Genomic DNA, 57,671 nt, shown 5'->3' with positions numbered 1-57,671 from the left:
ATGGAAATACGGGCTGTTTTATACTATAGGGAATGGTTACAGGATAGTAAAGCCGTTGATTAACTGGCATTAACTATATAGCATATGTCACAAATGAATCTGTCGCCCCGGAAAAAGAAAGTTGCCGACAAAGTGGTCATTCTTTCAAAAGAACTGATCATCCTGATCTTTGTATTTACAATCAGTCTTTTAGGTTTTTTGTTCATTGCATACCGTGTTTTCTACCTCGATAAAACCGGCGCCGATGAAAAAGCCTTTGCATTTGCCCATTCACTGGTGAGTGACAGGACCACCGACATCATGGAGGTCATTACTTTTTTTGGCTCTCATTACTTTATGATCCCCGCGAATGTGTTGTTATGCATTTTTTTTCTGGTAAAGAAAATAGGAAGATACTCCATAAAAGTGAGCGCTATTGCCCTCAGCAGTGTGCTCATTATGTTTGGATTGAAATTATTGTTTAACCGCCATCGCCCGCTGATCCCATTACTTGCACCAGCCAAGGGATTGAGCTTTCCCAGCGGTCACGCTTTTATGAGTGTTTGTTTTTATGGCTTGCTGATGATCATTATCTGGAAGGAAGAAAAAAGCCATCCGGTACTAAAATGGTTCCTGCTGATATTAGTAATAGCGCTGCTGTTGTGTATTGGTTTTAGCCGGATCTATTTACGGGTTCACTATTTTACAGATGTGCTGGCAGGTTATTGCATTGGTTCCACCTGGTTGTTCCTCAGCTCCTATTTAATCGACCGCATACAACCCGCGGGCTTAAAGAAGATTAATAATTCCCCCTCTATGGGAGGGGGTAAGGGGGAGGCCGCCTAGGCTTTGTTCACCACTGGCTTTGGTGTTACTTTACGCGTCCATCTTGATAATTCAGTTTGATCGAACATCAAAATAAGCATGCCGCTTTGCAATTTATAACTGTTGGTGCGCATCAGGGTTTCTAAAAATTCCTTCTCGTTATACCCCACACAAGCCATTTTGGTAGTAGTGAGCCGCTGGTTAAACTGCAGGGTAGTATCGGTAAAATCAAACAGCCCGCTCATATTGTTACAACCGGTATTACCTGTAAACTTTTTGGTAGCAAGGTCTAACACCAGGCGGGGTATTTTACCCAAAGCAGTGTCTGAAGGCAGCACCGGTTGTAAAAACCACTGTCCGCCCAGTTTGGTGGTATCTTTTTCCGGCGCAGGAGCCTGCGCCGTTGGTGTATCTTTTATGGCAGGTTGAGCACTGTCCTGAGTGGGTAAATTATTGCCAGGGGAACCATTACAAGACAGTACCCAAATGCTTATTAATATGGTAAACGGTCTCATAGCTTACCAGGCTTAAAAAATAATGCCAGGCGGGTTAGTTCAATGAGGGATCGTTAAAGGTGTTGCCTTTGCTAATGTCGCCGGTTTCGAATCCTTTTTTAAACCAGTACACGCGTTGTGCCGAAGTTCCATGGGTAAACGATTCGGGAACCACGCGGCCCTGCGCCTCTTTTTGTAAGCGGTCGTCACCAATGGCGTTAGCGGCATTCAGGGCTTCCTCGATATCATTCTTTTCCAGGATGTTTTTCATTTTTTGTGCATGATGGGCCCATACACCAGCCAGGAAATCGGCCTGTAATTCCAGCTTAACGGAGTATTTGTTGTATTCTTCTTCACTCAATTGCTGGCGCAGGCGGTTCATTTTATCGCTGGTGCCATTCAGTTTTTGAATATGATGCCCTACTTCATGTGCTACCACATAAGCCATGGCAAAATCGCCGGGGGCATGTAAATGGTTTTGCATATCCTCAAAAAAGGAGAGGTCGATATATACTTTTTGGTCGCCGGGGCAGTAAAAAGGACCGGTAGCAGCACCGGCCATACCACAGGCGCTTTGCACAGATTCTCTGAAAAGGACCAGGGTAGGATCGGTATAGGTTTTACCAGCTTCTGAAAACAGCTTGCCCCATACGTCTTCGGTATCGGCCAGCACCACTTTTATAAAGCTGGCGCGTTCGTCATCCAGCTTTTGCTCTTCGGCACTCATTTCTTTGGCAGGCCCTGCTTGTTGCGGCAATACCTGGTCCAGGTTGGAAGTATCTCCACCAAGAAACACCTTCAACAAAATAACAATTACGCCAACAATACCGCCGCCAACAGCCAGCCCTCCGCCGGATATCCCTCTGCGGTCTTCAACGTTGGAACTTTCGCGTCGTCCTGCCCATTTCATAATAAATGATTTGTCACAAAAATAGGTAGAATAATGTGAAGGAAAGATTACTTCAGGTGGTTCAACAGCACCCTGAATAATTCATCGGGATTGAATGGTTTTACCACTATATCGGTAAGACCGGCACTTTGCACATCTTTTTCCACTTCAGCCGGCAGGCTGGCGGTAAGGGCAATTACCGGCAGGGTAATACCCCGGGCGCGCAAGTGACGCGTAGCTTCAAACCCATCCATAACAGGCATGTTCAGGTCCATCAGTACCAGTCGGTATTTTCCGGGTTGAATTTTTTCCAGCGCTTCTTTCCCATTGTTGGCTACTTCTACTATAGCTCCACTACGTTCAAGCAACGACTGTGCCACCATAATATTAAAGGGGTTGTCTTCCACTACCAGTATGTGTACGCCCTGCAGTTGTTTATCTGAAACGAGGTCTTTTTTATATTCTTCTCCAGTAGCCACCGGTTCGTTGCTCAGGGCAAAGTTTTGGGAGAAATAAAACACCGATCCTTTTCCCGGTTCACTTCGCAAATTCAACACCACGTCCTGTAACTCCAGTATTCGTTTAGTGATGGCCAGTCCCAGCCCGGTTCCACCATAACTACGCGAGGTAGAGGAATCGGCCTGTGTAAAGCGATCGAAGATCAATTGCTGCTTTTCGGGTTCTATACCAATTCCCGTATCGGTCACTTCTATAGTAAGGGTTATTTTGTCGTCAGTGATCTTCTCCGCCAGTATCGATAATTGTACAGATCCCTGTTCGGTGAATTTGATGGCATTGTGAACCAGGTTAAATATTACCTGTGAAGTGCGGGTAGGGTCGCCGATTATTTTATGGGTAATGCGACTATCGATGACGGTGTTTAAAATAATATTCTTTTCAACTGCTTTGCTGCTCAACCCGCCAGTGATATGCTGCGCGATGGAAGCTATATCCATCGGGATCATTTCAAAATTGATCTTGCCGGCTTCTATTTTATTATAATCCAGGATATCATTTACGATCGAAAGCAGGTTATTGGCCGAGAATAATAATACATTCAGGTTCTTCTCCTGGTCCCTGCGCGGCGTATTCCGCAGCAACAGGTGCGCCATGCCTATGACCACGTTTAATGGGGTACGTATTTCATGCGACATGGTTGACAGGAATTCCGTTTTGGTTTTTAACCCCTGCTGGGCCTCATCGGCAGCTTTGCGGAGCGTATAAGCAAACCGGTGCGATAACACCAGCGATTGTAAAAAGAAAAAGAGCACATACCCAATGAAAACGATCCACTTTTCTGTTCCCACTACCTGGAAGTAATTCAGGTTGATGATCAAAAACACCAGCAGCATTACACCACAACTCATTAAAGCAAATACTGCCCCTACCCGTTTAAATTTTACAGCCCTTATACAAATGAACAATGCAAAGGCTATATAAAAGAACATCACGCCCAGGAACGGCATTATGCCTTTGGTGAAGATCCGCGGTGGCATAACTAAAATAACCAGGCTGTAAAACAGGCAGATGTATACCACCGCATTCACAATAAACCGTTTGGCATCTTTGGGATATACACTTTGAAAATACCGGGAAAACAGGGCTACCCCAAGGGTAAGCGTCAAATATTCCAATCGAATGGTCACAAACCAGCTCAGGTTGGGAAACACCGCATGCAACACATACACGCCGGTACCCACCATGCGGTAGCTGTAAACAATACAAAACAGCGAGAAATAAAGAATGGCTTTATCGCGGCTGCCAAAGGCATAAAACCCAAAAAAGAACAAGCCGCCCATAAACAAACAACCCGCCAGCAACACATCATAGGTTCGGTCGCGTTGTAGATTTAAGGTAAGTTTACTGCTTTCGCCGATGTACAGCTTTTTGTAAGGGCCGCCCTTGGTGTGCCAGAAATTGGCCACCTGTAACAACAAGTGCAGTGTATCTGTATCAGGGAGGTTAACGGTTTGGGTACACCAGAAAGGAACGGCGGTTTGCCGGGCCGTATCAGGTTTCCCGTTCGACGACAATAAGGAATCGTTTATAAACAACCGGTATGAGCAATACACATCGGTCATCAGCATGGCCAGGTGCGGTCGTTTTTTGGGTAACAGTATGGTCAGTGAATAGGTGGCATATCCTTCTACCGGCAGCGTTTGACCATGCAGTTTTACTTTATTCCAAAGAGAAGGGTAGGGTGCATAATCCGGGCCGGCAGAAACGGTATCGCCCGGTTGCAATAACCGGTGCCAGTAAAATTGCCAATCACCAATTAAAGGAGCCATTTGTTCCTGCAGATCCACCGATCGAAGGTCCAGCACGCCCTGGTGAGCCGTAACAGCAGTCAATGGTTCATCCTTTGCCAGGCAAGCAGGCAAACAGCCCCCTATAAAAAGGGCAACAAGCATGATCCATCTTACGTCTTTCATAACAACCGGTCAGGGCAATTTTCGGCAGGGTTCGCTATTCAAACGAATCACTATGAAAAAAATGATCGAAAGGCGGACAAATTATCACATTCAGGGGGATTGAAGAAATAATAGCTGTCCCTTGCCGGTAAAATTAAATATCATTCCACCTTTTTTAGGTATAATCACTTAAAACAATAGCCGTATTGATACATGTGCGGTTTTCTTCGGCTGCACATTAGAATAGTATTAAAATTGAAAAAGCCCCTCCCGACTGAGCCGAGGGGGCCTTTTACCTATTCAGTGTTTGTTATAATTATTTCTTAGGCTCCAGTAATTTGAAGAACTGATCGAGCTGAGGTAAGATCACGATGCGTGTTCTGCGGTTGGCAGCGCGGCCTGCAGGCGTATCGTTTGGTGCCACAGGTAAATATTCTCCGCGACCGGCAGCAGCAATATGGGCTGGATTTAAACCATATTGATTTTGCAGTATACGAACAACGGCTGTAGCGCGGTGCACACTCAGGTCCCAGTTGTCGAGCAGTACACCTTTGGCAAACTTCTGGTTATCGGTATGGCCTTCTACCATGAATTCGATATCAGGCTGGGCCTGTAAAACCTTGGCCACTTTGCCTAATACTTCAGTTGCTCTTGGAGTAATTACATAGCTACCGCTGTTGAACAACAGTTTATCGGAGATATCGATGTATACTACGCCTTTGTCAACTTTTACATTGATGTCTTCATCGGCCAGGTTGCCAATAGCGCCTTTAATGTTCATCACCAATGCCATGTTCAGTGAATCCTTACGCGCCATAGAAGCCTGTAGATCCTGGATATAAAGGTCTTTTGCACCAATGTTTTCCAGTGACTTTTTAATGCTTTCTGCCTGTGAAGAAGAAATAACTGAAAGGTCCTGCAGTTGTTTCAATGCCTGCGTATTGTTTTCTTTCAGGAATTCATTTTGTTTTTTCAAATTTTCTATCTCATTTTCCAGGGTGGTTTTATTGCGGGCATATTCAGCTTTTGCGTCTTCGCAGCCTTTCAGATCGCCCTGGAGTTTAGTATAGTTACCGCTCAGCTCATTATATTTTGCAATTTCGCCTTTGTATTTTTTTGAGCTAACACATGAAAAGAGTAACACAGAAGATAGTCCTGTAAATAACACCTGTTTACAATTCATATATATGTTGTTTTAAAAGTTTAGCCAAATACTTCAAGTCCATCCATCCTCTTTTACTGGCCCTGTACGCAAGTATTGTGCCGGTAGCCGCAAAGGTATTGCTGAAACCAATTAACAGCCCTGCAAATGGGTAGAAATCGGTAATTTAAGTTTGTTTTAAGTAATTTTTGGTGCTAACCTCTGCTATACAACGAATGTGACAATAATTTGTCAACGGGTGCAACCGGCGGATAGCAGGATCAGTCATGAAGAAGGTGTATCTGCAACGCTCCTCTTAAAAGCAATTACCCTTACTAACGGTAATTACTAAACGGTATTCTCTGGCTCACTTTTGTTTCCACCGGCAAAAGCCAACTCTACTATATGCTGACCAACAAGCCAAAGACATATAACTAATAATTATATGAATTCGCCTGCCTATTAAAAAAAGTACCACTAAGTGGTATTGATTGGTATTAGTAATATTTGTCACTTTGTTGTTCCACATGGGTTTCGGCCATTGCCTTTTCCTGAAGTAGTTTTCTCAGAAATTTCATGTGGGTAACCCTGCTACGTCGCGCTGGCAGGGTTTTTTGCAACCCCTTCCCACCAAAATAATTAGTGCGTCAATACTAAAATAATTAGTGTTGATAATATAATTTTCTCTACATTTGGCAATCGGTAAATTTGAAAGCATTAAAACAACCCATTATGGCAGAAAATGAAAAAGCAAAAGCGCTCAAGCTAACTATAGATAAAATTGAAAAGGATTTTGGTAAGGGAAGTGTGATGATGATGAATGAAAAGTCAACAGAACCTATGGAGGTAGTTTCTACCGGCTCCATTGGTTTGGATGTTGCGCTGGGGATAGGCGGTTTACCCAAAGGCCGTATCGTGGAGATTTACGGACCAGAATCTTCCGGTAAAACTACTATTGCAATCCACGTAATCGCAGAAGCCCAGAAAAAAGGCGGTATGTGCGCCATTATTGATGCGGAGCACGCTTTTGACAGCCTTTATGCCAGAAAACTGGGTGTTGATGTGGATAATCTGCTTATTTCTCAACCTGATTATGGTGAGCAGGCCCTTGAGATCGCTGACCGCCTTATTTTATCAGGCGCCCTGGATGTAGTGGTTATTGACTCCGTGGCTGCCCTGGTTCCAAAAGGTGAGCTGGAAGGCGAAATGGGTGACAGCAAAATGGGTTTACAGGCCCGTCTGATGTCTCAGGCCCTGCGTAAGCTTACCGCTACTATTAATAAAACAAATACCATTTGCATCTTTATTAACCAGCTGCGTGAAAAGATCGGCGTAATGTTCGGTAACCCCGAAACCACTACTGGTGGTAACGCCCTGAAATTCTACGCATCGGTTCGTTTGGATATTCGCCGCAGCGCACAAATTAAAGACGGCGATGAGGCCATCGGTAACCGGGTTAAAGTAAAAGTGGTAAAAAATAAAGTGGCTCCTCCTTTCCGTGCCGCAGAATTTGACATCGTATTCGGTGAAGGCATTTCAAAAATGGGTGAAATAATCGATATGGGTGTGGAACTGGGTATTGTAAACAAAAGCGGAAGCTGGTTCAGCTATAACTCCGATAAGCTTGGCCAGGGACGGGATGCAGTTAAAACATTATTAGGGGACAATCCTGAGCTCGCAAACGAAATTGAGACTAAGATCAGAGAGAAGGTTAAAGAAATGCGTGAAGCTTCTTAATTTGAAAATTAGCAGATGATTTCTAAGCGGTTTTCATTTGCTGATTTTTCAAATTGTTTCCAGGTTAGTTGAATTTATATGGGTTAGTAAGTAAATAGTCCCGGTTCGGCCGGGACTATTTTTTTGCAAATAACTTTCAGTAAAGGATCTATAGGGATCAAGTCAGATTGCTGGGGAATTATCGTTTTGGCTGTCATTACTTCCGCTATGGCTCCTCTTTGCATCCATCATGATGTCTCTCTTGCTTTTCTGCCGCCGGGAAGGAAATGAGGAAGGATTGAGATCGGATTAAGAACGAATGGTGAAAACTACTTATATCGGGTAGGTTAGTACGAGAGTTCTATAAAATAAAAAAGGGGTCTGAATAGAAATTCAACCCCGCTTTTAAAATCCAATATCCTATGAAAAACCGAGGTAAAAATAGTGTTGAAATCTGATATCTGCAATACCATTTTGTGGTAATAGTAAAAATACCAAGGTAATTCGAAGATTTAATAGCTGTTTCTACGTATAAATACATGCTTTATTTATACGCATAACGAGCAGATAATCAATTTGATATGTGTTGCTAAACAGATTGGTCGGGAAGAAAACTGTCGGCCGTCAGGAAAGTTATTGACATTTTCAAATAAATGGGGGTTGCGTTTGCTAGTATCGGTTGAGCATGTCCCAGCGGCGCTTCATTTAATTCTTCATCAATTTTTCCTGGGTAAGCAAACCTGTATTGTGGTTATTTATGCGAAGAAAATAAATGCCTTTTTCAAGCGCGGTTACATTCAGGGTTTGTAACCCCTGCATGTTATCGATACCCATTCGTTGTTTACCCGTGGCATCAACAATTTGAATATCGGCCACCGCCTCAGAACGGACAATTAAGATATTATCTACCGGGTTAGGATAGAAGCGAAAAGAAATATCGCCTGCGACCAACGCCTCTTTTGATTTTGAGAAAGTCTGTTGAAACCCATCCTTACCCGAAAAGCGTACCCGGTATAAACTTCGGCCCCGCGCCGGTGAATCGTCTACCCATTCATTATCGGGTTTTATGTCTGATTGTTTTATAACTGCCACTACCTCATACTCACGGCCACCACTGCTTCTTTCTATGGAAGCAAAGGTAAACGATGTATCTGCAGGCTGTTTCCAGTTTAAAATAACCTTCGAGTTGTCGCGAACGTTCAATGTAAGATCAGTTATATAAGCAGCAGTATCTGTAGAATCGGAGATGGCCATCGGTACTGCCGACGGTACTTCCTGCGCTGTACATACGTGTACAAGCAGGCATATTAAATATACCATAGCGCCTTTCTTCATTGAATTTAATGGGTCAACTTTCTGGAACTTCACTATTAACAATTACTGTGCCTGAGTGTGGAAAACGCTTAGCGCGCTAATAAAATTCAACCGCGGCAGTTAAAGTTTTTCAAAAAGTCAATTACCTTGTTCCCGCTTATAAAATACAACCTAGAACATAAGTCTATGCTTAGAGTAAGAAAATTAAATGCCCGTAAACGTATTGCACTGGTAGCACACGATAACAAGAAGAAAGACCTGATTGAATGGGCAGAGTTTAATAAGACCGTACTGGCCCGGCATGAATTATTTGCCACCGGCACAACGGGTAAATTGCTCGAGAACAGTCTCGACCGTCCGGTGAAAGCCTTACTCAGCGGGCCTTTAGGCGGCGATCAGCAAATTGGCGCCCTTATCGCCGGCGGCGACCTGGATGTGCTGATCTTTTTTTGGGACCCCATGGAAGCACAGCCACACGACAGCGATGTAAAAGCATTATTACGGGTAGCCATTGCCTGGAATGTGATTGTTGCCAATGACCGCGCCACTGCCGACTTTATTCTCACTTCTCCACTTATGAGTGAAGAGTACATGGTTAATATCCCCGACTATACTTCTTACCTGAACCGGAAAATTTAACGTTTAATATAGCTTCCGGCCCTACCCGGGGTGCCAACACCCTGAACTTTTAAAAGCCAGATTCGTTTATAATAAACCGCACCCTTTCCAAAGATTACACACTTTGGAAAGGGTTAAGGCGGTAAATTTGAGTATATACTATGGCTTTTAAATTACACGCTCCATACCAACCATCCGGCGATCAGCCGGAAGCCATTCGTCAGCTTGTAACCGGGCTGGGCGATGGTGAACAGTTTCAAACCCTGTTAGGGGTAACCGGTTCCGGTAAAACCTTTACCGTTGCCAACGTTATTCAACAGGTACAAAAACCTACACTGGTACTTACCCACAACAAGACCCTGGTGGCCCAGTTGTACGGCGAGTTCAAACAGTTCTTTCCCGAGAACGCAGTAGGCTATTTTGTTAGTTATTATGATTACTACCAGCCCGAAGCTTACATGCCGGTAAGCGATACCTATATCGAAAAGGACCTGAGTATCAACGAAGAACTGGATAAACTGCGGCTGCAGGCGACCACAGAACTGCTCAGCGGCCGTCGGGATATAATAGTTGTTGCTTCAGTTAGCTGTATCTATGGTATTGGTAACCCTGCAGAATTTGAAAACGGGATCATTCGAATTCACCAGGGACAGGTAATCAGCCGTCAGGGCTTTTTACATGCACTGGTGAATTCCCTGTACATGCGCAGTACGATCGATTTTAACCGGGGTAACTTCCGGGTGCAAGGCGATACGGTTGACATCAACCTGCCTTACGTCGACTTCGGCTATCGCGTAACCTTCTTTGGCGATGAAATAGAAAGCATTGAAAGTATTGATATAAAGACCAATAAGCGTATTGGCGTGGTGGATAATGCCGCCATTTTCCCGGCCAACCTGTACCTGGCGCCAAAAGACATCATACAAACCATTCTGGCCGAAATTCAGGATGAAGCGGCCTCCCAGGTAGAATACTTTAAAAGCGTTGGAAAATTCATTGAAGCCCAACGTCTTAACGAACGGGTGAACTATGATGTGGAAATGATCCGCGAGCTGGGTTATTGTAATGGGGTTGAAAACTATTCCCGCTTCTTCGACCGCCGGCATCCTGGTACCCGGCCATTCTGTTTGCTCGATTACTTCCCCAAGGACTTTTTATGCGTGATCGATGAAAGCCACCAAACCGTTCCGCAGGTAAGCGGTATGTATGGGGGCGACAGAAGCCGCAAACTGGTGCTGGTTGATTATGGGTTCCGCCTGCCATCCGCCCTGGATAACCGGCCATTGAACTTTCATGAGTTTGAGTCCATGCTCGATCAAACCATCTTTGTTTCAGCCACACCTGGAGATTATGAACTGGAGAAAACCGGTGGCGTAGTGGTAGAACAGGTGGTTCGTCCCACAGGTTTGTTAGATCCACCCATTGAAATCCGCCCCAGTGTGAACCAGATCGATGACCTGCTGGATGAAATTGATAAACGCGTTACCAAAGGCGACCGTGTACTGGTGACTACCCTTACCAAACGCATGGCCGAAGAAATGGACAAGTACCTGCACCGTATAAATATAAAGTCGAAATACATTCATAGTGAAGTAGATACCCTGGAGCGGGTGGAGATCTTACGCCAATTGCGCCTGGGCGAGATCGATGTACTGGTGGGGGTGAACCTGTTAAGGGAGGGCCTCGACCTGCCGGAGGTTTCGCTGGTAGCCATTCTGGATGCAGACAAAGAAGGTTTTCTGCGTAATGAAAAGTCACTTACCCAAACTGCAGGCCGTGCCGCCCGTAACGTAGACGGCCTGGTGATCTTTTACGCAGATACCATGACGGAAAGTATGCAACGTACTATTGATGAAACAACCCGCCGCCGCGAAAAACAAATTGCCCATAATACCTTACATGGTATTACGCCCAAAACGGTAATTAAATCGCGCGACCAGGTTTTTGCACAAACATCGGTGTTGGATATCAAAGGGTATGATCCTAACAATCCACATGCAATAGCACCAAGTGAAGACCTGGTGACCCACGCGGCAGAAGAGCAGGTAGTGTATCAAACCATTCCGCAGATGGAAAAAGCTATTACCAAAACAAAGAAGGAAATGGAAAAAGCGGCCCGCGACCTTGACTTCATGGAAGCAGCCCGTCTTCGCGATGAAATGTTTTCGCTGCAAAAACAGTTGCAGGAAATGAAAGGGTAAATTGACACTCGATATTTTCCCAATAACAAATAGAAATATTTGCAGGGTTACCGTGTGCTATATACTATTTCTATTAATGCACCGTTTTTAGATCGTTCAAAATTAACCCCTAAATCCAATACTTTGTATTATGAGATCCCGTCGCCGTATGCGTCGCCGCTTACTTAATGTATTTGCATTTGCCTTTCTGGCATTTGCTCTTTGGTTGTTTAAGTCTGCAAAACCAGAACCCGCACCAACCTTCCACCCAATGAAGCCAATTACCGGGGTGCATGGTGCAACAGCGTCTCTGCATAAGACAAATTAATAAAACAACAGCAAGTCGGAATTAAGGTAATCATTCTCCATACACCTGAATAGCAACAGGTGGGGAAGACCTCCAATATTAAGTTAATTAGCCATCGGGTTATATACCGGTATAACTATCGGGCCGATGGGCTAATTAACCAATTTTTTTAGCAATTTAGTCCCTACCTTCGGGGCAATTGTGAATTATAATTGGAGGATACCATATGGAGAATCAATCTACTGAAAAGAAAGTCTTTTTGCTCGACGCCCTGGCGCTGATCTTTCGCGCGTACTATGCATTGATCCGCAACCCGCGAATAACTTCAAAAGGAAAAAATACCAACGCGCAGTTTGGTTTCATCAATACCCTGCTTGACCTGATCAATAACCAAAAGCCAACCCACATGGCTGTTTGTTTTGATACGCAGGCCCCCACCGAACGGCATACAGAATTTGCTGAGTATAAGGCCAATCGCCAGGAAGCACCGGAAGACCTGCTGGCAGCCATTCCCGATATAAAAAGAATAATCCGCGGTTTTAATATCCCCGTACTGGAAGTAGACGGCTTTGAAGCTGATGACGTTATTGGTACCCTGAGTAAAAAAGGGGCCGCTGCCGGATACGTGGTATACATGGTAACTCCTGATAAGGATTATGGCCAGTTGGTGGATGGTAATATAAAAATTTACAAACCCGGTTACCAGGGTGGTGATGCGGAGATCCTCGGTGCCAAAGAAGTATGTGAAAAATGGAATATCAAAGATGTACACCAGGTTATTGACATCCTTGGTTTAATGGGCGATGCGGTGGATAACATCCCCGGTATTGCCGGTGTGGGCGAGAAAACTGCAGCGAAATTACTGGCTGAATATGGCACGCTGGAAAATGTACTTGAAAATGCCGATAAAATAAAAGGAGCCCTGGGCGAAAAAGTACGCAATGGCCGGAACGCCGCTATCCTGTCTAAAAAACTGGCCACCATTATCACCGATGTGCCCATCGAATTTCATGAAGAAGATTTCAAATTAAAAGACTGGAATCGCGACCAGCTGAAAGAGGTATTCACTGAGCTGGAGTTTAAAACAGTGGCCAAACGCATTCTGAATGAAGACATCTCGATCGTTCCGGGCGCTGTTCCACAAGGGGTTCAAACCGACCTCTTTGGCCAGCCGGTGGAAACAGGAAAATCAAAAGCCGCTAAAGCAGAACAAACAGACGAGGCTGGTGATACCGACCGTGCTGTAGACGGTGACATCGTTCACGCCGGTAAAAACATTCATAATACACCGCACCAATACCGCACCATCCAGGAAGATGCTGCTATTAAAAGCCTTATAAAAGAACTACTCGAAGAAAAAGAGATCTGTTTTGATACCGAAACCACAGGCATAGACGCCAATGATGTGGAGCTGGTGGGCATGAGCTTTTCATACAAACCCGGTGAAGCGTACTACATCCCCTGCCCGGCAGATCAGGAAGCAACCCGCGCCATTCTAAAACAATTTGAACCTGTTTTCAACAGGGAAGATGTACTGTGGATTGGCCAGAACCTGAAATACGATATGCTGGTGATGAAGTGGTACGGTTATGAATTAAAAGGGGAAACCTTTGATACCATGCTGGCCCATTATGTAATAGAACCCGATGGGAAACGCAGCATGGATATGCTCAGCGCTCAATTCCTGGGTTATGAACCAGTGCACATTGAAGAATTGATTGGCAAGAGGGGTAAGAACCAGCTGAACATGCGGGATGTAGCCGTTGACAAAATCAGTGACTACGCCGCGGAAGATGCCGATATTACCTTACAATTGAAACAGGTATTGTCGCCGCTTATCAAAACCAAAGAAGTAGAAAAAGTTTTCAGCGAAGTAGAAAACCCGCTGGCAAAAGTGTTGATGGGTATGGAATACGAAGGTGTTAAAGTTGACGTTGACTTTTTACGCGAATATTCAAAAGAACTGGAACGCGAAGCCGCCAAAGCAGAAGACAATGTGTATGAACAGGCCGGCGTTAAGTTCAATCTGGCATCGCCCCGCCAATTGGGTGAAGTGCTTTTTGAAAAATTAAAACTCGATCCCAAAGCCAAGAAGACAAAGACCGGTCAATATGCTACAGGTGAAGATGTGTTGCTGAAACTCGCGAACCAGAACAAGATCGTTGAAGACATCCTGGCGTTTAGAGAACTCACTAAATTGAAATCTACCTACGTAGATTCCCTGCCTGAGCTGATCAATCGTAAAACCGGCCGGGTGCACACCTCTTATGCACAGGCTGTTGCCGTAACAGGCCGCCTATCCAGCAACAACCCGAACCTGCAAAACATACCTGTTCGTACAGAAAGAGGCCGCGAGATCCGCAAAGCATTTATTCCCCGCGACAGCAACCGGATATTGATCTCGGCCGACTATTCGCAAATTGAATTGCGCATTGTTGCCGGTATCAGCGGCGACCCGGCCATGTGCGAAGCCTTTAAAAAGGGCGTTGATATCCACACTGCCACTGCCGCAAAAGTATACGGTGTAGAAGAATCGGCAGTAACCAAGGAACAACGGTATAAAGCCAAGAGTGTGAACTTCGGTATCATCTATGGTCAGGGCGCGTTTGGTTTGGCTGATAACCTCGGCATCAGCCGTACCGAAGCCAAAGAGATCATCGACAATTATAAAAAGCAGTTTGCGGGCATCCAAAAGTATATGGATGACACCATCAACTTTGCCCGCGAAACCGGTTATGTACAAACCATCATGGGTCGTAAACGCTGGTTGCGCGATATCGGTTCTTCCAACTTTACCGTGCGTGGATTTGCCGAACGAAATGCCATCAACTCGCCCATTCAGGGTACAGCGGCCGATATGATCAAACTGGCGATGGTGAAGATCTACCACGAATTCCGCAAGCATAATTTCGAATCGAGAATGATCCTGCAGGTGCATGATGAATTAGTGTTTGACGCAGTGAAAGAAGAAGTAGACATCATTAAACCCATTATTCTGGAATGTATGCGCAGCGCACTGCCATTACCCAATGAAGTGCCTGTAGAAGCAGAAGTAGGAACAGGTTTCAACTGGCTCGAAGCCCACTAATCATATTAACACCCTTCGACCCGGCTCCGGGTCGAAGGGCCTTTCTACAATAGTAAGGATATGCAACTCCCCATCTATCTTATAGCCACAGTATGGACCGACGAGGAAAGCTGTTTGAGCATTCCAGCGCTTGCAGAGCCCGTTACGCGCCCCTGGAGCGTTACGCCGGATAACTTCAACCGGGATTTTCAACGGCAAACAAAGACCTTTTACAGCACTACAGCCCGTATGATCCAGCACGAGTACGACCAAACCGAAGGCTTGCTGTACCTCGATTACCTGAAGCCATTAAAACGTAAATTATTACAGGGCAAACTGGAAAAAATATCCAAAGGACTGGTAAAAGCCAAATACCCCATGAAGTTTATAAAGTAAACATTGACGCTACTTTTTGCCAGATGTCACCGGCAATCAGGTCAGGTGTACGATTGCCATCAACAGAAAATATCTTTTCTTCATTCTTTAGCTTTTCAAACGCTTCCATATATTTTGAACGCACCAGTTTCAGGTTATCGAGCGTTTCGAACAACTCGATATTGTCCCTGTTGGCGTGTAACCGTTGCATACTTGTTTCGGGAGCAACATCGATGAAGATATTCACATCCGGACGAAGGACACTTGCGCTCATGGCATTGGCCTGTATCACCCAGTCTATGTCCATATGCGCCCCCTGATAAGCGTAGGAAGAAAAATAATAGCGGTCCATGATCACCGTGTACCCCTCCTCCAGCTTTTTCACAATACCATATTCTTCATTTAATAAATGATCAAGACGATCAGCCACAAACAAACCTGCAATTATCCGATAGTCGGCTTTGGTATGTCCCTTCAGAATATCTCTGATCATTTTACCGATTGGGTTATTGGTAGGTTCAAAGGTGCTGTATACTTTGTGTCCCTGATTACTCAGTTGTTCGGTAAGTAGTTTGGTCTGCGTACTTTTTCCGCTGCCATCGATCCCTTCCAGGGCAATAAAAAGATTATTCCGGTGTTTCATAACTCGTTCAAAAATACACGTAAAAGACTAAATGACAGTACACCCTGGTGCCCTTGTTAAAAAGTCATTAACTTGGGCACCGAAACTACACCCCTTTAACGTTTGTTTTGTCTAATGTTTTGCAAAAGCTGAGGTCATTTATAAACCTGCAATTGTAACTACCGTCTATTGGTAGTAAATTAACATAAGAATTGCCCTATACATTCTATCAAAAATAAAAATTCCCGTATGAAGATTTTTACACTTGTGGCCGTAGTGGTGGGTAGTATGATCACTCACCTTGTTATGGCCCAGGAAAACTGGCCCAAAACAGCAACTACTTCTGAAGGGACCATCGTAAAGCTATATCAATGGCAACCTGAGTCGTTTGAAGACAATACATTAAAAGCGCACGCCGCTATTTCTGTGTTGGAAAATGGGAAAACAGAACCAGTGTTTGGTGTAGCCTGGTTAAAAGCCACTACAGAAACCGCCGGTTCGCAGGTTAACGTTAAAAGCATTTATATCACCAACATTAAATTGCCTGGTGAAACAGACGATGATAAACTGGATGGTATTGCCAATGTCCTGGAAGACAAAACACCTTCCTGGGACATTTCCTTTCCACTCAGTGATCTGCAGACCTCACTCGATCTGAATAAACAGCAAACCAGCCTCGCCAGTCAGATCAACAATACGCCTCCAAAAGTTATTTACACCAACGTTCCCTCCATCCTGGTTTCAATTGACGGCGATCCCAAGCTGCAATCGAACAAAGACTGGGGTGTTGAAGCGGTGGTGAATACGCCGTTTGTGCTCGTAAAAAACCACGACAGCAAATACTATTTATACGGCGGCAAACACTGGTACACTGCTCCGGCTGCTACCGGTCCATATAAGATCATCACCGAAATTCCTTCTAATCTTTCGAAAATAGAAACACAGATCAAAGAAGCCGATAAGAAAAACAATACGGAAGATGGAAAAGAAAGCGACGATAATACCATTTACAATATTGTGGTAACAACCGAACCGGCAGAATTGATCCAGTCAAAAGGCGAAGCGAACTTTGCAGCAGTAGAAGGCACCGGCTTGTTGTATGTGTCCAACTCTGAGAACGATATTTTCATGGACATCAATTCACAACAGTATTACGTATTGCTTTCAGGCCGCTGGTATACTTCAAAAACCCTCAGCGGCAACTGGAAGTTTGTGGAAGCCGATAAACTGCCTGCTGAGTTTGCCAAGATCCCTAAAGGTTCACCCAAAGACAATGTGCTGGCAAGTGTAGCTGGGACCGAACAGGCAAATGATGCCGTTGAAGATGCGCAGCTACCACAAACAGCCAAAGTTGAACGTAACAAAGCAAAAGCAGATATCAATTATGACGGTGACCCGGAATTTGAAGCAATTGACGGTACTGACATGTCGTATGCAACCAATACCTCCGGCTCTGTGATCCGCGCCAATGGCCGGTATTATACGGTTGACGATGGCGTTTGGTTTGAGTCGAACAATGCTGCCGGTCCATGGGCAGTAAGTGTAAACCGTCCTGCCGCCGTGGCACTGATTCCCCCCCGTTACCCGGTATATTACATGAAATATGTGTATATCTACGACGTAACTCCAGACTATGTGTACATGGGTTATACGCCTGGTTATTTGAATGCTTATGTATATGGTCCAACTGTAGTTTATGGTACTGGTTACTATTACCGTCCCTGGTATGGACATTATTACTATCCACGTCCATATACCTGGGGCTTCGGTATCCGTTACAACCCCTGGTTTGGCTGGGGCTTTGGCGTAGGCTTTGGTTACGACTGGTTTAATGTCAGCATTGGTTTTGGTGGTGGTTATCCCTATGGTTATTATGGCTGTGGTGGCTGGTGGGGCCCACGTGTTTATCGTCCCTGCTACTACGGACCTTCTTATTACTACCGCGGCGGATATTATGGTCACAACAGTTACTACTCCTATCGCAGCCACTCTAATGTCACTATCGTAAATAATTATTACTCCAATACGAATATCTATCGTAACAGAGGCGGCGTGGTTACAAGAACTTATTCCGGATACAACAGACCATATACCGGGGGCCGCTATGTTGGAAATCCAGGTTATGGCCGTAATGGTTATGGACGTAATGGTTATAGCAACAATGGTGGTTATGGCCGCAATGGTTATAACAACGGGGGCCGTTTTGGTTCAGGAAATTATAACAACAATGGTGGCTTTACCAGAGGCAACAACACCGGTGGCAGACCTGTTACTTCGCCTGGTGGCAGAACGGTTACAACGCCCAATGGCGGTAACCGGGTTTGGACTAATCCGCGTAATTCAACCGGATTTTCGAATCCTGGCGGCAACCGTACGTTTAACGGCAACAGCAATAACCTGCCCCGTTCAGGCGATCGCTTTCAGGCACCGGACAACCGTCCGCAACGCACCTTCGAGATGCCATCCCGGGGCAACAACAGCAGCGGCAATGGCAACTATGGCAGCAGACCTAACCCCCAACCACAAGGTGGTGGCTTTTCACGAAGCAGTGGTAACTTCGGCAGCAGGCCAGGTACACAACCACAGGGTGGCGGTGGTTCAATACCACGTAGCGGCGGCAGCTTTGGCGGCGGCGGTGGCAGCCCCAGAACTTATAGCCCACCCAGTCGTGGTGGATCATCAGGATCTGGTGGCGGTGGCAATGGCGGTGGCCGCATAAGACGCGGCGGATAAATAAAATGTTGTAAAAACTTATTTTGCAGTCCTCCCCTTTAAACGGGAGGACTTTTTTTGTGCCTGCCAGTCAAAGAAAGTGACAACACGTTATAACCTTCTGAAATACTATCAGTAGTACATTATGCAATTTGAACATCTCTTGCCCGGGCGCCTTATCCATCTGGAAAGGCTTACCTATAGTCACATCCCTGAACTGGAAACGATAGCTATGGATGAAAAGATCTGGGAAAATCTTCCGTATAAAATTAAGGGTAAAGCTGGTTTTGACGTTTTTGTAAAAGAGCTGCAAACAAGTAATCTGAACAACCAGCAGATTACGTATGTGATCCGGAATACAACAACCAGGCAGGTATGTGGCAGTACAGGTTTTATTAACATAGACGTTAGTAATCAACAACTGGAAATAGGGCCTACCTGGCTTTCACCAACTGTTTGGGGTACAAAGATTAACATAGAAAGTAAATATGTACTATTGACTTATTGTTTTGAAAAATTGCAGTGCATGCGGGTCGAATTCAGAACAAGAGCAACCAATATACGATCGCAAAAAGCCATAGAAAAGATCGGCGGCATCAAAGAAGGTGTACTAAGGTGCCATCGAAAAAATGAGGATGGAACGTTTCGCAATACAATTTTGTACAGCATAATCAAACCGGAGTGGCCATCTACCAAAATGTTACAGGAAGCGTTGATTTGTAAATGATTGCTAATGGGTTTTTTGTAGGTAAACATTTCACTATTCCGGAAATATTTTTGATCTTTCGGCGTTCTTTTTACAGAAACTCGTTTCTGTACTTATACCCTTAATCTTATACTATGAAACGAATTTTGGCTTTATGCGTGGTTTGCTTTTTTTTCATTTATACACTATACGCCCAATACGACACTTCGCAGTTTACGGGTTTGTGGGTGCTGCAGTCTGTTAAATTCAAACAACCTGTTGATCTCAATAAAGATGGTTATCGTTCATCCGATGCATTTTGGGAATTTGATGAATGCAGAAAAGACCAGCAAATTGAATTGTTTCCCGATAACAGTGCTAAAACTTATTTAGGTACTTCCAAAACCGGATGCACCAATGAGGTAAAGCAATACCGGTGGAACCTGAAAGAAGAACTGGTTAAAGAAGTGAAGTATGAACTGGGCAAAAGAGTGGTTGATGAAAGACGGCCCACTGTATTAAAGTTGAACGATGTCACCGGCACCGATGCCAAGGTTTTTGTTGTAATAGGTGTTGATGAAAGTATACTTACCCTGAAAGGATTGGTTAAAACCAGTGCCAACTCAACTGAAGAAGCCATTCTTATTTACAGGAAAAGAAAGAAGTAATAGGTAAAAAATATTATTATACCACTATCGCAAACGGCTATCTGTGTTTTTACATAGATAGCCGTTTTAATTAAGATTGAAAGGATAGCTGTAATTTCACAATAAATATGGACCCAGTAATCTTTTATTGTTACGATGCTTATTGCAACTGGTGTTATGCCTTTAGCCCCATTATGCAACGGATAACAAAGGAATATAGCAACCAGGTACAATTTGAAGTGCTTTCAGGTGGCATGATCCTGCCTGAAACGCCCAAGCCAATAAGCGTAATGGCTGAATACTTTTTAAACAATTGTAAAGCAGTAACAGAAACTACAGGTACTGTATTTGGTGAAGACTTTCTTTGGCATATCAAAAAGCCTGAGTTAAGCGACTGGTTCCCCAACTCTGAAAAACCAGCCATTGCCCTGTGTGTTTTTAAAGAATACCATCCAGATAAACAGGTGGCTTTTGCAGCCGACCTGCAATATGCTTTACAATTTGAAGGGCGGGATTTGGATGATAATGAAGCCTACCGGCATTTACTTGAAAAATATGCAATCCCTGTGGACGAATTCTATAATCTGCTAAAAGACCCGGTTTATAAAGAGAAGGCACACGAAGAATTTGACATCTGCAAACAGCTCCAGGTAAAAGGTTACCCCCAGGTATTATTGCAGATCAACGAATCGAAATTTGTTTTGCTGGCATCGGGTTATACCGAATATGAAGTATTGAAGAGCCGGATTGAAAGCGCCCTGCACGACTTAACAGCCGCTAAATAAGGATCTGATTCGCGTAGGAGGGTCTTTTATACAGCCGGTTTTAGATTATTGCCAAATGCACCTAATTTGGTGAAAATTCATTTTATGCGGAAGCTGTATCTTATTGCCGGCTCTTTAATAACACTCCATACCGCCTGTGCACAAACTTCGGCACATATGGATTTTGAAAGGTATACCCCCACCTCGACCCTGGTTGTGCCTGCACATGTTTTAACCCATGCCCGTTTTCCGTTTATCGATGTGCATAACCACCAGAATAACATGTCGCCATCTGCCCTTAAAGACCTGGTAAAGGACATGGATAAACTGAACATGGCCGTAATGGTGAACCTCAGTGGCGATAATGGCAACCGGCTTCAAAACAAGATCGACAACATTCGCTCCACCTCCGCCAAACGGTTTATTGTTTTTGCCAATATCAGCTTCGGGGGTATTGGTGAACCCGGCTGGACGGAAAAAGCCGTAAAACAACTGGAAGACGACGTAAAGTACGGCGCCAATGGCCTGAAGATCTTCAAAAACCTGGGCCTGTCGGTAAAAGACAATACCGGTAAACGGGTGCCGGTTGATGATCCCAGGCTGGATGCTATTTGGGAAAAATGCGGCGAGTTAAAAATACCGGTACTGATACACACAGCCGATCCCAAACCCTTTTGGGATCCTGAAGATGAACACAACGAACGCTGGCTGGAAATCGCTTCACACCCCGGCCGAAAAAGGGGTGACGACGACCCTGCCCCCTGGGAAATGCTGATTGAAGAACAGCACCGGATGTTTAAAAAGCATCCCAAAACCACATTTATTGCAGCGCATTTTGGCTGGTATCCCAATAACCTGGGTAAGCTGGGCCAGTTGTTAGATGAAATGCCCAATGTAATGGTGGAATTTGGTGCCGTAATCGCAGAATTGGGTCGCCAGCCACGCATGGCCCGGCAGTTCTTCGAAAAATACCAGGACCGTATTCTGTTTGGAAAGGACAGTTGGGTGCCGGAAGAATACACCACCTATTTCAGGGTGCTGGAAACAGAAGATGAATACTTTCCTTACCACAAAAAATACCATGCATTCTGGGCCATGTACGGCATGGGCCTGCCTGATACAATTTTGAAGAAAGTATATTATAAAAACGCATTGCGAATTATTCCGAATATCGACAGGTCCGCTTTTCCGGCAGATTGATCATTTACCGTTTCATTCTTCGTTTAGTGTGTTCCGTTGCATAGCAAAGCACATAAAGTACGCGCTTCATCTCCTTTTTCATCAGGCTGCATTACGGCTTCGTCGGGCATTAACTGATACTTATCAGTTTTCCCATTGGTACTTTTTTTGATATAGTAATTTTAATAAAAACTAACAGCATGAAAAAGCTCACCATTACGGCCTTAGCCGTACTGTTTGTAATGAACAGTTTTACTGCCAGTGCGCAAACGCAGGAGGAGATGAAAGCGTGGACAGATTATATGACGCCTGGTGATGTACATAAAATGATTGCCAAATGGGATGGAAAATGGAATGGGGACGTAACCATGTGGATGCAGCCCGGTGCACCGCCTTCTAAAAGTACCTCAACCTGTGTAAATAAGATGGTGATGGGTGGCCGTTATCAACAAAGCAACCATTCCGGTAATATGATGGGAAAACCGTTTGAAGGCCAGGGCACCTTAGCCTGGGACAACGCACGTAAAATGTTTATCAGTACCTGGATAGATAATATGGGAACAGGGGTTATGTACATGGAAGGCACCTGGGACGATGCCTCAAAAAGTGCCACCTTCAAAGGTAAAACCGTTGACCCTACCACTGGCAAAGACATGGATGTAAAAGAGATCTTTACGGTAATGAACGACAATTCACAGAAAATGGAAATGTTTATGTCGCAGAATGGACAGGAATTCAAAACGATGGAAATATTGTTTACAAGAGCCAAATAAAGTGAACGTTTAACGAAGTAAAAAGGGCCTCCCGATAAAATCGGGAGGCCCTTTTTAATATATAACTTTCAACGCCTAACTATTCAACATCCGTTGCAACTGCTCATTTTTATTGCGCAGGTCTATACCACCCTCCATCATCGACTTCAGGTTTGCCAGGTAAAACGTCCAACCGGTTTTACAACCAACATGATAGTTTTGCTTCCCGTTTTCATCGGTGGGAATATCTTCCTGCGTTAATTCAACTATATGTTCCCCGGCTTCTTCTTTTATCTGAACGGAGCAAATACCAGCGTTGCCAAAACTGAATTTAAAAAAGTCTTCATGGTTCAATTCAAGTATTTGCCCATATTCAACACTATTATCGTCGTAACCATACCAGAGCCACTTATACGTATCGCCCACCACTACTTCTTCATCAGCCGGTCGTTCGCTACCGTTCTTATTTTTGTACTCACACAGGCGTAAAAACCAGCTTTCCATACCGCCGCGGGTAGCCCAGGCAAGGTATAACCTTTCTACCGGCGCACTGATGTTAATACGGGTTGTAAATCGGCTCCAGTCAATCGATGACATATATCAGGGTTTAAGGTGTTACGGGCTTATGCTAGGCCGGCATGGAATGCAAACCAATTCGGTTTCCCTCGCTATCAACAAAAACCGCCATGAAGCCATATTCAGGTGTAATCTCAGTTTTGGGCATCATTATCTTGCCACCGGCGGCTTCTACTTTGTCCAGTACCTTTTGAACATCCGGGTTGCCATTCAAATAGATCAGGGCGCCTTCTGTTGCTGACGGCTTATGAAACTCACCACCGGTATCAACCACTGCACCACCAATGCCCGTCATAGGGTCATCGATGGGAAACATGCGCATTTTAATATTGGGCATATCCATAGGAACTAGCTGAATACCAAAAATAGCTTCATAAAACTTTTGTGCACGGTCAAGATTGGTTGCCGGAATTTCGAACCAGCTGATAGCGTGGGTCATAATGTAGAAAGTTTTAAGTAATTAATAAATAAACCTTGAAGGTATTTTTATGAACATGATAATTCCGCAGCCTGTTCACCCACACCCTCAAGGCCCTTTCATGACTATACTGAAGTTAATAACATTCCAATTAAAAAAATATGACTACCTGTTAACTCTTCTACCGCCACGCACCAATAATAGCGCCCATTAAGATCAGCGCTACCACACTATAAAATCCATTAATAAAGATCAATCGCCAGGGTTTTAATTCAAACAGGCTGTGAATAGCAATAGCGCAGAACGTCCAGATGCCGGCAAGAAAACCAGCCGTAGCACCCCAGGTAATATCGGCTTTTGCAGCACAGTTTGTGGGACAATCTGCCGGGGTTGCCAGGAACATTGCCAGGTTAACGGCCATCAATAAGGAGAATAGGAGGGTAAAGCCGAATACCTTGCCCTTGTTGCCCCCTTTTCTTATTTGTTCTTCCGTAAAATTGTTGTCCTTCATCCAGGCCCTGCCAAATAAACCGGGTGAATACCAGATGCCGCCAACTACAAAAGAAGAAATACCGGCAACCAGCACCGCCCACCAGTTTATTTCGTTCATTGTCATAAGAAATTAGTTTTGAAATGGGTAGCCTTAACTGGTTTATGGTTATTTCAAATCTATTTCCTAATTTTTACGCAATCAACTAAAAGGGAATCAGGCTGGAAAAGCAGGCGATCAATATCAATAATAAGCCGATAAAAAAATCAACCGGCGTTGAACGATTGAATGATATCGGTTTCCGGGTAATACTTATCCCGGCATTTGGCGTGGCCATTCCATTGGTCTCGGGCATGATGAATCACCTTGCATTAAATCCCTGGAAATTCAAACTCAGTTTTCTCTTCACCATTGGTATTTCCTTTCTTATTTGGGAGGGAAACCGTTATTTGTTATTCACTTTGCGTAGTTATTTCGACTGGTTCAATAAACCAGTACGAAAGATAGTTGTGCTTGTGCTGGCCATTTCATTTTACACCATTCCCATTACGGCCCTGCTGCTGGTGATCTGGTATAATTTATTCAACGCAGGTATCATTAACTGGGACCAGATAAAAACTACCAGCCTGGTGGTAATGATCTGTGTCTTGTTCATTACCCATATTTATGAAACTGTTTTTTTAGTACGGGAAGCAGAAAGCGAAAAATTAAAAAAAGAACAACTGGAAAGGGCCCGCGCAGAAGCGGAGCTGGAAGCGCTCAAGAACCAGATAGACCCGCATTTTATATTCAATTCGTTGAACACCCTCTCGCACCTGATTGAAAAAGATGCCGCCAAGGCCAAACAGTTCAACGATAACCTGGCAGATGTATACCGCTATATTCTTCAAAACAAAGCCCGTGAACTGGTGCTGCTGCATGAAGAACTGTTATTCCTGAACGATTACTTTTCTTTGTTGAAGATCCGGTTTGAGCAGGCGGTACAATTGCAGATACATATAGATCCCGTTGTGCATGATCTATATTTAATACCTCCCATCTCATTGCAGATCCTGGTTGAAAACGCCATTAAGCACAATGAGTTTTCCGACGCCATTCCCCTGGTAATTACTATTGAAATGCAACACGACGAGTTGATCATACACAACCAGGTAAGGAAAAAAATATTACGAAAAGCATCATCGCGTATTGGTTTACACAACCTGGGCGAACGCTATAAATTAACAACCAGTAAAGAGATCAGTGTGCGGGAATCGGCCAGCGACTTCACGGTCTCCTTACCCATTTTAAAAATTGCCTGATATGAACTGTGTCATAATTGAAGACGAAAAGCCAGCAGCAGAAAAATTACTCTCCTTACTGGCGTTATGTAATCAACAGGTATATGTTGAGATTGTATTGGGCAGTGTTAAGGAGGCCATCAGCTGGTTGCAGGAGCATCCGACCCCTGAATTGATATTTATGGATATTGAGCTCAGCGATGGGTTGTCTTTTAAAATTTTTGAAGAAATAAACGTAGAATGCCCGGTTATTTTTACCACGGCCTATGATGAATACTGGCAGGAAGCATTTGAATATAACAGCATTGATTATTTGTTGAAGCCCATAAAGCCGGAGAAGCTGGAGGCAGCCCTTAATAAATACCAGAAGTTGAAACAGCATTTTATCGGTTATAAGGCCCTGGCCAACTGGCCGGTTACCCAACCCCCAACAGGAGGAATCGCAGGATTTAAAAAACGCTTCCTGGTTAAACGCGGCACTGATTACATCAGTATCAAGGCAGAAGAAGTGGCTTATTTTTATGCCACCCACAAACTGGTATGTATGGTTGACAGCAGCGGGCAAAAGTTTATTATGGACCAGTCCCTGGCCGATATTGAAACCCAGGTTGATCCGGCTGCTTTTTACCGGGTGAACCGTAAATACCTGGTCAATATGAGCGCCATCAAACGAATAAAGGCCTATCCCAAAAGCAAGCTGTTGCTGGAAGTGGTGCCCCTGGTCACAGAAGATATTATCATAAGCCAGGAAAACGCAGCAGCGTTTAAACAATGGATGGGGCAGTAGGCCCGCCTACGGCACAAAAAAACCTCGATCTCAAAGACCGGGGTACATCCTATAACGTGTGCATCAAAGCCATTAGTTGTTGCCGCCGCCGTTTCCACCACGACCGCCGCCGCCACGCTGAGGACGGGTGGCAGGCTCTATCGTTTCTTTCCATTTCTTAAACTGCTCGTCGGTATAGATCTTTTTCAGCTTTTCGTCGCGATCACCGGCCAGTTTCATTATTTTTTCGCGAATGGCATCCCGGTCGGGGGCGCCGCCACCGGCACGCATTTCTTCAAAAATCTTGTCCTGAGCTTTATAATAGTCTAAAAAGGCGCTGTCACTTTTAGCAGTCTGGCCTTTATCGAGGTTCAGATCAACCAGCTTTTCCTTTACCATTTTTAACCTTTCTTCGGGAGTACGGCGCTGATAGCCGCCACCGCCCTGTGCCTGTACGGCTAAAACACCGGAAATAGCAATAACTAATAATAAGATCGCTTTTTTCATGCTATGAGATTTAGTTTAAGTAAAGTATATAAATATTGGATGGCGCTTTGCCCAAAAACATGCGTTCTGCTAAAAATTATTGCCCAAAATTCAAAATAAATTTCCAGGGCGGTTTGGGAGACAAAAATGCCGGGTTGGCAGTCCGGATAGTGCCCTGTCCCCATCTTTCAGACTATTTTGGAACAACGTTTGCCAAAATCAGATTATCTTGCAACTCCTTAAAAATTTTGAATTGATATGGAATACGCTAAAATTGTCGCAGTAACGGGTTTACCAGGATTATTCGAATTGGTAAGCAGTAAATCAGATGGCGCAATCGTAAAGTCACTGGATGACAACAGCACAAAATTCGTTTCGAGCAGAATACATAATTTTTCTCATCTCGAAAGCATTGAAGTATATACAGTTCGCGATAATGTGAACCTGGTGGATATTTTCACTGCCATGGACCAGAGTAGTGAAAAAACACCTGATGAAAAAGACAACGCTGCCGTTAAAAAATATTTCGAGAAAGTATACCCCGACCTCGACTTCGACCGCGTATACTCAAGCGATATGAAGAAGATGGTGAAATGGTTCGGCGTATTGAAATCGAATGTTGTCGAGATCAAATTAAGAGAAGTTACTGAAGAAGCTCCCGCTGAAGAATCAGCCGTTGCTGAAGAAGTAGCGCCTGCTAAAGAAGAAAAGCCAAAAGCAGCCAAGGCAGACAAAGAAGAAGCAACTGAAGAAAAGAAAGAAGCGGCTCCAAAGAAAAAGGCAGCTCCTAAAGCTAAAAAAGAAGAAGGCGAAGGTGATGCAGAAGAGAAAAAAGAAGCTGCACCCAAGAAAAAAGCCGCTCCTAAAGCTAAAAAAGAAGACGCTGAAGGTGACGCCGAAGCGCCTAAAAAGAAAGCTGCTCCTAAAAAAGAAGCCAAGAAGTAAAATATTAAACTTTAGTAAACTAAAGCTACAGGCTTCTGGTTTTATTACCTGAAGTTTGTAGCTTTCTTATTTTAAAACACTGATCTAATGAATTATACTGCAGATATAAAAAAGGTGCCCCGGCACTTCTTACCAGAAGATTTTACAGTAACTACCTGGGATAACCTGGAGCCTTATTTCAAGAACCTGCTCGACAGACCCGTCAATACCGAAGCCGATCTGGAAAAATGGTTGCACGATATGAGTGAACTGGAAGCGGTAGTGAGTGAAGATGCCTGCTGGCGCCAGATAAAAATGACCTGCGATACCGAAAACAAGGCACTGGAAGAAGCCTTTGTTTTCTTTGTGACCGAAATACAACCTAAAATTCAGCCCTATGCCGATAAGCTGAATAAAAAACTGGTGGAAAGTCCTTTTACCGCCGAGCTTGATCAGAAAAAATACTTCACCTACCTGCGCAGTGTTCGCAAAAGCATTGAGCTGTTCCGTGAAGAGAATATTCCCCTGCAATCAGAACTGGCCGTATTGGCCCAATCGTTTGGCACTATTGCCGGCAAAATGACCATTGAAGTAAACGGTAAGGAATACACACTGCAGCAGGCTGCCAAATTCCTGGAAAGCCACGACCGCAATTTGCGCGAAACGGTTTACCGCAAGATCAATGAACGCCGCTTGCAGGATAAGGATGCACTCAATGACCTATACACGCAATTGATACAGAAAAGACACCAGGTAGCTAAAAACGCCGGTTTCGATAACTACCGCGATTATAAGTTCAAAGAGCTGGGCCGTTTTGACTATACCAAGGAAGATTGTTTTCAATTTCATGAAGCGGTTAAACAACACATTCTGCCGCTGGTAAATGTGATCAATGAACGGAAAAAGAAAAAACTCAACCTGCCCACTTTACGTCCCTGGGATTCTGAGGCCGAACCGGAAGGCGTTACCCCACTGAACCCATTTAGCAATGGCAGTGAGTTGCTGGAAAAAAGTATCGAGTGTTTTGATCAGGTGCATCCGTTCTTTGCCGACTGTTTGCGTAAAATGAGCGACATGAAACGCCTCGACCTGGACAGCCGTAAGGGAAAAGCACCCGGTGGGTATAACTGTCCACTGGCTGAAACCGGCGCTCCTTTTATCTTCATGAATGCGGCTGGACAAATGAGTGATGTTACCACCATGGTGCACGAAGGCGGCCATGCAGTTCATTCCTTCCTCGCCCATCCATTGGAGTTAACTTCCTTCAAGGAGTATCCTATGGAAATAGCTGAAGTAGCCAGCATGTCGATGGAATTGTTCAGCATGGATTCGTGGGATGTTTTCTTCAATAAGGAAGAAGACCTGATAAGAGCTAAGGAACACCAGCTGGAAAGAGTGATCACCATCTTCCCCTGGATTGCCACCATAGATAAGTTCCAACACTGGGTATATGAAAACCCCAATCATACTGTAGAAGAAAGAGCCAGCAAGTGGATGGAGATCCTGAATGAGTTCTCAAGCAATGTAATTGACTGGGAAGGCCTTTCTGAATACCGCACCTATGCCTGGCAACGGCAGCTGCATTTGTTTGAAGTTCCATTGTATTATATCGAATACGGTATTGCCCAGTTAGGCGCCATTGGCTTGTGGATGCAATTCAGAAAAAATAAAACCGCAGCACTGAACAACTATATGACGTCATTACAATTGGGCGGTACTAAAACATTGCCTGAATTGTACAGTGCAGCCGGACTGGTATTTAATTTTTCGCCCGACTACATCAAACAGCTGATGCAGTTTGTGAAGGAAGAAATGGATAAACTAAACGTTCATCCCTAGCCTAAAAAAAATACCCAGTTCATGGTATGCAAAATATTAATGCATTCTATTATATTTGTAACACAAAATATAATTTGATTACGGTAGGTTTTTCTACCAACATCATAAAATAGCTACTAATCAGAGCCTTAACCAAAAGTCCCGGTGTTTCTACATCGGGGCTTTGTTTTTTTATATATCTAATGTTTTAGCTAATACCCGTAACCTTCGAAAAATCACTCTGCTGGCGGCTTTCATTTATTCAGGCAAAATTGATATAGCTTTAGTAATTCATAAATCACTAAACTGATTTTAATCAGTCTTTAATATCATTTAACTATCAACCCGGAAGAGATGCTAATGACCGGTTATCGTACACCGGCATACCGTATAATATGCAAAAACACATCGCTGCCGACTAACCGGAGAAGAAAATTTAGATGATTGTGATCAAGTTTTTTTACCCGTACTAGCGACACTCGGCGCACAGGCCGGTTACTACCATCTGGTAATCCTGGGGCAGGAAGCCACCTGGTATTTTTATTTCAGGTACAGTTACATCTGCCAGGCAAATAGTTTTACCGCATTTATTGCAAATGAAGTGAACGTGGTTATCGTGGTGATGGCCTTCGGTGCAGTCGTCTTTACAAAGCGCGTACAGCACCGAATTATCAGAAGTTGGTATGGAGTGAATAATGCCTTTTTCCAAAAACGTTTGCAGCGTACGATATACAGTTACCCGGTCGAATTTTTCACCGGTCTTTTTTTCAATATCCCCATGCGCCAGGGCTCCGTTGCTCATAAGGAACAGCTCCAGGATCCTTTTGCGGCTACCGGTTACACTCAACTGATTTTTCTTAAGAATTTCGTCTATCTGCGCTTCCATGGTAAATCATTAAACACATGCAGCCTTAGCTGCCAAACATATTATTTGAAAAACGATCGCCGGTATTGTGTTCTTTCAACAATCTTTTTATGTCTTTCTTCAATTCTTCTATTTCATCTTTCTTCAGGCCATCATAAATTTTGCGAACCTTCCCGCTTCTGTCAACCAGGGCAAAAAACTGGGTATGCAAAAACTGCTCATTTATATTCTGCAGGTTGTTCTGGGGATCATCGAGCAGGTAGCTGTTGCGGGCCGCTTGGTATAGACTGTCTTTTCTTCCCGTTAAAAATACCCATTGATTTGTGTTTACCTGCATGGAATCTGCGTACCATTTTAACCGGGTCACATTATCATTATCGGGGTCTACGGTATGCGACAGGATCATAAACCCGGGCTCCCCTTTGTAGGCTTCATACACCTTTTTCATATTGGTATTGAGCATGGGGCAAATACTGGGGCAGGTGGTAAAAAAGTATTCGGCCACATACACCTTGCCTTCCACACTCTGCTGGGTTACCAGCTGGCCGTCCTGGTTTGTAAAACTGAACGGCTGAACCGTGTTCATTATCGGCAGCTTCGCCTCTCCATAACCCGGTATAACCTGGGTTAACGCCACATAAAAGCCAATTACCAGTATCACAAAAAAGCCAATATAAAAGATCACTTTCCGGCGCATAATTAAAAATGGTTTTTCAGGGCACAAAGGTACGTTTACACGTTTCGACACCAATGGATTTATTTTATAACGAAACTTTTTGCAACAAAGTTGCATGTCAGTCAATTTACTTCTTATCTTCGGGCCATGAATTTTAGAGTAAACTGGGATGCGATGGGTGTGGCTGCTTCTCTTGCCTGCGCAATCCACTGCGCAATATTACCCCTGCTTTTAACCAGTTTGCCTGTATTAGGCATAAATATCATTGAAAATGAGGCATTTGAGTATTTCATGATATTCCTGGCCTTTGCTGTTGGCGTGTATTCCCTTCGTCATGGCTATAAAAAACACCACCACAATTCCCTTCCTATCATTGTGTTCGCTGTTGGTTTTACGGGCCTGATAGCCAAACAAATATGGCATCAATACCAGATCTGGATCCTGCCTTTTGCCGTTTTGTTGATCGTAACTGCTCATTTAATGAACTTCAGGGCCTGCCGGGTACATAACCATGCCCATGAAGACGATTGCGATCATTAAAATAGCTGTAGCAGCCATTCCCGTTCAGCCGGTTCCAAAGTTTTTCAAAATAAGAAACAATTGCAGCAGGCATTTGTTATTTTTGTATTCAACTTATTAAAAGAGGAAGTATCATGATCAAAACAGGAAGCCCTGTCATTAGTATTTATACAGAGATGACGCCTAATCCGGAAACAATGAAGTTTGTTGCCAACAAATTATTGTATCCGGGTAAAAGCATTGATTTTCCGGATCTGGAAAATGCCAAACCTTCCCCTCTGGCTACAGAACTGTTCGGTTTTCCCTTTATCAGGGCCGTGTTTATTGCCAGCAACTTTGTTACCCTTACAAAGACTGTAGAAACTGATTGGAACGATGTAATTCCAACCATTCGCCAGTTTTTAAAAGAATACCTGGAAGAAGGAAAAGTGGTGATCAATGAAGATGAAATAGCTACCGTTAAACAGGAAAGCACCAATATTGTAGCTGCTGATGACGACGATGTGGTAAAACGCATTAAAGAACTGCTGGAAAATTATGTAAAACCAGCCGTTGAAATGGATGGCGGTGCCATTCAGTTTAAAAGCTACAATGACGGCATCGTTAACCTGATGCTGCAAGGTTCCTGCAGTGGTTGCCCTTCATCTATGATCACCTTAAAAGCAGGTATTGAAGGTATGATGAAGCGGATGATCCCAGAGGTGAAAGAAGTAGTAGCAGAAGCGGAATAATTACGTGTAATTATATAAGAGCTTACGGACCTTCCCCAATGGGAAGGTCTTTTTTGTATTAAGAGTGCCACGCTCCGTCTTCGCGGCAAAGCGAAGCATGGCACTCTTACCACTAAACGATTTCACGGCTAAATTGTAAACCTACTTGGCTGTATTGAGAGAATGCAGTAAATTCAGTAAAACAGCAGGTTTATGACCCTTCTGTATATTTTGGCCATATTGGTGGTGGTGATAGTGCTCCTGCTGATCATCGCCTTATTCTTACCAGATGGGTATTTTATAGAAAAATCTGCCATCATTAAAAAGCCATGCGAGTACGTGATTGATAAAGTGGCCGACTTTCATAACTATATTCAGTGGAATCCCTGGCAGCAAAAAGGCGACAAAAGCGAAAGCAACATCACCGGTTTATCAAAAAGACCCGGCCACAAATATTCATGGAAGGGAAGCAAACGGGGCACAGGCAGCCTCACCCTTCGCGAAATTGACCCACATCACCTTCATTTCGATCTCGAGTTTGTAACCCCGGTTAAAACCATTGCCCGTGACAACTGGCTTTTTGAAGACTGGGGCAGCGATGAAACAAAGGTAACCTGGCAGAACTTTGGAGCACTGCCATATCCCCTGGGCCGTTTAAAAGGCTATATGTTTCACAAAAACCTCAACCGCCAGTTTACTGAGGGTATCAGGAACCTGAAAAAGCTCTGCGAAAGATGATGCTTCCTTAGTGCGGCACAGCCTTTTTAAATATATTGATGGCCACCGTTGGGAACAAGCGCATCATTTGAATAGCCATCCATTCCTGGGAAAAGGGCTTTCCTACAAACTTTTCGTATTTCCCTTTTTGTATTGCCTTTAAGATCTGCTGTGCTGTTTTATCGGTCGGAAAACCACCGCCAATATTTTTACTCAGCTCGTTCAACTTCTCGCCCGATGCTGTAACCGCATTCATAGAAACCTGCGTGCGGATATAACCAGGCATAATCAGCGTAACCTTAATACCATCCTGCCAAACCTCGGCCCGCAGACAATCGAAAAAACCATGCAGGGCATGTTTGGCCGCCGCATAGGCCGAACGCAGAGGTGTTCCTATTTTGCCCATTACACTGCTGATGGCCACCATATGACCGGATTTGCGTTGCAGCATATGAGGCAATAACAACCTGGTCAACTCTATATAGCTGAAATAATCAATCTCCATCACTTTCCGTTGTACGGCAGGCAGGGTGTCTTTAGCCGTACCGCGGTTACTAATACCGCCATTATGGATCATTACATCTATTTGCGCAAAGGCCCCAATGGCTTCCTGTACCTTGGCAGGAAAGGTAGCAGGCGCTTCCAGATCAAGCGGAAGCACATATACGTTGGCAGTACCGGCTGCCTGCTGTACACGTTTCAATTCTTCTTCCCGGCGCGCGGAAACAATCACTTTGGCGCCCTGTTTTACCAGTTCATAGGTAAGCGCTTCTCCAATTCCGGACGAGGCACCGGTGATCCATACGGTCTTATTAGTAAAATAGCTCAATGAGTAAGTATTTATTGGCCAAATATCGGAAACCGCATCGAAATTGAAAATGAAGAAATAGGGGGCTGGTAATATAGCTTCAATAAAGCTATCTTGCATTTTTATAACATGACGTACGATGAAATCATAAAGCAATTTGCGGAGGGCATGCGCAACACCACTTTGCTTGAATATATTGCGGTTTTTGCGGGTATCGCAAGTGTATGGTTTTCGAGAATTGAAAACATTCTGGTGTATCCTGTCGGGCTCATAAGCACAGTAATTTATATATTTCTCAGCATTGAAGGCCACCTTTTCGGCGAGGCCAGCGTAAACCTGTATTACACCGTCATGAGCATTTATGGCTGGGTGCTTTGGCTGAAAAAGGACAAAGAGGCGCATTACGTGGTAACCGTTCAATTTTCTACCAAACGTGAGTGGGTGCAGCAATTGTTATTCTGTGCCTTTTTCTATATCGCCATCTTCAGCGCATTGACCTGGCTAAAGAATGCGTTTTATGCAGCCACTATTCCCTGGGCAGACGCCTTTGCTTCCTCCACCGCCTTCACCGGTATGTGGCTGATGGCCAAAAAGAAAGTGGAAAGCTGGTTCTGGTGGATAGTGACCAATATTGCCTCCATACCATTATACTTTGTTAAACAATACGTATTCACCAGCGTATTTTACTTTATCCTGTTTGTAATGGCCGTTTTTGGTTTATTGGAATGGATGAAACGCGCCCGGAATTTGCAAGCTAATACACAAGCATGAAAAAAGTAGTTGTTATTGGTCCTGAATCAACAGGTAAAAGCACCTTATGCGAGCAATTGGCCAGCTATTATAAAACCAGCTGGGTACCCGAGTACGCCCGGGAATACCTTACTGAACATGGCATGAACTATACCTATGATGATCTGCTCACTATTGCCAAAGGTCAGGTAGCGTTAGAAGAAAGCTATATCGAAAAAGCGAAAGATAATTCACTGCTTTTTATTGACACAGATCAGTATGTTATGCAGGTATGGGGTGAATTCGTATTTGGTAAAGCACATCCCTGGACACTCGATCAGATCCCCCAAAGAAAATATGACTTATACCTTTTATGCAACATAGACCTTCCCTGGGCTTATGATGTATTGCGGGAATATCCCGACGCCGGCCCCCGCGAAAAGCTATATACTATCTACAAGAACATTCTGCTTAACCAATCCGTTCCCTGGGCAGAGATCTCAGGAAATTATGATGAACGGTTCCAAAAAGCCATCAAAGCCGTAAACGATTTATTTGTACAATAGAACTCTTTTTATAATTGTTCTGTTGTAACAAATATGCGAAACGTGCTGCAAAAACATCATCGACTGTTGTTTTATGTAGGGTGGGTTTGTATAAATATTGTTCAGGCTGCTAACACAGAACTATTCGATGACGAAGCCTATTACTGGGTGTACTCCCGCTTTATGGATTGGGGTTATTTCGATCATCCTCCCCTGATTGCGGCGTTGATAAAAGCAGGTTATGCTATTTTTCATAATGAACTGGGTGTACGTTTTTTTTCCTTATTACTTAATGCCGCTACCATATTTCTTGTTCAGCAACTAACTTGTAAAAAAGACGACCGGTTATTTTATGCAGTAGCGTTATCTATTGCAGTTGCACAAATTGGCGGCATACTGGCAGCGCCGGATACGCCACTATTATTTTTTACCGTCCTGTACTTTTGGCTATACCAACGCTTTCTACAAAAAACCAATATTACCAACTCGCTGCTGGTAGGCATGGGTATGGCGTGTTTGTTATACAGCAAGTATCATGGTATATTGATAATCGGATTGGTGCTTTTATCGAACCTCAAATTACTGGCTAACAAATACACCTACGTGGCAGGGATAGTTTGCCTGTTGTTGTTTACGCCGCATCTTTACTGGCAATACAAACATAATTTTCCTTCCGTTCAATTTCATCTGTTCGAAAGAAATGCCGACAGCTACCGATTTTCTTTCACTTCTGAATACATATTGGGACAAATAGCTTTTGCCGGACCTGTAATAGGCTGGTTGCTGTTATGGGCCGCATTTATGTACAGGCCTGTACTGGCAGTGGAACGGGCCATGAAATATTCATTAATCGGAATATACATCGCATTTCTGACAAGCACTTACAAAGGAAGGGTAGAAGCCAATTGGACGGCAGCTGCATTCATTCCACTAATGGTGTTAAGTCACAGGTACCTGGTACAACATTACAAATTACAAAAATGGGTTTACAGCAGTATTCCCATCACCCTGGTGCTTGTATTAGCCGGCCGCTTATATCTCATGGCCTGGTTTCCTGCCGTTTTGCCGATAAAAGAAAACGAATTTCATGGTAACCGGGAATGGACAAACGGGATCCATCAACAGGCAGGAAATTTACCGGTGGTGTTTGTGAATACTTATCAGCGTGCATCTAAATACTGGTTCTACACAGGGGTTCCGGCTTTTTCCCTGAACTCGCCTTATTACCGCCGCAATAATTTTAATATGTGGCCAATTGAAGATTCACTGATAGGCAAAACGGTATACATGGATGTACCGGGAAACAATGCAGGCTATCAGCAGAGTTTTCAACCGCATGATTGGCGTTTTCCACACGATGGTGTACAGGAAGGATATTATTCGTTTTCGCGGGTGTTGTTTTCAAAGATCAGGTGTACCTGTATGAAACAACGGACAATTCAAATAAATACAACCATTGCCATTCCGGAAAATTACCTGCCCCTTTTTCAACAACCGGCTTATAGCGAAACACCTATTTGGCTGGTGTTGTATGTTGAAGGCGAGGTGCATGGTTTTATCAATACCGGAATTACTGTAAAACAGTTAACTGGTAATAAGCTTACCCGCACAGTTGCCATTCCCGATTTTATTTCAACAGGGGCGTACACTGCCCGTTTATGCATTGGAACGGTTATACCAGGCTTTCCAAGCATCAACAGTACCGAGTTTAATTTGAAAGTGAAATAACTATTGCAGCAGCTTTTGAATATCGGGGTCGTTTTGAAGGAACACCATTTGGCGCATTACCCAGGGATAACGGTTCGCCACATAGCGCGACATCGGCTTAACTGTAAACCTTTTGGGATTGGGCATACAGGAAGCAATCATCGCAGCTTCGGCCCGGTTAAGCCGTTTGGCAGGTTTTTTAAAATAATTCTGCGCAGCAGCTTCAATACCAAAAATACCAGGCCCCATTTCAGACACATTAAGGTACATTTCCATAATGCGGCTCTTTCCCCATAACAATTCGATCATAAAGGTGAAATATACTTCCATACCCTTACGGAACCAGCTGCGGCCCTGCCACAGGAAAACATTTTTAGCTACTTGCTGACTGATGGTGGAAGCGCCTTTTACGCGGTTGGGCTTTTTCTTGTTGTATTCCATGGCCTTGTTAATGCTTTTCCAGTCGAACCCATTGTGATCGGGGAACAGCTGGTCTTCGGCGGCAATAAACGACAGGCGGGCATAGGACGACATATCCTTCATGGGAACATAATCACGCTTCAGGCCATAACCACTAAATAAACTACCCAGCTGGGTAAGCGTAAATGGCGGGTCAACCCACTTTAGGAGGAGAATATAGAATAACTGGAATATGAATAGAAAGAGGAAAGTCCATTTTATGATACGCCAAATTTTACGGGCTTTTTCTTTCACTTTAGTTGACATGAGTAGGGAACTGCTTTGGCTTGCAAGATACAATTTTGATTGCTGATCCCTTAACGTTGTAAGAAGTGACTATATTTTCCTATTTTGAATTTTTCACATACACCACCTTATACTTTCCCCCGGCCTTATCGGCCTTGTTTTGAAAATAGGTGATGGCAAACCCGGTAGCGGCCACACCGGCAGCAATTGCCAGGGATACCATTTTATTATCTTCTGAAATAGATTCCTTTCTGTAAGCAGTATTTACCAGTTCCAGCACAATAAATCCAATTCCACCATATTTCATTAACCTGGGCAGCGTCACTTCAACAAAACCCCTTTTACGACCCCAGGTATATTGGCTGGTATAATGAAAAGTTTTTATCTCGTGATAATCCACCCCCATGATGTAAGATACCGTATCTACGGTGGTACCAAACTCAGTTCCTACCAATTGCCGCTGCTGTTGTAGTATGATCACCGAGTCGTTCCTGATCTCTTTAATAAAACCATTTATTGTAAATCCATTATATGTTAATGCTGAAATAAAGGCGCCGGGGTAATATGTCTTTAAGGTGCGGTTGTTGCGCTTTTTTAAAACAATGAAATCAGAGGGTTGGGATAAGGATGCTTCTGCTATAGATGTCAGTAATATGAAAAGTAAAATCTGCTTCATGCGGTAACAAGTTACACAGGGCCTTTTTGTTATTTCACTAATGATTTGTTAAAGGCTTCAATAAGAACGATCTAACCAGTTAATGGTTCATGATCTTATAATAAGAAGTAAAAAACAGGGCTATACCGAAGCAGCCCAAAATAATACCCGAGATCTTGTTTATTATGGAAATGTTATGCAGTGTAAGTTTATTGCGCAATTTCCCGGCAAGCATTACTTTTAAGATATCAGCCGCAATATTCAGGGCCAGGCAAACGGAGAAGATAAGCAGCCGCTGGCTGAGGTTATATTTTGAAAAAGCGGAAGCGGTTCCCAGCCAAAAGAAAAATACACTGGGGTTAAGGGTATTCAAAAAAAAGCCGCTCGACATGATCTTGAACATATCCCGTTTGCGAAACTTGATGGTATTGCCATCGGCATCTGTACGCAGGGTTACTTTTTTAAAGAAGAGGTAATAAACGCCAACGCCCACGAGGAAGGCGCTTCCCAAATACCCGATCACATTACCGTATTCTTCCAGCAAAGTGGCAACCAGGGCAGAGAAAACATTGCTTATTACTACCAGGATTATATCACTGAGCCATACTCCCGCCACAAAGCTTAACCCTCCGGTGTGACCGTTGTTAATGCTTTGCTTTATTATGGTAAATATAACGGGCCCTACAGAGAGAGCAAGAATACATCCCAGCGTTAACCCACTTATTATGGCTTGCCACATGCTACGTCCTTATAGATATTCCAATTTTAATATACGTGTACGCAAGGTAGGAAAACATATCGGGGATTCCGAGCGTGTCGAAATATCGGTTGTTAAAGGGCACCGGTTTCAATAAACTTCTGCCAGTCCTCAAACATTTTACCTTTCATAACACGTGGAAATTTATGCTGTCCGCCGATCTTTCCTTTCAGGTGCATAAACTCCATAAATTTCGAAACAGGTAATACGTTCAGGTATACATCCTTTAGTGCACTGTTTCTTTCTACCGCATAGTCATCGTTGATGTCCTTCAGGCAGTTGTCTATTTTCTGACGCAACAACTCGGTATCTACCGCATCGTCGCATGCAATCCACCATTGGTGTGCAAAGAACAAACCATGAGGTATACCTGCCACAGTGTATTCGGGAATGTTTACATTCATTTCCTCACTGGCCAGTTTAATGGCTTTGTTCATATTATCAACACTCAGGTGTTCGCCTACCAGGCTCAGGAAGTGTTTGGTGCGGCCTGTAATAATTATTTCACAACGCTCTTTATCAACAAACCGAACGGTGTCGCCAATTAAATAGCGCCAGGCGCCGGCTGTAGTGCTCAGCAGGATCGCATAGTCCTTGCCTTCTTCTACCTGGTGTATCATCAATGCCTCGGGGTTTTCAACCAGGTTGCCATCGGCATCGAAGTTATCCCCATTAAAAGGCACAAATTCAAAAAAGATATGGTCGTTCAGGGCCAGCTTCATACCCGGGGAGTCCTGGCGGTCCTGGTAGGCAATAAAGCCTTCGGAAGCCAGATACGTTTCAATAAACGTGAGTGGCCGGGCCACCAGTTTATTAAAGCCTTTTTTATACGGTTCAAAAGAAACGCCGCCATGAACGAAAAAGGCCAGGTTTGGCCACATGTCGTGGATGGAATTGAGCTGGTAGCGCTCGATGATCTTTTCCATACACATTTGTATCCAGGCCGGAACGCCCACCACAAAGCCTATATCCCAGTTGGGGGCTTCTTCAACAATGGCTTCAATTTTACTGTTCCAGTCCTTGGTGCGGGCTATCTTTTTTCCGGGTTTATAGAAAGGGCTAAACCAGAAGGGTACTTTTTTAGCAGTAATACCGCTGAGATCGCCGGCGTAATAACCGGGGCCTTTTTGCAGGTCGGTACTACCGCCCAGCATCAACCAGCCTTTGCCAATACTTTTTACCGGAATATCATGATAGGTGCGTAAGGAAAGTAGTTGTTTGATCATAACGATGCGGTTACCGCGCATCAGATCATTGGTGATGGGTATATATTTACTGGCAGCCTCGGAGGTTCCGGAGCTGAGGGCAAAATATTTGATCTTTCCAGGCCAGCAAATGTCCCTTTTTCCCTCGAGCGTTTTATGCCACCATTCAGCATAAATTTTGTTGTAATCATAGGTTGGGACCAGTTGCTGGAATTTTTTACCGGCATGTTTACTCAACAGGATCTCATCGAACCGGTATTTTTGACCGAATTCGGTAAACCGGGCTTTTTTCAGCAATTTCTTTAACACCCTGATCTGCTGCCGTCTGGGACTTTTGGCAGGTAATCGCAACGCTCGGGCAACCGACCGGGGTAAAGAGATATCAATTAGGGCCATTAATTAGTTGCCCGTTTGGTCAGGCATTAAACCAAAATTAAAGGTTTTTAGCCTGATATATTGCACATTTTGCAAAGATTACGGTTCGCTGCATGGGTTAAAAGAAAAAAACCCGCCTTAAAGGGCGGGTCTGTGAAATTTCTAAATTTGGGAATAATTCCCGAAATGTTATTTGTTGATCAGCAATTTTTTTAACTGTTACCCCATCACAATCGCATAACCGCGCTGGTCTTTGGAGTGACTACCCACAATAGTGTAAGTTCCATTGGCGTGAATAAATGGTTTTAAACTGGGTGGGCAGGTTTTTAATTGCTCTATGATCTGCCTGAACAAAAATGTAGCACCTTCGCAAAAGATCCATTCCCTTGCTTTCTCATTTTCTTCTGTAATGGAATACTCAGGAAAAGAACTTAATACCGAACGCACTTCATTAGCGCTTTTTTCATCGCCGGCCAGGTAAAAGGTGGGCGTACCTTCATACTTTATTGACAACTCCTTGTGTTCCCTGCTTACAAAAGTTACGGCGGCCCGTAAATAGATAACGGCTTCCAACAAACCTGTGTATAACCAGGCCAGTTCGCCATGAAAATGTTTTTGTACAAACTGCACCATGGCCTTGTAAAACAGTTTTACATACTTGTTGTCCTTACGGGTGCTTTCACCTTTGAAGTGTATAATGGTACAATCAGGATAATAGTAGTTGTGCTTACCCGTTTGTTGCAACCGGTAGCTTAGGTCAATATCTTCCCCATACATAAAGAACTGCTCATCAAAACCACCGGTTTCATCGAGCAGCGATTTTCTTATCAGCATATAGGCGCCGGACAAGATATCCACTTTATTCACCTCCTGGTTGTTCAAATGCCCCAGGTAGTATCCCGCAAATATTTTGGAAGCAGGGAAGAAGCGGGTCAATCCGCTCATTTTACAAAACGAGACCCACATAGAAGGGAAACCGCGTTTCGATTCTTTCAGGTATTGTCCCGTACCATCGATCATCTGTACCCCCAGGGCGCCGGCATCGGCGGTATTTTCCATAAATGCCACGCAGCTGGTAAAAGCATCTTCCGGTAAAATGGTATCGGGGTTCAGGAAAAGCACGTATTTTCCACTGGCTTTTTCCAGGGCCTGGTTATTGGCTTTTGAAAAACCCTGGTTAACCGTGTTCCTTATAAACTCTACAAAGGGAAACCGGGGTTGCAGGTATTCAATGCTGCCATCTTTTGAGTTGTTGTCTACCACCCACACTTCCACATTGTTTTGCCCTGTAGCCACGCTCATTTGGCCAATAGCCTTCCGTACCGAACATAAACATTGCTCCAGGAAGTATTTCACATTGTAATTAACAATTATAACCGATAACAGCATATGCCTGCAAAATAAAACAGAAATCAGGAAGTTTCGGGTTACATGTTGCAGGTTTCAGGTTATGCTATTGCAAAACTCCTGTGGTAGGCAATCGCCTGCGTTCCAGTACCGTGTAACCTGCGACCTGTAACCCGTATCTTTGCGCCATGTTAAAAGAAACTTTAATAAATGCCACCGAAGCCGGCGCCAAAGTAATGCAACATTACTTTAATTCAAAAAGCCTGCTGATCAGCAATAAGGAAGGGATCAACAACCTGGTGACTGAAGCTGACCACGCTTCTGAAAAAGCCATCATTGATACCATTAAAGAGGAGTTTCCCGACCACTTTATATTAAGTGAAGAAACCGGTGAAATTAAAAGTAACAGCGAGTACAAATGGATCATTGACCCAATTGATGGTACCGTAAACTATGCCCATGGCATTCCTATTTGCTGTGTTTCTATTGGCCTGGAACACAATGGTACCATGATCATGGGTGCCGTGCTGAACCCATTCATTAAAGAATACTATTTCGCAGAAAAAGGAAAAGGCGCCACCCTCAATGGTGAACCTATTCACGTGAGCATGGAAAGCGACGTAATGAAATCCTGCCTGGTAACCGGCTTCCCCTATACTTATATCAACAATTCCAACGGTCCGCTGGAAGCATTTTCCCGCTTTATCAGGGCCGGGGTACCTGTACGCCGTCTGGGTTCTGCCGCTATGGACCTTTGCTGGGTAGCTGCCGGCCGTTTTGATGGGTTCTACGAACATAAATTGCAGGCCTGGGACAGCGCCGCCGGATTTTTGATCGTAGAAGAAGCCGGTGGTAAAGTAACCGATTTCGAAGGCAACCCGTATTCACCGTATCAGCCACAGATTGCAGCTACCAACGGTAAAATACACGACGATCTGTTAAAATGGGTGAACGACAAGGCCTAAACAGCTATAATCGGATACCTGCCGAATAATTCAATAACTTTATTGGTCTTTTTCATCCCGTGCGCTGAAAAGCGCAGCGGGAATGGCTATTTATTTTAATAGATAACATCATATCAGCATCATGAGCGAAAGTAGAACAGAAATAAGTTCACTGGGTGAATTTGGATTAATTGAACATCTTACCAGAAATATTGAATTGCAAAATGCCTCTTCCATTGTTGGTGTAGGCGATGATGCAGCCGTTATTGATCACTTCGGAAAACAAACCGTAATTACCACAGATCTGCTGGTGGAAGGCATTCACTTCGACCTTATGTACACCCCGCTGAAACACCTGGGATACAAAAGTGTGGTGGTGAACCTGAGCGATATTTACGCCATGAATGCCACTCCCACCCAAATCACCGTGAGCATTGCCTTCAGCAACCGTTTTAGTGTGGAAGCGCTCAGCGAGTTTTATGAAGGTATTTATGCCGCCTGCGAAAAATACGGGGTCGACCTGGTGGGGGGCGATACCAGTTCTTCCCAAAAAGGGTTTGTGATCTCAGTTACCGCCATTGGCGAAGTAACACCAGGCAAATATGTTAGAAGGGATACCGCCAAAAAGGGCGACCTCATCTGCTGCAGTGGCGACCTGGGCGCCGCCTATGTTGGACTGCTTTTCCTGGAACGAGAAAAACAGATCTACCTCGAAAGCCCGCAGGTACAACCCGACCTGGAAGGCGAAAGCTACGTGATCGGCCGTCTGTTAAAACCCGAAGCCCGCAAGGATATTGTAGAATTCCTTGAAATACAGAATATTGTACCTACCTCCATGATGGATATAAGCGATGGCCTCAGCTCTGAAATACTCCACATATGCGAACAAAGCAAGCTGGGCTGCGTATTGTATGAGGAAAAACTGCCCATCGCCGAGGAAATGCGAAAGGCAGCCTTTAAATTTGAAATTGACCCAACTGCCTGTGCGCTAAGTGGGGGCGAAGATTATGAATTACTGTTCACTATGTCACAATCTGATTACGAAAAGATCGTTTTAAATGAACAGATAAGCGTCATAGGTTATATGACCGATGCCGAAGAGGGAATGAAAATCAATACCAGAGGCGGACAGGTTCATCCCATAAGCGCCCAGGGATGGAACGCCTTTAAAAAATAAACCAGTGATAGCATGATGCAGAAGTTAGCCTATGTTTGTTTTGTTATATGTATTTCAGGCCTCATTGGCTGCTCTGCATCACGCCAAACTTTTGATCCCCAGCATAAGTTTCCCCAAAAGCAATTACAAAAGGACTATACCATCTTCCGTAAGGTGCTGGAAGAATCGCATCCCAGCCTGTATTGGTTCACCCCAAAAGACAGCATGGATTACTTTTTTGATGACGGATTTCGTCAACTCAATGATTCCATGACCGAAGTGCAGTTCCGCAATATTCTTTCCCACGTAGTAAGCAAGATCCATTGCGGACATACAGCGGTAAAGTATTCCAAACAATACGGTAAATACCTCGACACGGCTAATCTCAAAATGTTTCCCCTGAGCTTTAAAGTGTGGGGCGATTCCATGGTCATTACCGCCAATATCAACAGAAAAGATTCTATCCTCAGATTCGGCACCATGGTTACTGCCGTCGATGGGTACAGCACCCGGCAGCTCACCGATTCGTTCATGAATTATATTTCAGGAGACGGCAATAGCATAAGCGGAAAATACCAAAGCCTCAGCAACAGCGGCGCTTTTGGAAGCCTGTACCGGAATGTGATGGGGTTGAAGGACCAGGTTGCCATAACCTATCTCGATAGCAACGGAGCAGAACAAACAGTTACTGTTCCCGTGTTCGATCCTTCGATGAAAGACACCACCCAAAAAGCGGCTGGTACCAACAAACCTGCTGCCAAACCACCAAAAGAAGAAAGACACAACAACCTACAGTACGCCAGCCGGTACGTTCAAATAGATACTACACTGTCTTCGGCTTACATGACCCTGCATACCTTTGCAAGAGGTAATAAATTACGGTCGTTCTACCGCCAGGTTTTTCGTGAACTGGACCGCCGCAACATTCAACACCTGGTGGTGGATGTGCGTACCAATGGCGGGGGCGATGCGGGCCTTTCTACCTTGTTAACCCGCTACCTGGCCGATAAGAAATTTAAACTGGCTGATAGCTTATACGCAGTTCGCAGAAGCAGCAAATACCACAAATACATCTCCTGGCAACCTTTTTACTGGTCACTGACGCAGTTTGTAACCCATAAAGAAAAGGATGGCAAATACCATTTCGGTTATTTTGAACGCCATTATTTCCATCCCAAGAAAAAACATCACTATGATGGCGATGTTTACCTGGTTACAGGCGGCAATTCTTTTTCGGCCACCACCCTGTTTGTAAAAAGCCTGCAGGGCCAGCCTAATGTAAAAGTGATTGGCGAAGAAACGGGCGGCGGCGCCTATGGCAATACAGCCTGGATGATCCCCGATGTTACGTTGCCTAACACCAAAGTTCGTTTCAGACTGCCCAAATTCAGGCTGGTAATGGATAAAAACCTCGTAAAAGAAGGCCGCGGTATTATGCCTGATATTCAGGTATCACCTACCCGCGAAACCATTCGCCGGGGCATCGATCCCAAAGCGGCTGTTATCCGCGGTATGATCATGCATAAGATCGGCGTGGCTCAACAATAAACCCGTTGCAGTTCCAGCGCATCATCAAACACTACAAAATCGGCACGATAGCCGGGTTCTAATTTACCCAGCATTTTATCAGGAATTAATTGGGCGGGATAAGCCGATGCCATGCGTAAAGATTCTTCCAGCGAAATACCTACATGATTAACCGCATTCTTTACACATTGCAGCATGGTAAGGGCTGAACCAGACAAAGTACCATCTGGCAATGCATAACGGTCGCCGCTAAACAGGTGCCGGTATTCGCCGGCAGTAGTTTCGGCCACTGCATCGGTAATAAAGAAGAGGCGTTGTTGCAATACTTTTTTAGCAATATGCACAGCTGCATAATCCACATGCACACCATCGCAAACAATACTGCTCATGGCCGTTGAATGATTCATTATGGCGCCTACCACCCCGGGCTCGCGGTGTTGTAAGGGCGACATGGCATTGAATAAATGCGTGGCGGCTGGTATGCCTTTATTGAACGCATCCAATGCCTGTTTATAGGTAGCATTGGAATGTCCTACAGAAAGAATTATATGGTGTTGTTGCAGTAGTTTTATAACGGCTTCATCACATTGCTCGGGCGCCAGGGTCATCATTTTAAACACATCCTTTCCTTTCTCCAGCAGCATGGTCACTTCCTGTACAGTTGGCTTTTTTACACAGGCTTCCAGGTGGGCGCCTCTTTTTACCGGATTAATGTAAGGACCTTCCAAATGTAAACCCAGCAATCCTTTACCGCCCTGTTCCCAATAGGCCCGCACCACTTCAAACCCCTGCAGAAACTTATCAATGGTATTGGTGGCCATGGTGATCATAAAATGTGAACAACCACCCATTAAACAATATTCATACGTAGATTTCAGCGATTCCACCGTTAAATCCTGGGAGAACAGTTTGCCGTTACCCCCGTAGATCTGCAGATCAATAAAGGCTGGTGCCAGGGTAAACCCTTTCAGGTCTTCGGTGCGGTATTGTGAAGGAATGGCGTTTGCATTTACTACGCCAACAATAACCTCATTATCTGTTAAAACTGCTTTGTTCTCTTCTATCTTTTCTCCTGTGAATATCTTTCCGTTGGTGTATGCTACTGACATGCTATTGTTTTATGCTAAAATAAATCTATCTGCGTCTTTCAGGAATGGTAATTTATTCCGTACTTCTTCCAGGGAGTCTTTTTGAAGGGTGATGGTGAAAATATCTTCGTCATGCGCTTTGGTATATACGGGCGCTCCCATGGCATCAATGACCATGCTATCCCCGCTATAATAATGCCCCAAGCCATCGGTTCCTACGCGGTTCACACCAACTACATAACATTGATTTTCTATGGCCCTTGCCTGTAATAAGGTTTTCCAGGCATGGTTCCGTCTTTCGGGCCAGTTAGCCACATAGATCAGCACATCGTATTCAGGCGCGGTATCCATGATGGATGAACCGGCCTCTTCAGGCGGCGGCATGGGCAAATCGCGGGCTTCCAATTCCGAGGCAACCAGGTCGGCCAGCGAACTGGCGGCTGGTTTTTGCCTGCTCCATACCGGGAAACGCAGGTCGTAACAAACCAGCAAATTGATCCTCCAGCCTTTTACAGACGCAATTAATCTTTTATTGCCAGCCGAGTAATGCTGGTCTTCCTGAGCATAGGCAAACAGGTGCCGTTTGTCGTAATACCCGTATTGGCCATTAGGCAGCATCCATATCAGCCGGTTGTAATAATTTCCCGCCTCTTCAATGATCAAACTACCGGTTAGGATGATCTTTCTTTCTGCCGACAGTTTCTTCATCCAGGTCACCGTGGGGCCATCCATTTTTTCAGCCAGCTTTTCCGCATTCATGCTAAAACCAGTGCTGAACATTTCGGGGAGAATAACCACTTCGGTCCGCTGCTGCAGCTCACGGATCTTTGCTTCAAATTGTTGCAGGTTGGCAGCTTTATCTTCCCAATGCAAATTGCTTTGTATGGTGGTGATGGTAAGTGTTGACATGATTACAATTAGAGGGCAAAGGTAATTGTATTTTTTATGAGTACTTTTAAACTATCATGAACAATAATACAATTATTATACGGCAGGCAACAGTAAAAGATGTGCCCGACCTGGCCACACTAATGAATGAACTGGGATATCCCACTACGGTGGTCGAAATGCAGCAACGTTTTGAACTATTTCAATAACATACGGATTACCTTACCTGGGTGGCGGTTTGTAAAGTGACCTGCCCAAATTCAATATTTTTGCAACTATGAGAAGCGCTACCGTTCATGAACTAAAACAGGAATTATTAAATATGCCCGCTACAGAGTTAACGGAACTGTGCCTGCGGCTGGCAAAATATAAAAAGGAAAACAAAGAGTTATTAACGTATCTGCTATTTGAAGCGCACGATGAACAGGGTTTTGTGCAATCAGTTAAAAAAGAAATAGATGAGGAATTTGCACAAATCAACCACAACAATTTATATTTCGTAAAGAAAACACTGCGCAAAATTCTTCGCATCATCAATAAACACATCCGGTATACCGGTTCGGCTCAGGCAACCGTTGAATTGTTGATCTATTTTCTGCAGTCGATAAAAGAAGCAGGTATTCCCATTCAAAAAAATGCCCTTATTACCAACTTGTATAAAGGTCAGTTAGAGAAGATCAATAAAACTTTACTGAACCTGCATGAAGACTTACAATACGATTACTCCAGATCAATAGTTGCTTTGGAATTATAAATGCCTCTTGTAGTTTGTTGTATAGAAACCAAATCAGCTTACATCTCGTATATATACATGCATTTGCTAACCCTTAACAAAATCTTGATTTTTCACATACAACTTATCACGGCTTTGCGTTATCTTATATAGTAACAGTCGTAGTTGTTTGTTCAAGACATGCCAACAGAGTGGTTCGTAATTTGTATAATAACATATGTAATGCCAATACAATGAACATTTCAATACGGCCTGAGCAACCGGCCGACATAGATGAGATTTATGAACTCAATACATTAGTATTTGAGCAGGAGAATGAAGCCAGACTAGTTGATCAAGTGCGCCAGGGATCCCATTTTATTCCTGAGTTATCATTAGTGGCTTATTCAGATGATAAATTAATCGGATATATTTTATTTTCCGAAATCACTATCACAAATGGCGACTACCATTATCAAAGCCTGGGTTTAATATCGATGGTAGTACATCCGGGATATCAAAAACAAGGAATTGGTGCTAAACTGATCACTACCGGTTTACAGAAAGCTGCTGATCTGGGTTACACCGCTGTTTTTGTTTTTGGTCATGAATTCTATTTTCCAAAATTCGGATTTCTTCCCGCAGCCCGATGGAACATCAGACCACCATTTGAAGTGCCCACCGAAGTCTTCATGGCGTTGGAATTATTCCCCAACGCGCTTACAAACGTGTCGGGGATTGTAGAATTTCCTATTGAGTTTTCAGTAATGTAAAATTCCCGCTTATAATTTATACAGAACCGCTAGCCCATTCGATTGGCCGGTAAATGGTAAAATGGTGAGGTTTGGATTTTTGATCCATTTGGTTCTGTGCAGCCGGGGCACCAGTAAACCGGTCAGGGTACCTTGCAGTGTCCCAAGCAAGATATCTGAAGGGAAATGCAGTCCACCGCGATGCCGCATATAGGCGGTATAGCCGGTAGCTGCAGTTGCCAATCCATAAAACACCCATTTGGCTTTTGAGTCTGGATGATAGTCTGCATATACCTGTGCATAAAAGAAAGTGGAAGTGGCTACCAATGCCACGTGCCCTGCATAAAATGAATTCTTGCCGCCGCCGCGGGTGCGGTAATCCAATGGTGTTTCTTCACTGTATACATAAGGCCGGTATCTGTTTGTAAAATAAGTTGATCCTGTATATAGTATGCCGGTTATCGACATGGCCTCCAGATACAGGAACGACAACTTCGCAAAATCCTTTCTCATATTCTTATCAAACAAAAAGGCAATCGGCATCGGCATCGATGCATAAAAAGGTATATAGCTAAGTTGATCCACCTTCTTGTTATAGGGCCGTATGGCCCAGCGATCAAAAGCATTCACATTGCTTTTTGTCAACCCCGAAATAGTTTCAGGATCTGATGGATCTTTACTGTAAATTTTTGAGAACGCGTATAATGACCATCCGGTACCTATAGCCGTCACCGGTATATCTACACCCAGGTTTAACTTATACACCTTTCCTGGTTTCTCTTTTTTGTCCGGCTGTTGTAAGGGTAATGTATCGCGAGTTAGGCTTGCAGAATCGTTCTGAGCAAAGACTGTTGCGAATACCAAAAGAACAGCCGGAACTACCAGAACTAATTTCTTCATAGCTATCCTTTTATGTATACAATATGTGACTGTACGCTAACAGTTTTGCAATGTTTATGCCATGGGGCTGGGTGGGGAACGCAAAAAAGCCCCGATAGTTATGGCTCATCGGGGCTTAATCCTATTTGAATACTATTATTTTGCTGTAGATGTGGGTGTTAGTGAATGTACCAGTTCAGCTATCAGGGCGGTCCAACCTGTTTGATGACTGGCGCCTAATCCTGCACCGGTTTCTCCATGAAAATATTCATAGAATAAAATGAGATCGGCATTTTCAGAACGTTGATAGAACCAGCTGTAAGCGCCATGAGCCGGACGTTTGCCGTGTTGGTTAGGTTGAAACAACGTGATCAGGCGGCGCGACAATTCTTCTGCTACCTGTACCAAATTCATTTTATTGCCTGAACCAATGGGACATTCCACTTCGAGTTCATTTCCATAAAATTCACCAAAGTGGCGTATAGATTGAATGATGATATAATTGATAGGCATCCATAACGGACCGCGCCAGTTTGAATTACCGCCAAACATATCAGAGGTAGAATCGCCCGGTTCATATTGGATCTTATATTCAATACCCCTGATGGTCACCGAGAAGGGATGCGCTTCGTGGTACTTGGATAAAGCGCGTATACCCCACGGCGCGAGGAACTGTGTTTCATCCAACAACCGCTGTAACAGGAACACCACTCTTTCTTTTGGCACCAGTGACAATAGAGTACTTTTTCCATCATGTCTTTCTTCATTCGGCCAGTACTTATTATTTTTCTTGCGGTACTCCTCAAACCAGGTGATCCGTTTATTGAAGTCACCGAGTTTATCCAGCATTCGCTTTTCAATGGTGGATACTGCAAAAAGCGATGTCAGTCCAACAATGGAAAAGATGCGCAAATGCAAAGGTTCAGAACCGGCAATGGATAATGTATCATAGAAGAATTTATCCTCCTGGTTCCACATACCCTGTTCATTCAGCGCCTCAGCAATCAATACGAAATGCTCAAAGAATTTGGTGGCGGTGTCTTCAAATGAAATATCGTGCATGGCAATTTCCAATGCCATATCCATCATGTTCAATGCATACATCCCCATCCAGCTGGTGCCATCAGCCTGCTCCAGTTCCATATCGGTATGCGCCAGGTGACTGCGGTTAAACACCCCGATGTTATCCAGGCCAAGGAAACCACCCTGGAACATGTTGTTCCCGTTGGAATCTTTCCGGTTTATCCACCAGGTGAAATTGATGATGAGCTTTTGGAAGATGCGTTTCAGGAAGGGGATGTCTCCCTTACCGGTTTGTTGTTTTTCAATACGGTATACTTCCATGGCAGCCCAGGCCTGCACCGGTGGGTTCACATCACTGAAGTTCCATTCGTAGGCAGGCAACTGGCCATCGGGTTTCATATACCATTCCCGCATAATAAGCGTAAGCTGGTGCTTGGCAAACACGGGGTCAACCATAGCCATAGGTATACACTGAAAAGCCAGATCCCAGGCTGCGTACCAGGGGTATTCCCATTTATCGGGCATACAGATAATATCCTGGTTCTTAAGGTGTTTCCAGTCGTGGTTACGGCCTGTTAACCGGCCAGGGGTTGGCGGGGTAAGACCGTCACCATTGGTGAGCCATTTTTCTATATCGAAATGGTAATACTGTTTGCTCCATAACAAGCCGGCCAGCGCCCGGCGTTGAATTTTTGCCAGTCCGGGTGTGGTGGTATTTTGCAATACTTTGCCATAAAACTCATCAGCTTCCTGTTTACGCTGGGTATAAATGTCTTCAAAGCCCGGAGCAAAAGGATTATCCACAGTTTTACTGCTCAGCCGCAGGTGAATAGTTTCTGAACGGCCGCCCTGAATGCGGAGTTTATATACCGGGGCAAACTTGGTTCCCGATTTCTTTTGACGCAAGGCTTCCACATTTTCGCCTTTAATGATAGCGCCATGAAACGCATCTTTGGTAAAAGGCGATAAATTGGGTTTGCCATTTACCTTTTCAAAGTTGGTTTCATTCTCGGTAAAGAGAATATTATGTGGTGTTTGAAAATACAGGTAGTAAGTACCTAACCGGGGATGTGTTGCTTTTACCGAGTTTTTATCACGCCAGGAGATGGATGGCTTTTTCTTCGAAGAGTCGTGGCTCCAGCGATTGTAAAACCATAGGGTAGGCAACAGCGTTATTTCGGCCGATTTGGTATGATGGTTATGGATATGGATCTTGATGGAGATATCCTTCGAGTTGTGTTTGGCGTAGGTTACCTGTACATCAAAATATTCATTGTTATTAAAGATGCCCGTATCGAGGATCTCATATTCCGGTTCTGTGCGTGAGCGTTGGCGGTTTACAGCCAGCAGGTCGTCGTATGGGAATTTCTGCTGTGGGTATTTATACAAATACTCCATGTAGTAATGCGTAGGCAAATTATCGAGGTAGTAATACAACTCCTTTACATCTTCACCATGGTTACCTTCATAATTGCCAAGACCAAACAGGCGTTCTTTCAAAATGGAGTCCTTTCCATTCCATACAGTAATGGCGAAACACAGGTTTTGAAAGAAATCGGAAATTCCTGCAATGCCATCTTCACCCCATCTATAGGCACGAAAACGAGCCTGATCATGGGTAAGATAATTCCAGGCATCACTATTTGGACTAAAGTCTTCCCTTACAGTTCCCCATTGGCGTTCACTTAAATACGGTCCCCATTGTTCCAAAGGTATCTTCCTTGTGGAATTTGCCGCAAGTCGTTGATGTTCTGCACTCATGGTCCGGTTTTCTTCTAACTTTTAATATAATTACGCTGGCAAGCGACCGGCGGTAAGCAATACTGATTAATGGTACAAAATACCATTATGAAGTTAGGGCATAGAATGCATTTAATAAAAGAATATGCAACTGTTTACGAAAGGAAAATAATGGGAAATGACTATTGGGAGGTCAATACATACTTATGGGGATTATTAATAAAATCGGTCAGATCGAGTTTTGCAAGTGTTTCATTGGCCCGCTTTAAGCAAATAAAGTATCCTTTGCAGGTACTTCTGTTTTTAATAACAGTTTCCTGTTTACCGATCTTTTTAAAAGAAATTTTCTTACCCTTTTTTCTCCTTATCATATAACTAATTCTTTTAATTATAAACAGTTAGCACACTCCCTCGTACTAACGTGTTCATAAATATTTCTATCAGGTACTCTTATCCAGGTTCAAAAATGGCTTTACTAAATCAATCGGCACCGGGAATATAGTTGTTGAATTATTCTCCGTGGCAATTTCCCGCAGGGTTTGAAGATAGCGCAAAGTAAGTGCACTGGGTTGATCACTTAAAATGCGGGCCGCATCGGCCAGGCGTTGTGAGGCCTGGTATTCCCCTTCAGCAGCAATTATCTTTGAACGCCGCTCCCGTTCTGCTTCTGCCTGTTTGGCCATGGCGCGCTGCATTTCCTGCGGCAGGTCTATTTGCTTTACTTCCACATTCGATACTTTGATGCCCCATGGCTCGGTATGCGTATCTATGATCTGTTGCAGTTTCTGATTTATCTTTTCACGTTGCGAAAGCAGGTCATCCAGTTCCGATTGCCCCAATACACTACGCAATGTTGTTTGTGAGAATTGTGAAGTGGCAATGAGATAATTCTCTACTTCTATAATAGCTTTTTGTGGTTGTAACACGCGGAAGTATACAACCGCATTTACTTTTATAGATACGTTATCCTCTGTGATGATATCCTGTGGTGGCACATCCATCACTACCGTGCGCAAACTTACTTTCACCATTTTATCAATCACCGGTATTAATATAATAAGTCCCGGGCCACGTACTGAAAGCAGTCGACCTAAGCGGAAAACAACACCACGTTCATATTCGCGTAAGATGCGAATGGCGCTTGACAATACAAACACCGCGAACAATACAATAACAATTGCCGAAGCTGAAATTGGTATAGCATTCATATGAAATAAGTTTATACTGACGATTCATGATAGGCTTCCACCTGCAGCGTAAGATTCAAAATTCCCGTTACGATCACTTTTTTTCCTTCGGGAATTAGTCCGGCAGATGAAATGGCTTTCCATATTTCACCATGCATACGCACTGTACCACCGGGATTTAATTCACTTAACGACTGACCAATTTCCCCAACCATAGCTTCCAATCCCATGGCTGGTTTTGCACGTTGTGCTTTCAAACCCAATCCTACAACAAACAGAAAAAAGAGGGTAGTAATTCCAACTGCCGTTATGATCACCGTCCATGAAAGACCGGCTACAGCTGTCGTTTCACCAGTTCGTATGAGCATCATGGAACCAAGTAGTAAAGAGATCACGCCACCTATGGCCAGCAAGCCATGACTTACAATTTTTATTTCAAGCAGAAATAAGATGATCCCAAAAACAATCAGCGCCAGTCCTGCATAGTTCACTGGTAAGGTATGCATGGTATACAAAGCAAGGATCATACAAATACCGCCGATGATACCGGGGAATATAGCGCCCGGGCTGTACAGTTCAAAGATGAGTCCGTATAACCCAAGTAAGAATAAGATGTATGCTACATTGGGGTCACTCAATATGTTCAGCATTTTTTCGCCCCAACCCATTTCGAGTGATTGTATCGTTGCATGTTTTGTTTGTAGTATTACTGTTCCTGAACTAACGGTAACACTTTTACCATCTATCTTATTTAGTAGTTCCTGTTCGTTGGATGCTATTAAGTTGATGACATTATTTTCCAACGCTTCCGTTTCTGTAAGTGACACACTATTGCTTACTGCCTGAGCTCCCCAGTTGGCATTTCGTTCGCGCTTCTTTGCAATGGATCTTATAAAGGCCATGGCATCGTTCGTAGCCTTTGCACTCATGATGGTATCCATTTGTCCCTGGGCAACAACCGGGTGAGCTGCGCCAATATTGGTTCCCGGCGCCATGGCTGCAATGTGTGCTGCCATAGTAATGAATACCCCGGCTGAACCTGCATGCGCACCACCAGGTGAAACATATACAACAACAGGCACGGACGATTCGAGGATATCGCTCACAATAATACGGGTGCTTTGTAACAATCCGCCAGGTGTGTTGAGATGAATGAGTAAACAGGTTGCCCGCTCTTTTTGAGCTACTTCAATGGCCCGGTGAATAAAATCTGCAGTGGCCGGGTTTATAGTTGCATCTAATTTTATCGAGAGTACTTTTTGTGCATACAGTGGCCCGGAGATAAAAACAAGCAGGAAGCAATATAGTAGAATGCGCCTCATAACATTCAAATAGCTGCAGCATAGCTCTAGTGTAATTTACAAAAAATGGCGCGCATCCCCAATTTTATAATTCAGGCAGAAATAATAGAAAACCATATGTGTTTAAGCCATTATAAATGGAATACCCAACCGAGCAGTAAACAGATCATTACTATAACAGGAGAGGGGAGTTTTGTAAAAGTGAGCATGGCCCAGGTTCCGGCTATAACGACCAGGTTCACCATACTAACGGTATGAAAACCGATCACCGAAACATCGCGCATCATATAGATAGTACCGGCCACCATTATACCCACCACTACAGCATTGATGCCTTCAAGTGCCCGGTATACAATTACATAACGTTGCAGGTTGTGCCAGATGGGAAAGAAAAAAAGCACTAATAAGGCACTCGGTAAAAAAATAGCAACGGACCCAATTAAGCAACCCAGTATTTGCCAGGTAGTGCCTTTGTCTTTCATGGCCGTTCCACCCATAAAAGAAGCGACTGAAAATACAGGACCAGGCATCGCCCGAACCATACCGGCACCGGTATAAAAATCGTTGCGCTCGATGCTGATCACATTTCCTTTTTTATTCAGGTTCTTTCTTATTACTACCGGCGACTTGGGACGTTCAACATATTGCTCATACATCATGGGGATAAGTACCTGTCCGCCGCCAAACACCAGACTTCCGAAACGATAATTATTTTCGAACAGGTTCAACGGGCGACGATTGGGCCAGTCATTTTTACGGGCCATTTCACTGACAATCCCCGCTGTCAAAAATATAATGGCAAACAGCCAGATGTTCCCCCATTTTATTTTTTTAACGGGCTGGGCTTTTTCGGGAATTCGTTTATCACTCAGGTTGGTGACAAACCCACCAATCACCAACAAGATGGGAAAGATCCAGGGTGATTTGAAAAGCAGGTAAGTGGTAATGCTACTTACCACCATAATTACCCGGGTAATATTATTATGTATGGCGAGCCGGAAAGACCGGGTGGCGGCAAAAGCCAGAAAACCCACGGCCATCGGCTGAATGAATTTGAAAATTCCCTCGCTCATTGATTTGCTGTCAAAAAATTCGAGCAGAAAAGAAAAGGCGCCCATCAAAATACAGGCTGGCGCAATCCAGATAGCCAGGGTAAGAATGGCCAGCGGAATACCGCCACGCTTATAACCTATCAGGGTTAGTACCTGGGTAGAAGAAGCGCCGGGCAGCAGCTGGCAAAAAGAATTGTATTCCAATAATTCCTGTTCGGTAACATCATGCCGGCGATGAACGAAAGTTTTCATCACCATTCCAAAATGGCCCTGCGGTCCGCCAAAGGCAGATACACTATGTAAAAAGACCGCTTTCAAAAAAGGTATATGGCGCAGAAGAATCATTCGCAATTATTCATCATCCAAAAAAATCACAAGTTAGGCAATGTGTAACACTTCGACGTCTTATAATAATGGTTTCCAGCGCGATCGGGGTTCAAAATAATTCCAACACAGGGCAGACAATTTCCGGGTCAGTAGCCAGGCTTCATTTGAGTTGTCCCAACGTTGGTCCTTCAGATTTTTTGTTTCTACTGAAAAAATATACGGGCCATGTGGCGCCATCACCAAAAGTATTTCACTGCGCGATGCATTTACACAACCATTTTTGGAGGCCACAAATATGTACGGTGGAATTTCCGCGATCGCTTGTTCATCATTATAATTTCTTCCCAGTAACCGGATCATTTTTTCGCCAGCCTTTTTACTGATCACTTCACCGTTGTAGATTTTTTCCATCAGCGTTCCCATTTCGCGGGGAGTGGTTTGCGCCCAACCATATTGCTGGCGGCTGGCCTCCCGGCCGGGCGTTCTTGAATTCACCCGGGTATTTACCAGTCCCAACGAATCGAGAATTTGGTTGATGCGGGTTCCATTGCCGGCCAAACTTTGCAACCACAAACTGGCGGTGTTGTCACTGGTGGTTAAACTCAACATCATCACTTTGTGCAAACCTATTTTCTCTCCATTTTTGAAAGAACCGAGAATATCTTCCCCGGCGTAAAATAAAGAGTCTCTGTATTCAAGTTGCTGATGATAATCCAATTCACCTTTTTCAATCTTATCCTCAATACCTATTAATATGGTAACCTTCACCATGCTGGCGGTTGGAAAAATGGTATCGGCATTGAAGGCAGCCATTTTTCCCGTTCGCAGATTTTTTACATACACGCCAATATCGCCATCCAACCCTTTTACTGTTTCCTGAATTTTTTGCTGCAACCGGTGATCAATGTTTTGTGCTGATACAGACCCAACGATCAGGAGCAGGCAAAAGGTTACAATATTATTTTTCATAATATGATTACATTCAAATATTTTCTCATGTTATTATTTGGGTAACCGGATTTAACCTTACAAATATTTGGAGAATTATTGAATTGACCGCCGCTTTAATCAATTTATAATAAGCAGCTGTGTTGCATGGTATTACTTCGTTTATCCGTTATCGATAGTACCCGTTTCTATTTATTTCTTCAAGCACTTTATCTGGCACCAGGTAGCGTATAGAATTTCCCTGTTTTATATTGTTGCGAATATGGGTGGCGGAGATTTGCAGCAGCGGCGCATCCAGAATATTGATAGTAGCGTTTTTAAAAGTGTTGATCACTTCGTGGCCTGGCCGGCGGTATACATAGATAGGGCAGTGCTGCAGAATGAACTCATAG

57 protein-coding genes (2 of these 57 cut by a window edge) are annotated in these 57,671 nt (G+C 44.0%); 29 read left to right on the top strand and 28 right to left on the bottom strand.

All coding sequences use genetic code 11. The features are described from left to right. Both BMX95_RS35625 and BMX95_RS03940 read left to right on the top strand, forming a co-directional pair. Nucleotides 1–63 carry the final stretch of a helix-turn-helix domain-containing protein gene (locus BMX95_RS35625; RefSeq protein ID WP_081198727.1) on the top strand. Its footprint begins 2,184 nt before the window's first position, so only the last 63 of its 2,247 coding nucleotides appear in the window; its start codon lies beyond the left edge, outside the window; its stop codon occupies nt 61–63. Nucleotides 64–84: 21 nt separating this feature from the next. Then, nucleotides 85–825, top strand: coding sequence for a phosphatase PAP2 family protein (locus BMX95_RS03940; protein WP_081198728.1), 741 nt, complete (start codon nt 85–87; stop codon nt 823–825). Here the strand turns inward: BMX95_RS03940 and BMX95_RS03935 are convergent. From BMX95_RS03935 to BMX95_RS03920, 4 genes are all read right to left on the bottom strand, one after another. Further along, nucleotides 822–1,319: an META domain-containing protein gene (locus BMX95_RS03935; RefSeq protein WP_081198729.1), complete on the bottom strand. Its 498-nt coding sequence runs from the start codon at nt 1,317–1,319 to the stop codon at nt 822–824. The two genes, BMX95_RS03940 and BMX95_RS03935, sit on opposite strands and share 4 nt — an antisense overlap. A gap of 34 nt (nt 1,320–1,353) precedes the next feature. Further along, nucleotides 1,354–2,208 (bottom strand): KPN_02809 family neutral zinc metallopeptidase, encoded by an 855-nt coding sequence (gene ypfJ / locus BMX95_RS03930; RefSeq protein WP_081198730.1) that lies wholly within the window; start codon nt 2,206–2,208, stop codon nt 1,354–1,356. 47 nt (nt 2,209–2,255) lie between these two features. Then, nucleotides 2,256–4,619 (bottom strand): response regulator, encoded by a 2,364-nt coding sequence (locus tag BMX95_RS03925; protein ID WP_081198731.1) that lies wholly within the window; start codon nt 4,617–4,619, stop codon nt 2,256–2,258. 295 nt (nt 4,620–4,914) lie between these two features. Further along, nucleotides 4,915–5,781, bottom strand: a complete 867-nt coding sequence (locus BMX95_RS03920) for an OmpA/MotB family protein (protein ID WP_081198732.1) — start codon at nt 5,779–5,781, stop codon at nt 4,915–4,917. A 690-nt stretch (nt 5,782–6,471) separates the two neighbouring features. Here BMX95_RS03920 and recA point away from each other — a divergent pair. Next, nucleotides 6,472–7,476, top strand: a complete 1,005-nt coding sequence (gene recA, locus BMX95_RS03915; protein WP_081198733.1) for a recombinase RecA — start codon at nt 6,472–6,474, stop codon at nt 7,474–7,476. A gap of 684 nt (nt 7,477–8,160) precedes the next feature. On the opposite strand, the gene BMX95_RS03910 is transcribed toward recA, so the two are convergent. Beyond that, nucleotides 8,161–8,790, bottom strand: a complete 630-nt coding sequence (locus BMX95_RS03910; RefSeq protein WP_081198734.1) for a T9SS type A sorting domain-containing protein — start codon at nt 8,788–8,790, stop codon at nt 8,161–8,163. A gap of 165 nt (nt 8,791–8,955) precedes the next feature. Between BMX95_RS03910 and BMX95_RS03905 the strand changes: the two genes are divergently transcribed. The 4 genes from BMX95_RS03905 (at nt 8,956) to BMX95_RS03890 (ending at nt 15,337) form a co-directional block, all read left to right on the top strand. Next, on the top strand, nt 8,956–9,408 hold the full coding sequence (locus BMX95_RS03905; protein ID WP_081198735.1) for a methylglyoxal synthase: 453 nt from the start codon (nt 8,956–8,958) through the stop codon (nt 9,406–9,408). Nucleotides 9,409–9,548: 140 nt separating this feature from the next. Continuing rightward, complete coding sequence (gene uvrB, locus BMX95_RS03900; RefSeq protein ID WP_081198736.1) at nt 9,549–11,588, top strand: excinuclease ABC subunit UvrB; 2,040 nt, start codon at nt 9,549–9,551, stop codon at nt 11,586–11,588. Between the two features lie 512 nt (nt 11,589–12,100). After that, the gene (gene polA / locus BMX95_RS03895; protein ID WP_081198737.1) at nt 12,101–14,962 is read left to right on the top strand and encodes a DNA polymerase I; all 2,862 of its coding nucleotides are present in this window, start codon (nt 12,101–12,103) and stop codon (nt 14,960–14,962) included. 60 nt (nt 14,963–15,022) lie between these two features. Continuing rightward, the gene (locus BMX95_RS03890; RefSeq protein WP_081198738.1) at nt 15,023–15,337 is read left to right on the top strand and encodes a peptide deformylase; all 315 of its coding nucleotides are present in this window, start codon (nt 15,023–15,025) and stop codon (nt 15,335–15,337) included. Here BMX95_RS03890 and tmk read toward each other — a convergent pair. Further along, entirely contained in the window at nt 15,327–15,959 is a 633-nt protein-coding gene (gene tmk, locus BMX95_RS03885; protein WP_081198739.1) for a dTMP kinase, read from the bottom strand. The two genes, BMX95_RS03890 and tmk, sit on opposite strands and share 11 nt — an antisense overlap. 228 nt (nt 15,960–16,187) lie before the next feature. On the opposite strand from tmk, the gene BMX95_RS03880 reads away from it, so the two are divergent. The 6 genes from BMX95_RS03880 to BMX95_RS03855 all read left to right on the top strand — a co-directional run bounded on the left by BMX95_RS03880 (nt 16,188) and on the right by BMX95_RS03855 (nt 22,698). Beyond that, entirely contained in the window at nt 16,188–18,671 is a 2,484-nt protein-coding gene (locus tag BMX95_RS03880) for a dermokine domain-containing protein (protein WP_081198740.1), read from the top strand. A 124-nt stretch (nt 18,672–18,795) separates the two neighbouring features. Continuing rightward, nucleotides 18,796–19,377, top strand: a complete 582-nt coding sequence (locus BMX95_RS03875; protein ID WP_081198741.1) for a GNAT family N-acetyltransferase — start codon at nt 18,796–18,798, stop codon at nt 19,375–19,377. A gap of 113 nt (nt 19,378–19,490) precedes the next feature. After that, nucleotides 19,491–20,003 carry a hypothetical protein gene (locus BMX95_RS03870; RefSeq protein ID WP_081198742.1) on the top strand — a complete coding sequence of 171 codons (513 nt, stop codon included), beginning with the start codon at nt 19,491–19,493 and terminating at the stop codon, nt 20,001–20,003. A gap of 107 nt (nt 20,004–20,110) precedes the next feature. Then, nucleotides 20,111–20,767 (top strand): DsbA family protein, encoded by a 657-nt coding sequence (locus BMX95_RS03865; RefSeq protein WP_081198743.1) that lies wholly within the window; start codon nt 20,111–20,113, stop codon nt 20,765–20,767. A gap of 84 nt (nt 20,768–20,851) precedes the next feature. Next, a complete protein-coding gene (locus tag BMX95_RS03860) occupies nt 20,852–21,946 on the top strand; it encodes an amidohydrolase family protein (RefSeq protein WP_081198744.1) in 1,095 nt (364 codons plus the stop codon). Between the two features lie 179 nt (nt 21,947–22,125). Further along, a complete protein-coding gene (locus BMX95_RS03855; protein WP_081198745.1) occupies nt 22,126–22,698 on the top strand; it encodes a DUF1579 domain-containing protein in 573 nt (190 codons plus the stop codon). A gap of 75 nt (nt 22,699–22,773) precedes the next feature. On the opposite strand, the gene BMX95_RS03850 is transcribed toward BMX95_RS03855, so the two are convergent. The 3 genes from BMX95_RS03850 to BMX95_RS03840 all read right to left on the bottom strand — a co-directional run bounded on the left by BMX95_RS03850 (nt 22,774) and on the right by BMX95_RS03840 (nt 24,287). Further along, nucleotides 22,774–23,274, bottom strand: coding sequence for an SRPBCC family protein (locus BMX95_RS03850; protein ID WP_081198746.1), 501 nt, complete (start codon nt 23,272–23,274; stop codon nt 22,774–22,776). A gap of 31 nt (nt 23,275–23,305) precedes the next feature. Next, complete coding sequence (locus BMX95_RS03845; protein ID WP_081198747.1) at nt 23,306–23,692, bottom strand: VOC family protein; 387 nt, start codon at nt 23,690–23,692, stop codon at nt 23,306–23,308. Nucleotides 23,693–23,852: 160 nt separating this feature from the next. Then, nucleotides 23,853–24,287: a DUF1761 domain-containing protein gene (locus tag BMX95_RS03840; RefSeq protein ID WP_081198748.1), complete on the bottom strand. Its 435-nt coding sequence runs from the start codon at nt 24,285–24,287 to the stop codon at nt 23,853–23,855. 158 nt (nt 24,288–24,445) lie between these two features. Here BMX95_RS03840 and BMX95_RS03835 point away from each other — a divergent pair, with 158 nt between their 5' ends. After that, nucleotides 24,446–25,462: a sensor histidine kinase gene (locus BMX95_RS03835; RefSeq protein ID WP_242673059.1), complete on the top strand. Its 1,017-nt coding sequence runs from the start codon at nt 24,446–24,448 to the stop codon at nt 25,460–25,462. Between the two features lies 1 nt (nt 25,463). Further along, entirely contained in the window at nt 25,464–26,228 is a 765-nt protein-coding gene (locus BMX95_RS03830) for a LytR/AlgR family response regulator transcription factor (RefSeq protein ID WP_081198749.1), read from the top strand. Between the two features lie 72 nt (nt 26,229–26,300). Here the strand turns inward: BMX95_RS03830 and BMX95_RS03825 are convergent, their stop codons facing one another. Beyond that, nucleotides 26,301–26,714, bottom strand: a complete 414-nt coding sequence (locus tag BMX95_RS03825; protein ID WP_081198750.1) for a hypothetical protein — start codon at nt 26,712–26,714, stop codon at nt 26,301–26,303. Nucleotides 26,715–26,951: 237 nt separating this feature from the next. On the opposite strand from BMX95_RS03825, the gene BMX95_RS03820 reads away from it, so the two are divergent. Then, a complete protein-coding gene (locus BMX95_RS03820) occupies nt 26,952–27,638 on the top strand; it encodes a DUF5606 family protein (RefSeq protein ID WP_081198752.1) in 687 nt (228 codons plus the stop codon). 87 nt (nt 27,639–27,725) lie between these two features. Then, nucleotides 27,726–29,456, top strand: coding sequence for a M3 family oligoendopeptidase (locus BMX95_RS03815; RefSeq protein ID WP_081198753.1), 1,731 nt, complete (start codon nt 27,726–27,728; stop codon nt 29,454–29,456). Nucleotides 29,457–29,904: 448 nt separating this feature from the next. Here the strand turns inward: BMX95_RS03815 and BMX95_RS03810 are convergent, their stop codons facing one another. Together BMX95_RS03810 and BMX95_RS03805 are read right to left on the bottom strand one after the other, a co-directional pair. Then, complete coding sequence (locus BMX95_RS03810) at nt 29,905–30,321, bottom strand: Fur family transcriptional regulator (protein WP_081198754.1); 417 nt, start codon at nt 30,319–30,321, stop codon at nt 29,905–29,907. A gap of 25 nt (nt 30,322–30,346) precedes the next feature. Then, the gene (locus BMX95_RS03805; protein WP_242673061.1) at nt 30,347–31,093 is read right to left on the bottom strand and encodes an SCO family protein; all 747 of its coding nucleotides are present in this window, start codon (nt 31,091–31,093) and stop codon (nt 30,347–30,349) included. A gap of 30 nt (nt 31,094–31,123) precedes the next feature. Here BMX95_RS03805 and BMX95_RS03800 point away from each other — a divergent pair, with 30 nt between their 5' ends. The 3 genes from BMX95_RS03800 to BMX95_RS03790 all read left to right on the top strand — a co-directional run bounded on the left by BMX95_RS03800 (nt 31,124) and on the right by BMX95_RS03790 (nt 32,943). Beyond that, a complete protein-coding gene (locus BMX95_RS03800) occupies nt 31,124–31,516 on the top strand; it encodes a MerC domain-containing protein (RefSeq protein ID WP_081198756.1) in 393 nt (130 codons plus the stop codon). A gap of 113 nt (nt 31,517–31,629) precedes the next feature. Beyond that, the gene (locus BMX95_RS03795; RefSeq protein ID WP_081198757.1) at nt 31,630–32,226 is read left to right on the top strand and encodes a NifU family protein; all 597 of its coding nucleotides are present in this window, start codon (nt 31,630–31,632) and stop codon (nt 32,224–32,226) included. Nucleotides 32,227–32,418: 192 nt separating this feature from the next. Then, the gene (locus tag BMX95_RS03790) at nt 32,419–32,943 is read left to right on the top strand and encodes an SRPBCC family protein (RefSeq protein ID WP_081198758.1); all 525 of its coding nucleotides are present in this window, start codon (nt 32,419–32,421) and stop codon (nt 32,941–32,943) included. A gap of 7 nt (nt 32,944–32,950) precedes the next feature. Here the strand turns inward: BMX95_RS03790 and BMX95_RS03785 are convergent, their stop codons facing one another. Next, nucleotides 32,951–33,850 carry an SDR family NAD(P)-dependent oxidoreductase gene (locus BMX95_RS03785; protein ID WP_242673063.1) on the bottom strand — a complete coding sequence of 300 codons (900 nt, stop codon included), beginning with the start codon at nt 33,848–33,850 and terminating at the stop codon, nt 32,951–32,953. Nucleotides 33,851–33,859: 9 nt separating this feature from the next. Here BMX95_RS03785 and pnuC point away from each other — a divergent pair, with 9 nt between their 5' ends. From pnuC to BMX95_RS03770, 3 genes are read left to right on the top strand one after another with little or no spacing between them, the layout of a single operon-like run. Continuing rightward, nucleotides 33,860–34,501 carry a nicotinamide riboside transporter PnuC gene (gene pnuC / locus BMX95_RS03780; RefSeq protein ID WP_081198759.1) on the top strand — a complete coding sequence of 214 codons (642 nt, stop codon included), beginning with the start codon at nt 33,860–33,862 and terminating at the stop codon, nt 34,499–34,501. Beyond that, nucleotides 34,498–35,025, top strand: coding sequence for an AAA family ATPase (locus BMX95_RS03775; protein ID WP_081198760.1), 528 nt, complete (start codon nt 34,498–34,500; stop codon nt 35,023–35,025). Before pnuC ends, BMX95_RS03775 begins: the two co-directional genes overlap by 4 nt. Nucleotides 35,026–35,058: 33 nt before the next feature. Next, a complete protein-coding gene (locus BMX95_RS03770) occupies nt 35,059–36,732 on the top strand; it encodes an ArnT family glycosyltransferase (protein ID WP_081198761.1) in 1,674 nt (557 codons plus the stop codon). Here BMX95_RS03770 and mtgA read toward each other — a convergent pair whose 3' ends face one another. From mtgA to BMX95_RS03745, 5 genes are all read right to left on the bottom strand, one after another. Next, on the bottom strand, nt 36,733–37,437 hold the full coding sequence (mtgA, locus tag BMX95_RS03765; RefSeq protein WP_081198762.1) for a monofunctional biosynthetic peptidoglycan transglycosylase: 705 nt from the start codon (nt 37,435–37,437) through the stop codon (nt 36,733–36,735). It lies immediately after the preceding gene. A gap of 79 nt (nt 37,438–37,516) precedes the next feature. Beyond that, complete coding sequence (locus tag BMX95_RS03760) at nt 37,517–38,092, bottom strand: hypothetical protein (RefSeq protein ID WP_081198763.1); 576 nt, start codon at nt 38,090–38,092, stop codon at nt 37,517–37,519. 79 nt (nt 38,093–38,171) lie between these two features. After that, nucleotides 38,172–38,810: a LysE family translocator gene (locus BMX95_RS03755; RefSeq protein WP_242673064.1), complete on the bottom strand. Its 639-nt coding sequence runs from the start codon at nt 38,808–38,810 to the stop codon at nt 38,172–38,174. A 92-nt stretch (nt 38,811–38,902) separates the two neighbouring features. Continuing rightward, on the bottom strand, nt 38,903–40,429 hold the full coding sequence (locus BMX95_RS03750; RefSeq protein WP_081198764.1) for a GH3 family acyl-acid amido synthetase: 1,527 nt from the start codon (nt 40,427–40,429) through the stop codon (nt 38,903–38,905). Between the two features lie 198 nt (nt 40,430–40,627). After that, complete coding sequence (locus BMX95_RS03745; protein WP_081198765.1) at nt 40,628–41,797, bottom strand: glycosyltransferase family 2 protein; 1,170 nt, start codon at nt 41,795–41,797, stop codon at nt 40,628–40,630. A 146-nt stretch (nt 41,798–41,943) separates the two neighbouring features. On the opposite strand from BMX95_RS03745, the gene BMX95_RS03740 reads away from it, so the two are divergent. The 3 genes from BMX95_RS03740 (at nt 41,944) to BMX95_RS03730 (ending at nt 45,403) form a co-directional block, all read left to right on the top strand. Next, entirely contained in the window at nt 41,944–42,720 is a 777-nt protein-coding gene (locus tag BMX95_RS03740; protein ID WP_081198766.1) for an inositol monophosphatase family protein, read from the top strand. A 121-nt stretch (nt 42,721–42,841) separates the two neighbouring features. After that, nucleotides 42,842–43,876, top strand: a complete 1,035-nt coding sequence (thiL, locus tag BMX95_RS03735; protein WP_081198767.1) for a thiamine-phosphate kinase — start codon at nt 42,842–42,844, stop codon at nt 43,874–43,876. A 12-nt stretch (nt 43,877–43,888) separates the two neighbouring features. After that, the gene (locus BMX95_RS03730) at nt 43,889–45,403 is read left to right on the top strand and encodes a S41 family peptidase (protein ID WP_081198768.1); all 1,515 of its coding nucleotides are present in this window, start codon (nt 43,889–43,891) and stop codon (nt 45,401–45,403) included. On the opposite strand, the gene nagA is transcribed toward BMX95_RS03730, so the two are convergent. After that, nucleotides 45,394–46,491, bottom strand: a complete 1,098-nt coding sequence (gene nagA, locus BMX95_RS03725) for an N-acetylglucosamine-6-phosphate deacetylase (RefSeq protein WP_081198769.1) — start codon at nt 46,489–46,491, stop codon at nt 45,394–45,396. The two genes, BMX95_RS03730 and nagA, sit on opposite strands and share 10 nt — an antisense overlap. Before the next feature lie 9 nt (nt 46,492–46,500). Next, a complete protein-coding gene (locus BMX95_RS03720; RefSeq protein ID WP_081198770.1) occupies nt 46,501–47,379 on the bottom strand; it encodes a nitrilase family protein in 879 nt (292 codons plus the stop codon). 56 nt (nt 47,380–47,435) lie between these two features. On the opposite strand from BMX95_RS03720, the gene BMX95_RS35620 reads away from it, so the two are divergent. The 3 genes from BMX95_RS35620 (at nt 47,436) to BMX95_RS03710 (ending at nt 48,843) form a co-directional block, all read left to right on the top strand. Continuing rightward, on the top strand, nt 47,436–47,567 hold the full coding sequence (locus tag BMX95_RS35620; RefSeq protein ID WP_262493562.1) for a hypothetical protein: 132 nt from the start codon (nt 47,436–47,438) through the stop codon (nt 47,565–47,567). Between the two features lie 68 nt (nt 47,568–47,635). Next, the gene (locus BMX95_RS03715; RefSeq protein WP_081198771.1) at nt 47,636–48,112 is read left to right on the top strand and encodes a hypothetical protein; all 477 of its coding nucleotides are present in this window, start codon (nt 47,636–47,638) and stop codon (nt 48,110–48,112) included. Nucleotides 48,113–48,324: 212 nt separating this feature from the next. After that, a complete protein-coding gene (locus BMX95_RS03710) occupies nt 48,325–48,843 on the top strand; it encodes a GNAT family N-acetyltransferase (RefSeq protein WP_081198772.1) in 519 nt (172 codons plus the stop codon). Between the two features lie 9 nt (nt 48,844–48,852). Here the strand turns inward: BMX95_RS03710 and BMX95_RS03705 are convergent, their stop codons facing one another. The 8 genes from BMX95_RS03705 to nadD form a co-directional block, all read right to left on the bottom strand. Further along, entirely contained in the window at nt 48,853–49,722 is an 870-nt protein-coding gene (locus BMX95_RS03705; protein WP_081198773.1) for a phosphatase PAP2 family protein, read from the bottom strand. Nucleotides 49,723–49,857: 135 nt separating this feature from the next. Further along, the gene (locus BMX95_RS03700; RefSeq protein ID WP_081198774.1) at nt 49,858–52,485 is read right to left on the bottom strand and encodes an MGH1-like glycoside hydrolase domain-containing protein; all 2,628 of its coding nucleotides are present in this window, start codon (nt 52,483–52,485) and stop codon (nt 49,858–49,860) included. Between the two features lie 161 nt (nt 52,486–52,646). Beyond that, on the bottom strand, nt 52,647–52,835 hold the full coding sequence (locus tag BMX95_RS03695) for a hypothetical protein (protein WP_081198775.1): 189 nt from the start codon (nt 52,833–52,835) through the stop codon (nt 52,647–52,649). A gap of 69 nt (nt 52,836–52,904) precedes the next feature. Then, a complete protein-coding gene (locus tag BMX95_RS03690) occupies nt 52,905–53,672 on the bottom strand; it encodes a slipin family protein (RefSeq protein ID WP_081198776.1) in 768 nt (255 codons plus the stop codon). A gap of 11 nt (nt 53,673–53,683) precedes the next feature. Further along, entirely contained in the window at nt 53,684–54,973 is a 1,290-nt protein-coding gene (locus tag BMX95_RS03685; protein WP_081198777.1) for an NfeD family protein, read from the bottom strand. A gap of 110 nt (nt 54,974–55,083) precedes the next feature. Continuing rightward, nucleotides 55,084–56,349: a chromate transporter gene (locus tag BMX95_RS03680; RefSeq protein WP_081198778.1), complete on the bottom strand. Its 1,266-nt coding sequence runs from the start codon at nt 56,347–56,349 to the stop codon at nt 55,084–55,086. Between the two features lie 60 nt (nt 56,350–56,409). Continuing rightward, entirely contained in the window at nt 56,410–57,300 is an 891-nt protein-coding gene (locus BMX95_RS03675; protein WP_081198779.1) for a serine hydrolase, read from the bottom strand. A 148-nt stretch (nt 57,301–57,448) separates the two neighbouring features. Then, a protein-coding gene (nadD, locus tag BMX95_RS03670; protein WP_081198780.1) for a nicotinate (nicotinamide) nucleotide adenylyltransferase crosses the window boundary here: on the bottom strand, nt 57,449–57,671 show its end. Its footprint extends 350 nt past the window's final position; only the last 223 of its 573 coding nucleotides appear in the window; the start codon falls outside the window, past its right edge; it ends in the stop codon at nt 57,449–57,451.

Origin of the sequence: Niastella yeongjuensis (assembly GCF_900110245.1) — a bacterium.
Classification (GTDB): Bacteria; Bacteroidota; Bacteroidia; order Chitinophagales; family Chitinophagaceae; genus Niastella; species Niastella yeongjuensis.
Note: the sequence above shows the minus strand (reverse complement) of the source record. Positions and strands in the feature narration are given on the sequence as shown.

What these genes read in the sequence shown, in the direction of transcription:
- BMX95_RS03825 (WP_081198750.1), bottom strand. Translation starts at nt 26,714, where the DNA reads ATGAAAAAAGCGATCTTATTATTAGTTATTGCTATTTCCGGTGTTTTA.
- BMX95_RS03875 (WP_081198741.1), top strand. Translation starts at nt 18,796, where the DNA reads ATGCAATTTGAACATCTCTTGCCCGGGCGCCTTATCCATCTGGAAAGG.
- uvrB (WP_081198736.1), top strand. Translation starts at nt 9,549, where the DNA reads ATGGCTTTTAAATTACACGCTCCATACCAACCATCCGGCGATCAGCCG.
- BMX95_RS03785 (WP_242673063.1), bottom strand. Translation starts at nt 33,850, where the DNA reads ATGCAAGATAGCTTTATTGAAGCTATATTACCAGCCCCCTATTTCTTC.
- BMX95_RS03805 (WP_242673061.1), bottom strand. Translation starts at nt 31,093, where the DNA reads ATGCAACTTTGTTGCAAAAAGTTTCGTTATAAAATAAATCCATTGGTG.
- BMX95_RS03770 (WP_081198761.1), top strand. Translation starts at nt 35,059, where the DNA reads ATGCGAAACGTGCTGCAAAAACATCATCGACTGTTGTTTTATGTAGGG.
- BMX95_RS03755 (WP_242673064.1), bottom strand. Translation starts at nt 38,810, where the DNA reads ATGTGGCAAGCCATAATAAGTGGGTTAACGCTGGGATGTATTCTTGCT.
- BMX95_RS03940 (WP_081198728.1), top strand. Translation starts at nt 85, where the DNA reads ATGTCACAAATGAATCTGTCGCCCCGGAAAAAGAAAGTTGCCGACAAA.
- BMX95_RS03700 (WP_081198774.1), bottom strand. Translation starts at nt 52,485, where the DNA reads ATGAGTGCAGAACATCAACGACTTGCGGCAAATTCCACAAGGAAGATA.
- BMX95_RS03820 (WP_081198752.1), top strand. Translation starts at nt 26,952, where the DNA reads ATGGAATACGCTAAAATTGTCGCAGTAACGGGTTTACCAGGATTATTC.
- BMX95_RS03730 (WP_081198768.1), top strand. Translation starts at nt 43,889, where the DNA reads ATGATGCAGAAGTTAGCCTATGTTTGTTTTGTTATATGTATTTCAGGC.
- ypfJ (WP_081198730.1), bottom strand. Translation starts at nt 2,208, where the DNA reads ATGAAATGGGCAGGACGACGCGAAAGTTCCAACGTTGAAGACCGCAGA.
- thiL (WP_081198767.1), top strand. Translation starts at nt 42,842, where the DNA reads ATGAGCGAAAGTAGAACAGAAATAAGTTCACTGGGTGAATTTGGATTA.
- recA (WP_081198733.1), top strand. Translation starts at nt 6,472, where the DNA reads ATGGCAGAAAATGAAAAAGCAAAAGCGCTCAAGCTAACTATAGATAAA.
- BMX95_RS03695 (WP_081198775.1), bottom strand. Translation starts at nt 52,835, where the DNA reads ATGATAAGGAGAAAAAAGGGTAAGAAAATTTCTTTTAAAAAGATCGGT.
- BMX95_RS03675 (WP_081198779.1), bottom strand. Translation starts at nt 57,300, where the DNA reads ATGAAAAATAATATTGTAACCTTTTGCCTGCTCCTGATCGTTGGGTCT.
- BMX95_RS35620 (WP_262493562.1), top strand. Translation starts at nt 47,436, where the DNA reads ATGAACAATAATACAATTATTATACGGCAGGCAACAGTAAAAGATGTG.
- BMX95_RS03720 (WP_081198770.1), bottom strand. Translation starts at nt 47,379, where the DNA reads ATGTCAACACTTACCATCACCACCATACAAAGCAATTTGCATTGGGAA.
- BMX95_RS03890 (WP_081198738.1), top strand. Translation starts at nt 15,023, where the DNA reads ATGCAACTCCCCATCTATCTTATAGCCACAGTATGGACCGACGAGGAA.
- BMX95_RS03870 (WP_081198742.1), top strand. Translation starts at nt 19,491, where the DNA reads ATGAAACGAATTTTGGCTTTATGCGTGGTTTGCTTTTTTTTCATTTAT.
- BMX95_RS03775 (WP_081198760.1), top strand. Translation starts at nt 34,498, where the DNA reads ATGAAAAAAGTAGTTGTTATTGGTCCTGAATCAACAGGTAAAAGCACC.
- pnuC (WP_081198759.1), top strand. Translation starts at nt 33,860, where the DNA reads ATGACGTACGATGAAATCATAAAGCAATTTGCGGAGGGCATGCGCAAC.
- BMX95_RS03710 (WP_081198772.1), top strand. Translation starts at nt 48,325, where the DNA reads ATGAACATTTCAATACGGCCTGAGCAACCGGCCGACATAGATGAGATT.
- BMX95_RS03840 (WP_081198748.1), bottom strand. Translation starts at nt 24,287, where the DNA reads ATGACAATGAACGAAATAAACTGGTGGGCGGTGCTGGTTGCCGGTATT.
- BMX95_RS03715 (WP_081198771.1), top strand. Translation starts at nt 47,636, where the DNA reads ATGAGAAGCGCTACCGTTCATGAACTAAAACAGGAATTATTAAATATG.
- BMX95_RS03705 (WP_081198773.1), bottom strand. Translation starts at nt 49,722, where the DNA reads ATGAAGAAATTAGTTCTGGTAGTTCCGGCTGTTCTTTTGGTATTCGCA.
- BMX95_RS03925 (WP_081198731.1), bottom strand. Translation starts at nt 4,619, where the DNA reads ATGAAAGACGTAAGATGGATCATGCTTGTTGCCCTTTTTATAGGGGGC.
- BMX95_RS03795 (WP_081198757.1), top strand. Translation starts at nt 31,630, where the DNA reads ATGATCAAAACAGGAAGCCCTGTCATTAGTATTTATACAGAGATGACG.
- BMX95_RS03920 (WP_081198732.1), bottom strand. Translation starts at nt 5,781, where the DNA reads ATGAATTGTAAACAGGTGTTATTTACAGGACTATCTTCTGTGTTACTC.
- BMX95_RS03760 (WP_081198763.1), bottom strand. Translation starts at nt 38,092, where the DNA reads ATGAAGCAGATTTTACTTTTCATATTACTGACATCTATAGCAGAAGCA.
- BMX95_RS03740 (WP_081198766.1), top strand. Translation starts at nt 41,944, where the DNA reads ATGTTAAAAGAAACTTTAATAAATGCCACCGAAGCCGGCGCCAAAGTA.
- BMX95_RS03745 (WP_081198765.1), bottom strand. Translation starts at nt 41,797, where the DNA reads ATGCTGTTATCGGTTATAATTGTTAATTACAATGTGAAATACTTCCTG.
- BMX95_RS03860 (WP_081198744.1), top strand. Translation starts at nt 20,852, where the DNA reads ATGCGGAAGCTGTATCTTATTGCCGGCTCTTTAATAACACTCCATACC.
- mtgA (WP_081198762.1), bottom strand. Translation starts at nt 37,437, where the DNA reads ATGTCAACTAAAGTGAAAGAAAAAGCCCGTAAAATTTGGCGTATCATA.
- BMX95_RS03845 (WP_081198747.1), bottom strand. Translation starts at nt 23,692, where the DNA reads ATGACCCACGCTATCAGCTGGTTCGAAATTCCGGCAACCAATCTTGAC.
- BMX95_RS03850 (WP_081198746.1), bottom strand. Translation starts at nt 23,274, where the DNA reads ATGTCATCGATTGACTGGAGCCGATTTACAACCCGTATTAACATCAGT.
- polA (WP_081198737.1), top strand. Translation starts at nt 12,101, where the DNA reads ATGGAGAATCAATCTACTGAAAAGAAAGTCTTTTTGCTCGACGCCCTG.
- BMX95_RS03690 (WP_081198776.1), bottom strand. Translation starts at nt 53,672, where the DNA reads ATGAATGCTATACCAATTTCAGCTTCGGCAATTGTTATTGTATTGTTC.
- BMX95_RS03815 (WP_081198753.1), top strand. Translation starts at nt 27,726, where the DNA reads ATGAATTATACTGCAGATATAAAAAAGGTGCCCCGGCACTTCTTACCA.
- BMX95_RS03880 (WP_081198740.1), top strand. Translation starts at nt 16,188, where the DNA reads ATGAAGATTTTTACACTTGTGGCCGTAGTGGTGGGTAGTATGATCACT.
- BMX95_RS03855 (WP_081198745.1), top strand. Translation starts at nt 22,126, where the DNA reads ATGAAAAAGCTCACCATTACGGCCTTAGCCGTACTGTTTGTAATGAAC.
- BMX95_RS03910 (WP_081198734.1), bottom strand. Translation starts at nt 8,790, where the DNA reads ATGAAGAAAGGCGCTATGGTATATTTAATATGCCTGCTTGTACACGTA.
- BMX95_RS03750 (WP_081198764.1), bottom strand. Translation starts at nt 40,429, where the DNA reads ATGGCCCTAATTGATATCTCTTTACCCCGGTCGGTTGCCCGAGCGTTG.
- BMX95_RS03865 (WP_081198743.1), top strand. Translation starts at nt 20,111, where the DNA reads ATGGACCCAGTAATCTTTTATTGTTACGATGCTTATTGCAACTGGTGT.
- tmk (WP_081198739.1), bottom strand. Translation starts at nt 15,959, where the DNA reads ATGAAACACCGGAATAATCTTTTTATTGCCCTGGAAGGGATCGATGGC.
- BMX95_RS03680 (WP_081198778.1), bottom strand. Translation starts at nt 56,349, where the DNA reads ATGATTCTTCTGCGCCATATACCTTTTTTGAAAGCGGTCTTTTTACAT.
- BMX95_RS03810 (WP_081198754.1), bottom strand. Translation starts at nt 30,321, where the DNA reads ATGGAAGCGCAGATAGACGAAATTCTTAAGAAAAATCAGTTGAGTGTA.
- BMX95_RS03790 (WP_081198758.1), top strand. Translation starts at nt 32,419, where the DNA reads ATGACCCTTCTGTATATTTTGGCCATATTGGTGGTGGTGATAGTGCTC.
- BMX95_RS03830 (WP_081198749.1), top strand. Translation starts at nt 25,464, where the DNA reads ATGAACTGTGTCATAATTGAAGACGAAAAGCCAGCAGCAGAAAAATTA.
- BMX95_RS03685 (WP_081198777.1), bottom strand. Translation starts at nt 54,973, where the DNA reads ATGAGGCGCATTCTACTATATTGCTTCCTGCTTGTTTTTATCTCCGGG.
- BMX95_RS03935 (WP_081198729.1), bottom strand. Translation starts at nt 1,319, where the DNA reads ATGAGACCGTTTACCATATTAATAAGCATTTGGGTACTGTCTTGTAAT.
- nagA (WP_081198769.1), bottom strand. Translation starts at nt 46,491, where the DNA reads ATGTCAGTAGCATACACCAACGGAAAGATATTCACAGGAGAAAAGATA.
- BMX95_RS03905 (WP_081198735.1), top strand. Translation starts at nt 8,956, where the DNA reads ATGCTTAGAGTAAGAAAATTAAATGCCCGTAAACGTATTGCACTGGTA.
- BMX95_RS03800 (WP_081198756.1), top strand. Translation starts at nt 31,124, where the DNA reads ATGAATTTTAGAGTAAACTGGGATGCGATGGGTGTGGCTGCTTCTCTT.